Genomic DNA, 56,199 nt, shown 5'->3' with positions numbered 1-56,199 from the left:
GAACCATGACCTCCCAGCCCCTGGCCATCACCCCGGCGCGCAGCGCCCTGCTGGTCATGCACTACCAGACCGACATCATGGACCTGTTCCCGTCGGTCGCCCCCACGCTGCTGGCCAACACACGGCAGCTATGCGACGCCGCCCGCCGCGCCGGTGTGAGCGTCTACTTCGCCAAGATCCATTTCAGTCCCGGCTACCCGGAAGTCAGCCCGCTCAACAAGAACGGGCAGGGCATCCGCCAGTTGGGCCGCTTCGTGCATGACCGCGTCTCACCCGAACTCGGCCGGCGCGACGACGAACCCATCATCCTGGCCCACCGCGCCAGCGTGTTCTTCGGCACCGACCTGCAACCGCGGCTGTCGGCCCAGGGCATCGACACCCTGATCATGGTGGGCGTCGCGTCCACCGGCGTCATGCTGTCGTCCATCGCCCACGCCAGCGACGCCGACTACCGCCTGCTGACCGTCAAGGACTGTTGCTACGACCCCGACCCGGTCGTGCACGACCACCTGTTCGCGACCGCTTTCGAGTCCCGCACGACCGTGCTGTCGCTGGACGCCGCCCTGTCCCTGCTGGGCGGCCTATCGAACCAATGAGTTGACCCATGCGTACCCTGATCATTGCCTCCCTTGCCATCGCCCTGAATTTTTCCCACGCCGCCGTGGCGCAAGCCGAACAAGGCTGCCCCGACGGCTACGCGCCCAGCGTCGGCACGCCCGGCCAGCAATGCGTGCCGATCCCCGTGGAGATCGCGCCCGCCGCGGGCGGCGCGTCCACCCCTGTATCGCGCGACGCCCAGCGCTGGGGCGCCGTGGCCTATGACGCGCTCTCCGGCGCGATCGGCATCTCGGCCGACCGGGCCAGCAAAGCCAAGGCCGAAAAAGACGCGCTGGGCCAATGCGCCACCAAGGGCGGCGCGCGCTGCGTCATCAACACCACCTATCACGACCAGTGCGTGGCCGTGGCCTACGGCCCGTCGCCCCAAGGCAGCGGCGTGCTGGTCAATTCCGCCACCGCCGCCAGCGAGGAACTGGCCCGCATGCGCGCCCTGGAAAGCTGCGAGAAAGGCGCTGGCGCCAGTTGCCAGGCTTTCTACACCGGTTGCAGCCTGCCCCCGCCGGCTCAATAATCGGCGTCTCGCCGGCCCGCATCCCTCGAAGGACCTCCCATGCTCGACCCCGCCACCCTCGTCCTCTTTGGCGGCGCCTGCGTCGCGCTGGCCATGACGCCCGGCCCCGACATGCTGCTGATCGCCTCTCGCAGCGCCGCGCAGGGCAGGGCCGCCGGCTTCGCCTCGCTGACCGGCATCCAGGCCGGCACCTACTGCCACGCGCTGCTGGCGGCCTTCGGCCTGTCGCAGCTATTCGTGGCGGTGCCCATGGCGTACGACGCCGTGCGCTTCGCCGGCGCGCTCTACCTGCTGTACCTGGCCGTGCGCGCGTTCCGCTCGCAGCCCGTGCCGCACGTGCCCGATGCGGGCCGGGCCCGCTCGCCCGTGCGCGAAGTCTTCCTGCAAGGCCTGCTGACCAACCTGCTCAACCCCAAGATGGCGCTGTTCGTGCTGGCGCTGTTCCCGCAGTTCGTGCGCCCGCAAGACGGCTCGGTGGCCCTGCAGATCCTGGTGCTGGCCACCATCCTCAACGTCATCGGCCTGTTCATCAACGGCGCCGTCATCCTGGCCGCGCACCAGCTCAGCCGGCGCTGGGCCGGCCGCCAACGCGTGTCGCGCTGGCCGCAGTACGTACTGGGATCGGTGTTCCTGGCGCTGGCGCTGCGCCTGGCCACCGCCAGCCGCAACTGACGCGCGCGCTCCATGCAAAAGATCGAAGGCAAGGAATTCCGCATGGCCCTGGACAAGGGCAACGCGCATTTCCACGACCTGCATCTGCACGACTGCGCCTTCGATAACTGCGGTCTGTCGATGGTCAAGTATCCGCAACGCATGTCGCGCGTGCAGAACGTGACGCTGTCGCAATGCCGCGTCGTGAATTCAGAGATCAAGCCGTGCGTGTTCGAGGACGTGGTGGTCGAAGACCTGTCCACCAACCCCATTCTGCTGGTGTGGGCCGCGTTCCTTCGCCGGGTCACGTTGAAGGGCAAGATCGGCAAGATCAACTTGAACCTGACGCCCGAAGCGTTCTGCACGGATGCGGACCGGCTCCAGCAATTCGAGACCGCCCGCGCCGCGTTCTATGCCGAGACCGATTGGGCGCTGGACATCAGCGAAGCCAGGCTGTTGGGGCTGCGTTGCGAAGGCGTGCCGCTGCACCTGATCAGGCGCGATCCGCAAACGCAGGTGATCCTGGACAAGCGCGGGCGCTATCGTGGGCAGCAGGCGCTGGATGCCAGCTTCGCCAAGGCCTTTCCCGTTGCCGACAGCGTGCTGCGCGGCTTCGACGGATCCGACAGGCCGGCCATGCTGCTGGCCGCATCAATGGGCGCGCCGAAGAAGCGGCGTGACGAGGAACTGGGCGCGATCGCGGAGTTGCGCACGCTGGGATTTCTGGAAGATTGAAGCGCGCGCCGCGTCAGCGCCATAGCCAGTAGCCGACCGCCAGCACCACCGCCACCCACAACACCACGATCACCACCGCGCCCACCCGGCTGCGCGGCTTTTCGCGCTTGGCCTGGATCCACGCGTCCGCCTGGCTGCGGCATTCCCGCAGCACATCTGGCGGCAACAACTTGATGACCAACCAGATCAGGCCCGGCAGCAACAGCACGTCATCCAGATAACCCAGCACCGGGATGAAGTCGGGAATCAGATCGATGGGACTGAGGGCGTAGGCCACCACGAACAGGCCCAGCGCCTTGGCGTGCCAGGGCGTGCGGGGGTGCTTGCCGGCGAACCAGAGGGTCAGGCCGTCGCGCTTGATGCGCCGGGCCCAGGTTTTGAGGCGGTCGCGGGTTGGCATGGAGCGCGGGGTAGGGGGCAGCGGGGATGGATTCCAGATTGAACCCGTGACTTGGCTTCAACGCAATCTGCTCGCTAAATCCGCAGCCGCTTGCATCGCGTGCTTTGACGCCCGATAGGGGGGCAATACCTTGGGCAATCGCCGGATGATGACCGCGACGCGTCTTTCCGAGGCAGCCAAGGCACGCACCAGGACGTCGCCGAACATCTTGCGAATGGCGGTATTCGTATCGATCGCGCCCACCTTCGCGTACAAGCGACCGCAGGTGGGGATCGCACCAGTACGGACCCAGCGTCGTTCATCACGGCACAAAAAGGCGAACATCATCAGTCTTCGCATCCTCAAAAGCTTGCTTTAGTTGATCTCGACGCGGTCCTTCGGGCTCGTTCTTCAGCGCATCTTCCAGCGCCTTGGCTTGCCTGGCCTGAGCCTCCAGGAACTGCCCGACCTGCTTCTGAGCCTCCGACGCGATCTCGAACCCCGCCTCGATCTTCTTCTCGTCGAAGATCGGCTTGAGCGCATTCAACGTATCCGACGACGTGTCGCGATTCAGCGCAGCGTTTGACTGGATATCGCCGCGCCGACCAAGGTCGTGTTTCGCGCGATATCCAACTGGAAGCCGCCGTCGCCCGCCTTCAGGCCCGCCTGTTCGCTGGCGGATCGGAAGTCGCCGTTCATCCGGCCTTGGGCGACGTGGCCCGACACCGAACGCTTGCAGTAGCCGTACACGCAGATGTTGGCCTTGATCGCGACGCGGTCCTTCAGGCTCGTTCTTCAGCGCATCTTCCAGTGCCTTGGCTTCCCTGGCCCGCGTTTCCAGGAACTGCCCGACCTGCTTCTGAGCCTCCGACGCAATCTCGAACCCCGCCTCGATCTTCTCCTTGTCGAAGATCGGCTTGAGCGCATTCAACGTATCCGACGACGTGTCGCGATTCAGCGCAGCGATCGTTTGAGTCGCCGTCAGTCCAGTTAAGTCCTGCTGCGCGACTTCATCGCGAATCACGACATTGCCGCCACTGATCGCGCTGCGCGTGGCCGAGCTGGCATTGCCGGAAGCGCCTACGACAACAGGCAGGCCTGCCGACGCCCCGCTCTTGTCGCCCGGGTCCCGCGCGTTGTCGGCCCCGCCCGCCGTCTGGCCGTTGGCGTTCGCGGCTACGTCCGCTTTGCCCGCATCGCCTTTCTTGGGTGCGCCCCCGCCGTCGCCGCCCCAGCTATAGCCCCCGCTCAGGGCAATCTGGTCGGCCTTGTACCGGGCCGTGTTCTTTACATCCTGAACATCCAGCGTGCGCGTGCCGAGCGCGTTTCGGCCTTCCAGCGCCGCGCGCTCGCTGCTGGATATCGCCGCGCCGACCAAGGTCGTGTTTCGCGCGATATCCAGTTGGAAGCCGCCGTCGCCCGCCTTCAGGCCGGCCTGTTCGCTGGCGGATCGGAAGTCGCTGTTCATCCGGCCTTGGGCGACGTGGCCCGACACCGAACTCTTGCAGTAGCCGTACACGCAGATGTTGGCCTTGACGCCGATGCTTTGCTGCTTGGCGTCGTAGGTGCTGGCATCCTGCAGGGTCTCCAGGCGCAAGTCCTTGCCCACCGACGCGATGATCCGGTCGGCTCGACCAGTTCCACCGATCAAGGACGTGTCAGCGCCGGATCGCAACGCCAGCATAGTGCCGGCGCCCACGAGGCGCTATCGACGAATCCCTACATAAGGCGACAGTAAAGCAAACCAGAGCCCTCCCGGATCACAATCCGTCGCACCCGAATTGAGCCATTCCCTTATTACGGCGTTCACAATCTCTTCATTTGATTTTCCATATTGAAGCTGAAGCAGCCAATCATATTCTGTCCCCCCTCCACCTACTACAGGCTTAGCTCCCCTGTCTAACAGTGCAAGGACACACCGGCGCACAAACTCCGTGAGATCGTCGCCACTCAATCCAAACTCTTGTCGACCTGTCGGGATGATCTGCCACATACCCACGGCATCGGTAGGCAATTCCCCCGCTATCGTGTTTATACATTCAGCCATTGTCTGGCCAAAAATTCCAACGGAGTGAAGATTCAAACTCATCTTTGGTGCACCTTAAATCCTGGTGGCAAGCTCAGGTTATTGCTCTTTACCACATCAATCGTGGCACCGCTTTTTACGCTGTTCCGAATGCCAAAGACAGTTCCATCTGCTCTTTGATACCAAGTACCGGCATATCCCGGCGGGGTTGGGACCGGACTAGCCCCGCTCATCAACTGTGCCTGTAGAGCGCCAAATTGTTCTGGTGTCACAGTCCTGATTCTTGGCCCGGCGCCAGGGTGCACATTTCCTACAGGAATGCCGTTCGGCATCAAAATATCACTCGTGCTCCCACGGTTTGTGGCATCGTTCAATATGACCTGCGGCCCTTGCGGCTCAGCCATCGGCGTAACGCTGCCGCCTAGATACGCATTCCCATCCGCGTCATAGCTCGGCGTGGCCAGACTCCCCTGATCCGCCTCATACCCCGGCGTACTCTGCGCATGCCGCCCATCTTCCGCATACCCCGGCACTCGCGTATCGCCACCCGGCGGCACAGCCGGTGTCTCCAACGGCCCATTCGCCTCTTCCGGTCCGCTATCCTTCTCGAATAGCCTGTTCCACACTCGCGTCAGATGCCGCGCAATGTTCTCATTCGCGCTTGCCACGCCGTTAGAGTCGCGCCGCCCCAAGCTTCCGAATGCGCCGCCGGCCGAGCCCGCGCCTATTACCGGCAACGGCAATGCAAGTTGGTTGTTCTCCAACTCCACCCGCGCCGCGTCATTCACCGCCGCCACGGCCTTCGGATCCAGCGCCGCAGTCAGGCCCGCCAGCACGCTCGTCACCAGATTGATGCGCGCCTCGCGCTTCACGGGATCGAGCTTGTTCGATGACTTGCCGGACACCTGCTCCATGAGCTGGCTGATGACGATTCCCGCGGATGCGCCGGTGGCGGCGGCGCCGCATCCTGTGCTTTTTGCCGCAGCCCCCGCGCATCCCAGCAAAGCATGCAGTGCCACATGTCCGGCGGAACCTTCCCCGCCAAGCAGCGGCGCGATTTCCTTGATCTTGGCCGCGCTCAAGCTCTGCAAGTAATTCACGGTTGCCGCTTGCACGAACCCGCTGGCGCTACCCGTCACGTTTGCGCCAGTGGCCAAGCTCACAGCCATCAGTGCTTCACGGTATCTGCCTCCTGGTCCCCATTTCTGGACCGCTTCGTGTTGGGCACGTAGTTGATCTCGACGCGGTCCTTCGGGCTCGTTCTTCAGCGCATCTTCCAGCGCCTTGGCTTCCCTGGCCCGCGTTTCCAGGAACTGCCCGACTTGCCGATTGACCTCCGACGCGATCTCGAACCCCGCCTCGATCTTCTCCTTGTCGAAGATCGGCTTGAGCGCATTCAACGTATCCGACGACGTATCCCGATTCAGCGCGCCGATCGTTTGAGTCGCCGTCAGTCCAGTTAAGTCCTGCTGCGCGACTTCATCGCGAATCACGACATTGCCGCCGCTGATCGCGCTGCGCGTGGTCGAGCTGGCTTTGCCGGAAGCGCCCGCGACAACAGGCAGGCCTGCCGACGCCCCGCCCTTATCGCCCGATTCCCGCGCCTTATCGGCGCCGCCCGCCGCCTGGCCGTTGGCGTTCGCGGCTACGTCCGCTTTGCCCGCGTCGCCTTTCTTGGGTGCGCCCCCGCCGTCGCCGCCCCAGCTATAGCCCCCGCTCAGGGCGATCTGGTCGGCCTTGTACCGGGCCGTGTTCTTTACATCCCGAACATCCAGCGTGCCCGTGCCGAGCGCGTTTCGGCCTTCCAGCGCCGCGCGCTCGCTGCTGGATATCGCCGCGCCGACCAAGGTCGTGTTTCGCGCGATATCCAACTGGAAGCCGCCGTCGCCCGCCTTCAGGCCCGCCTGTTCGCTAGCCGATCGAAAGTCGCTGTTCATCCGGCCTTGAGCGACGTGGCCCGACACCGAACTCTTGCAGTAGCCATACACGCAGATGTTGGCCTTGACCCCGATGCTTTGCTGCTTGGCGTCGTAGGTGCTGGCGTCCTGCAGGGTCTCCAGGCGCAAGTCCTTGCCCACCGACGCGATGATCCGGTCGCCTCGACCGGTCGCACCGATCAAGGACGTGTCAGCGCCGGTTCGCAACGCCAGCACGTTGCCGGCGCTCACGTCGGCATAGGTCCAACGGGTGTCCTTGCCATCGGCACGGCCACGAGCGCCGCTGACGCCGATGGTGACCATGACGCCAGCCCCGTTCTCGCTGTCGGCCGACACGCCGATGCCCACGCTTGCGCTGGAACTCTTGTTCTTCGTGTTCTGCTCGAAGGTGTTTTGCGCGGCCCGCAGCCGGATGTTCCCATCGGCCTCAAGCAGGGCATTGCCGCCCGCCGACAAGCGCGATCCCGTGAGCGTGATGTCCGAAGCCGACCCCGCGCCCTGGGCGAGGAGGGTGAGGTCCTGGCCGGCGGCCACCGTCGATCCGGCCGTGGACGAAGACGCGCGGTCCGTGGCGCTCTGGCTCTTGCTGGTGCCCAGGTCGATACTGAGGCTGACACCGCCCGCGCTCTTCGGGTCCGCCATCACCGCGTCGTAGGCATTGAGCGCGGCAAGGCCCGTGGTCGCCAGGGCCAGGCCCTGCATGACTTTGTTGTCGGTCTTGCCGGCGGCCTCGTTCATCCGACCGGCGGTCTGCATGGCGCTGATCAGCGGCGCGCTGGCGTTGATGCTGACGCCGGATTGCTTGACCTCGTGCAATTCCTTGTCGCGCGTGCTGTCGAGCGCCGCGGCGATATTGATGCCGCGCCCGGTCAGCGTCACATCGCCCTGGCGCGCCAGGACGTTGCTGCCCGTCACGTTCAGTGCGCGCTCCGCGCGGATCAGCGTATCGCCTTCGACGCTGCCGACGGTGCTCGCGGTATGGAACACGTTCTTGCCGTCGAGCGAGTCGGTTTGCCTGCGCGTGCCGTAGCTCAGCCCTCCCATCGCGCCTAGCCCCGACTTCCTGACCATCTTGTAGTCATAGCGGTCAGAACGATTCTCGCCAGGCAGAATGTTCACGTCGCGCTCGCCAGCGATGAGCAGGTCTCGCTGCGCGCCGACGTTCGATCCCGTCACGTTCAGGTCGCGGCCAGCCGACAGCACCGCCGTGTCGCCCGTGAAGGTGGCGGCCTGCGCCAGTATCTGGTCCACCGACTGAATCTTGTGGGTGGACTTGGATCGCAGAAAGCCGCGCTCCTTGTTATGGCTTTCGGCATACGCGTACAGCGTCCGCTCGCCGGCGGTTATCTGGATGTCACGGCCCGCATCGACGGCCAGTTGCTTGCCCGCGGTGACATCCGCCGCGCGCGCAATGACGTCTTGACCGGCAACCAACGCCAGGTTGCCACCCGCGGCGATTGTCGTGCCGGTCTGCTCACTGCTACGAAACTCGTAGCGATTGCGCGCGTCCCGCACATTGGTTTCGCCATGGCTTTGGGTCAGGGCGGTCAGCGACAGGTCGCGTCCGGCCTGCAGGCGCGCATCGTCCTGGACGGCTAGCTGCGCCGCCGTCAAGGCAAGGTCGCGCCCGGCCCGCATGTCCAGACTGCCTGCGTCAATACGCGCGATGCCGGTCAGGTACGAGCCCCAGGTCGTGCCGTGGTTCTCCTTGGCGGCGGTCGATGTCAGGCGTATATCGCGGCCGGCCAAGAGCGCAACCGTCTTGCCCACGATCCTGGATACCTGGTTGGTGAGGTCCTCGCGCGCGGCCAGATCGATCCGCCCGCCCTGGATGCGCCCGCCCGCCTGGTTGACGATATTGGCCGCGCCCATCACGAGCGCCTCGCGCGCGCCCAGGGTGCCGCTGCTGGCGATATCGCCTTGGGCCGCGAGTTCGACATTGCGCCCGGTTATCAACGTGCCGTCGCCTTTCAAATCGTCCGGCCGCACCAGCAAGTAGACCCTCGGGACAAGCACGCTCCCGGTGCTGCCATCGGCCAGTGTGATCGACTCCTCCTCCAGCCAGACGAGATCAGTGGTCAGCAGGCGCTGCTGCGCCTCGCTCAGCGCCACCCCGATCTTCAGGCCATTGCGTTGGGCGAAGCGAGCACCTTCGGCCATCAACGCCTTGTACTGCGCGTCGTAATCGCTGTAGTTCTCCAGGAAGCGCTGCCCCGAGGAAGCCAGGATCTGGTCAGACACGAGCTTCTGTTCGTAGAACCCGTCACCCAGGCGTCTGGGCTGGCCCGTGGGCGTCAGGAATCCGGCGCTTGCGGGAAACAGGGCGTCCCAATTCGGCGGGCGCGCGTCGGACGACCCTTTGCCTGTCGTCGCAGCGCCAATAGTGGTGTCCGGCGCCGCGCCGGGCTGGCGCAACAAGTCCAGCAGGTAATCGCTGGACACGAACGGACGCTGGCCAACGAAACGCGGGTCGGTAGCCACGATGTACGGCGCATCCGGCTTGCCGTTGACGGCAAAGAACTGACTGTCGGGAATACTCGCGGGATTGGCAACGACACGCACCGTGTTGCCACCGGGCAGGTCCACACTGGCCACCTGCACGGGGCCGGGTACGGCGATGCCGCTGGCCCCCGGCGTCTTGCCGCTCAGTGACACCACTGCGTTGCCGCCTGCGGCGCCCACCGGCAATTCGATGCTCTCTTCGCTTGCGGTGCGCCGGTAACGCGATTGGTTTTCTTTGCGGTGGTTCTTTCTGCCCGGATAGGTATGGGTTTGCGTGCCCTCGCGCGTCGTGATGCGGACCCCGCCGGCTCCTATATTCTGGATCGCCGGACCTTGCACGGACAGTGCGCCGCCCGCCGCAATCTGGCTTTTATCGTTGACGACAGTGCCGGCCAGTGTCATGGCGCCGCCGGCCAGGATCTTGCCGGGATCGGAGCTCAGCGTCCGCGTTTCGGTGACCGTTTCATCCAGGTAGTAGTAGGTAAAGTCATCGACCAGATGGCGCTGGAAGTCCGCATTGAATGCGTTGATGCGGGTATTCAGTTCGAGGAAGGGCGCCTGGTAAGCGGCGAACGCGCGCTTGTAGGCCTCCCGGCTGGCGTTCTCCTCGGCAATGCATCGGCCATCGCGTCCGCAGTAGCGCGGCGTCCACTGCGGCGCCGGGCCTGTCGGCGGCTTCACGTCGAAAACCTGCCAGATCTTCGCATCCACGCGGTAGGCGTAGGACGGCCCCGAGCTCCCGAACCTACCGCTCCCGAATTTCTTGGGCCGGGAACACTTCGGGCCGCTCCCCTCCAGGGCGCAGCGGTCCAATTGGGGAACCCGGATAGGCGTGACCGGAATATGCCCGTGCTTGTTGCGAATACCTGGCGTGTAATCGAACTGCGGCCCGTAGCGCGATGCCGGATATTGGTCGGACGGCAGCAGCAGCATGCGCTCGGCGTCGTCGTCCATGAAGCTTCGGGGATCCTGACTGCACAGCTTGGTGACCGAGTCGCAGACCCAGTTGTCCGCCATGTCGTACATGACGCCGGAATTCCATGGCTTGGCATAGACCTTTTTCTGCTCGGCCACCTTCACCATGCCGCTGGTGTACTGGGTGTTCTGGTTATCGATCCGCGCCGCGCAGATGTGCGCATCGCCGGCAGCCTCGATGGTGGCCGAGGCGTTCAAGAGCGAGGCGGCCTGATCGATAGCCGCGCCGTGCATATCCAGCGCGCCGCCGATGCGCAGGTCGGCGCCCGAGTAAATCAGAGCATGGTCGCGGTTGGTCAGCGATGCCACTCCGAGATTCATGTTCCCGCGCGAGGCGATGACGGCGCCGCCGCCCGCCCCGGCGCCATTGACCAGGGTGCCCGCCTGGATGGACAACGTGTCGCCATAGATGCGGCCGGTGTTCTCCACGCGATCCGCGGCGAGGCGCGTCGAGCCGCCGTCGATGAGGCCCGCGTTGGTCAGGCCGCGCGCGACCGTGATGGCATTGGCGCCGCCGGCCAACAGTTCGCCCGAGGCCTGGTTGTTCAACGAGCCTGCCGTGATGGTCAGATCGCGGACGGCGCTGATCCGGGCGCGGTTGTCCATGTCGCCGCCCACGGACAGCGCAAGGTCGCGGCCGCTGGCGATATCGCCTTCCTGGCTCAGGGAGCCGGCGTATTGGAACGACAGATCGCCCGCCGACTGCAATGTGCCCAACCCTTGCAGAACCTGCGTGACGACCGTCAGGCGCTTGTCCGCCAGCAGCTTGCCGCCGGCGTTGTCCAGCCGGTCGGCCAGGATTCGCGCATTGCCCTGGGAGGCGATTTCGCCGCCGGTGTTGTCCAGGTCCTGGGTGGACAGTGTCAGATCTTCGCGCGCCTGCACGGACCCCGTCTGGTTACCCACCCGGTCCGCCAGAATGTCGACCACCTTGCCCAGCACGCCCTTGGGGGGATCGCCAGCCGCGGTCAACGTGCCGCCGTTATCGAGGCTGGCCGCGCGCAGCGTCAGCGCGTTGTCGGCCTGGATCAGGCCTGCGTGGTTGTCCACCGCGTTCGTGGTGGCGGGGGAGGAGGTTGCGGTGATGGTCACATCACGCCCGGCCAGCGTGCCGCGGCGGTTGGCGATGGCGGCGGCCTCGATGCGCGCGGCGCCCGCTGCGGCAATCCGCCCACCCGTGTTGTCGAGATTTCCGCCAAGCTCGATCTCGGCATCGCTCGTCGCAATCAGCTCGCCGCCCTGGTTGCGCAGATTGGCGGCGGTGGCGATCAGATCGCCGCCAGCCAGCACCGAGCCCGTGTTGTCCAGCATGGTTCCGGCCTTCAGACTGGCACGCCCGGCTGCCGTGGCGATACCGGCGTTGCCCAGCGCACCGCCCGCGCTCAGGTCCAGCGCCGCGCCGGACTGCAAGCGGCCGTCCGTCGTGGCGCTGAGTGCGCCGGCGGCATGGATGTCGAGGTCGCCCGTTTGCGTCGCGGCGAGGCCGCCCAGCGTTGCGTCGGCGCCCGCGCGCAGCGTCATGCCGTGTTGCGCGGAAGCCGAGCCCAGCGCGGTGAGCGCACCACCGGCTTGAGCCGTCAGCCCACCGCCCGCCTGCTGCCGCGAGGCGGCGCGCAGCGCGATGTCGCCGCGCTGCGTGGTCAGCGAAAGATCGCCCTGCAAGGCGACGGCCGTGCCTTCGATGCTGAGCGTGTCGCCCGCGGTCAAAGATTGCGAGCCGCCCGCCAGCATGCGGCCAGCCACTTCCAGTGCCCCTGATGCTGAAGCGTTCAACGTGCGGCCAGCTTGCGCCAGCCCGGCAGTGCCCACCGCCACGTCACGGCCTGTCAGCGTCAGGCTCGCGTCGGTGGCGGTGGTCCCGTTCAAGTGCGCGTCGTGCGTGGCGGCAAGCCGCATGTCTCCCACGGAACCGAGGGCGCCCGCCACGAACAGGGAGCGCCGCGCGTGGACGGTCAGCGTACCGGCGGCCTGCAACGACCCGTCCTGTTTGACGACGACATCGCTCCCAGCCGTGAGAGAGGCATCGCCCGCTGCGCGCCCGCCCAGCGCAGCCGCCAGACCGCCCACGCGGACGTCGCCTTTTGCGGCAAGCGTCAGGCCGCCGCCGGCGGCAATGACGCCATCAGCGTCCAACTGGGCGCCGGCACTCGCGTTCAGGTTCTGCGACGCCTGCATCCTGCCGGTTGCCGCGACTTCCAGGTTTGCGCCCGCGTCAGCCGTAAGCCCGCCCGCCAGCGCAGTCGCGATGCCGGCGACACGGATGTCGCGCCGCGCGCCCAGGACAACGGGCGAGCCGGCGGTCGCCGCGCCGGTGATGAACAGATCGCGGCCCGCCTGCGCTTGCAACGTACCCAGGCTCGCACCAGACCCGGCGCCCTTGGCGGTACCCGCGATGCCGGCGATTCGCAGGTCCTGGCCCGCGCTCAGCAGCAGCTTGGCGCTGCCCTGGGCCAGGCCCGTCTCGCCGACGGTCAGATCATCGTTCGCCTCGGTGCGCAGGGTACCGTTGGCGACGGTCTTGCCGTTCAACTCCGCGTTCTTGCCAACTGTCAGGATGATGTCCCGCAGACCGGAAATCGAGCCGTTCGCCAGCAGCTTGCCGCTGGCCTGCGCCTGCAATGATCCGCCGGCCTGCAGCGCACTCGCACCACCCAGCGTCAAGGCGCCGCCGCTGCCGACCTTGAGCGCCCCCGTGTCCACCAAAACCGTGCCGTCCACGGTCAAGTCCCTTTCGACTCGCAACGTCGCGGCTTGACCCGCCACCAACGTGCCCGCCAGCGTCCCGGTCCCTACCCGTGCCAGGATCGAACCATTGGCCTGCTGTCGCGATCCCGCCAAGGTGGTCAGGCCGCCGGGCGTCTGAATGATCAGGTTGCCGGCGGCGAAGTGCTGGCCCGCAAGGCGCTGATTGGTCGCTTCCAGTATCAGGTCGCCCAGCGATGTCATCGTGCCGGTGGCCATCAGCGTGCTGCCCGCGCGTGCTTGCAATACGCCACCTGCCAGCGTCTGGCTGTCGGCAGACAGGTTCATACCTTTTCCGGCGATCAGATCCAGGGGCCCGTTGGCGGACGCAGCGGTGCCGGCCAAGTCCATCTGGCTGCCGGCCTCCAGGTGCATGCCCATGTCACCGCGCGTCGCGCCGGCCACCGATAAATCGCCTGCCGCGAGCAGGCGCGCCTTGCCGGATGCGTCTGCCTGCCCGGTGGCGCCGATACGTAGATTGCGTCCGGCGTCCATACCCAACGATCCACCGGCACTGAGCGTTCCGTCCACACGCGTATCGCGTGTCGCCCGCACCTGGAGATCGGCCGCGGACACCAATGCGCCGCCCAATGTGAGATCGCGGCCCGCAGTGGCCCGCACCTGCTTGCCTTGCAGCTTGCCCGCCGAACCCTGCGCCAGATCGTTGCCGCTTGTCAGGCTCAACGCCGCGTCGGTCAGGACGGCCCCGCCCAAGGATGCATCCCGGCCGGTTCGTAGCGTGACGTTGCCGGTCGACTGCAATTGCGTGCCGGCCTCCAGGGTCAAGTTACCGTCGGCCTGGGTCAGCAACGTCCCCGACGCGTACACCTGTTGCGGCAGTACCAGGTCGCGTCCCGCTTGTAGCGTGACGTAATCCTTTGCGGACACCACGCCGGCCACCAGGGATACGCCGCCGCGCGAGTCGGCCGGCGCGTCGGACGGCTTGCCCAACTGCGCATCCGCCTGCGCTGCGGCATCGGCACCACTATCGGTGGTTACGCCCTGGGCGGGTTGCGGCACGGCCGTCTGAAGGGCCACCGTCAGGTTGCGGCCAGATTGCACGCGCGCGTCCTGGCCCGACGTCAGCAGGCTTCCCGATAGCGAAAGGTCCCTGCCGGCGGCTACACGCAAGGCGCCCTGTGTACGCAGGCTGCCTTGTGCGCCCACAGTTGCGTCGCCGCGCGCGTCCACGTCCAGCGCCGCGCCCGCGCCGACCGCGCCCGACACCGCGACTTTACCTGCGGCGGTGAGCGCCACCGCGCCTGTCGCCTGCGCCGCGCCCTGCACGGCCAGGTCGCCGCCACTCTCCACGCGCAGATCCCCCGCTGCCTGCACGGTGGCGCGCGGCGCAATGCGGACGTCGCCGGCGGCATTGACCTGCAAATCGCCCGTCAGCGCCATCAGATTGCCGCCGATGTTCACCCCCACGCCGGCCTCGGTGCCGATCAGGCGGATGCTGTTGGCGTACATGCCGCCCAGCGCGGCGGTGTCCAGCGTTACCCCGGGTGCTGGGCCATCACCCGCCTGCGGCGATACGGCGCCCGTGCCATAGTCGACCTGCGACGCGCCGGCCGTCACGTTCAACCGGTTCGCCCAGACCTGCGCGTTGATCTCCAGCGTGCGCGCGATCAGTTCCACCTGGCTCAGGTTCATGCCGTTCAGGCCTTGCCCCTCGATGCCAAGCCGGCCTGTCGTCACGTCAAAACCAATGCCGCCGTCGGGCCCGACGCGCGGCTTGCCGGTGGTCAACGTGGCGCGGTCCGCGTTCAGGAATCCGCAGCCATTGCAGGTAATGCCCGCCGGGTTGGCGACGATGACGTTGGCCCGGTTGCCAGCCACTTCCAACGTGCCGAGCAATTGCGACGGATTGGGCGCGGTGACCTGGTTGAGAATGGTGCCCGCATGCCGATTGCCCAGCATGGGGTTGCCGTCCACTTGCCCGGCCAGTTGCGACGGGCTGGCGCCGCCGCTGTTATTGAGCACCACGCCGGATGGGCCGACGTTGAATTGCGTGTAGCGGTTGTTCGACACGCCACCGGCCGAAGGCGGCGCGATATTGACCACCGGCACGCCATGGCTGACGCTCACGAAGGGCTTGGCGCCCGGCACACTTCTGTCCACCGAGATCGGCAGGGTCTGCGCCATCACGGGCGACCAGACCTGCGTGAAGACCACGGACCACGCCATCAGGGAACGGAGCTTGGACATCATTCGTACTCGGTTGAAGGCGGCTTGGAGGGAGGGCGTCGCAATCGTCTTGATGACTGCGGGACTCCCCACATCCCGTCACCCGCCACGGATCGCCAGCGCTATCTGCGATCGGCAATTGCGTGTTTCGCGAAGCGCCATGCAGGGCTTCACTTTTAGCCGTGCCCCGTTCGTGCAAGACGTAGGAACGATCCGAGATTCAGCGTGACACGCGCGAAAATCGGATGAATGACGTGTTGTGTGGGTAATCCGCGCATCGGCGGAAATCACGGTGGATGGGATCGAAAGCCCCGCGCCGGTCTCGCGCAATGCCTTTCGTCCATTCAGTCCAGGCCCACCTTCGCCGAATGCTTCGGCGCCCGATAATGCGACGAACGCTTGCGTGATTGCCGTGTCGTGGCCTCAAGGGACCGCCCCGGCTTGGCCAGCGCCCGCGCCAGTTGCTTGCCTGACACCCTACGGCGGCCGACGGTGTCTTCGTCCACGTCCACCTTGACGTACAGCCGGAACAGCCAGAATTGCCGTTCGGCATCGCACCAGTAATAGATCACCCGCAGGCCGCTGCGCTTGCCCCGGCTGCGGTGAGGATCGGCGTAGCGCAGCTTGCGCAGTCCGCCCGTGCCTTCGAGCACCACGCCCGCCTCCGGCATTTTCAGCATCATGCATTGCAGCGCGCGAAATGCGTCATCGTCCAGGAACTTCTCGCGGTCGCGCGAGAACTCGGGCCGTTCGACAAACAGGGCATTCATGGCAATGCACGCGTATCACTATCGTGGATAGACTGAAACCCATTTTGAAGGGCTTCAACGTATCCATGCGCGTGCGGGCCGTGGGTTTCGGACGAAGCGAATGACTGCGCCTCACGGTGGAGGTCAGAACGGCTTCATCACCACCAGCAGAATGATCAGCACCGGCGCGGCCAGCACCACCGGCATCAACCGCGCACGACTCGCCTCAGTGACGTCGCCCGCCGCCTCCGCCAACCGCCGCAGCCGTCCCGCCTGCATCCCGTGCACCGCCGCCAGCAACAGCACCAACGCCAGCTTCACCGACAGCCACCCGCTGCCAAACCAGCCCGCGCTCGTCGCCAGATACACGCCGCTGGCCAACGCGCCCACCATCGACGGCGTGGTCAGCAACCGTTCCCACTTGCGCAGCAGGCGCAGGCGCGCCAGCTCCTGCGGCAAGGCCGGGCCCGGCAGCTTGTCGGCCGCCGCCAGCACGAACGCCTGCACCACCATCCCCGCCACCCAGAACAGCACCAGCGCCAGGTGCAGCGACTTGATCAGCAGATACGCCATCGCTCACGCCTCCCGCGCGCGGCGCAGCGAACGCGCGATCACGAAGCCGCCAAACGGCACCAGCGTCGCCACCAACGTCCACACCAGCCGCTGGCGCGGCCAACCCTGCGCCGACGCCACATTGCACGCCAGCGCGATATAGACCATGAACGCCACCCCATGCACCGGCCCCACCCACGAGACCCCTTGCGGCATCCCGGCCAGATGCTTCAACGGCACCGCGATGCCCAGCAGCGCCAGCAGCGTCACCCCTTCCAGCATGGCCGCCCACTTGAAGAGAGCAGGGGTCGAAGCATCGGCGTCTTTCAGGGGCATGGCAGCGTCTCGCAACAGGATGAGCGGCATTGTCCGGGCTGGCGCAATCGCCAGCCATTGGCCAAAATGCCAATCTTCGAAAGAAATCCGCCAACCGTGCGCCGCCGTCCGCCCGACCCATCTCGAGGCCCCAGCCCCATGCCCCCGCCCACCCCGCACCGCGTCGCCGTGCTCGCCTTCGACGGCCTCGTCGCGGGCGACCTGTCCATCCCCTGCGAGATCTTCCAGCTCGCCGAAACCCTCGACGGCCGCCGCCCCTACGCCGTGCAGGTCCACGCCGGCAAACCCCGCGTCCGCACCCACGCCTACGACCTGCACATCCGCCACCGCCTGGACGCCGCGCGCGGCGCCGACACCCTCGTCATCCCCGGCCTGGCCGACCCGGCCGACAGCGTCCCGGACGACATCCTCGACCTGGTCTGCCACGCCCACGCCCGGGGCGCCCGCATCGCCTCCATCTGCACCGGCGCCTTCGTCCTGGCCGCCAGCGGCATCCTCGACGGCCTCAAGGCCACCACCCACTGGAAAGCCGCCGGCCTGCTCGCGCGCCGCTACCCCGCCATCGACGTCAACCCCAACGTCCTGTTCGTCGACAACGGCCAGGTCCTGACCTCCGCCGGCGCCGCCGCCGGCATGGACCTGTGCCTGCACATGATCAAGCGCGACCACGGCGCCGCCGTCGCCGCCAACAGTGCCCGCCTGGCCGTCGTGCCGCTGGAACGCGCCGGCGGCCAAGCGCAATTCATCGTCCGGCCCACGCCGGCCTCGCACACCGACCTGACGCCGCTGCTGCACTGGATCGAACACCGGCTGGCCGAGAACCTGACCGTCGCCGCGCTGGCCGCCCAGGCCGCGGTCAGCGTGCGCACCTTGAACCGGCGGTTTCAGGAACTGCTGGGGGTGAGTCCGCTGCAATGGGTGATCCAGGCGAGGGTGAATCGTGCGCGCGAGATGCTGGAGACGACGGACCTGCCGGTGGAGCGGGTGGCGATGGAGGTGGGGTTCGGGTCAGCGGTGTCGCTGCGGGAGCATTTCACGGGGATCGTGGGGACGAGCCCGACGGGGTATCGACGGGCGTTCCGGCGGGCGGCGTGAGGGTGGCTTGTTGCTTGGGATGCGGCGGCCTGACGCTTGGCGGCCTGGAACTGGCCTGACGCGTTGCGCGGCAGGCCGTTGGTCTTTTTCGGGTTACTGGATCGAGCGCGGCGCGTTGTGCGTTGCGGCGTCGAACGCGGCGTCATCGGCGTAGGCGCGGGCCGATTCCAGCATGGCGTCGGTCAGGGTGCCGAGGTGATCGCACAGGCCCTCCACGCCGCCCATCAACGCGGCCACCGTCCATGCGTCCAGCGGCTGGCTGCCGGTGGCGGCGGGTTCCGAGGCGCTGTTGCCGACCAGGCGAGCGATGGTCTGGATGGCGTAGCGGGCGCGTTCGATGTTGTAGAGGTGGGAGAGGGGGACTGGGCCGAGTTCGGGGTCGGTGTCGACCAGCCAGGGGTTTTGGGTGAGGGGGTGGGATTGCATGACAGGCTCCAAAGACTGATGAAGCCCGCTCCCCACTTCCAAATGGGGTGGGCGGGCGCAAGGCAAGGTTGGAAGACCGGCGTCTTTGGAAACCGGCGTGCGCGAACGCACCCTCGCCAGGGCCCGCCCATAGGGACGTGCAGAGGCGTACGGACGTGAAAAAGCCGCCAAGCGGCGGCGGTCCGCCAAAGACATTGCCGGCTTCCAAACCGGGCTACCGTTGGTGACAGTAGTGTAGGGAGTATAAGGCGATGGGCAGCCCCTTATCTGCAAAGTGAGGCAATTTGGCCACTGGCACAGACACCAAGTGATGTCTGCTTTCGACCCGGAGCGGAAGTTCAACAGGTTAAGGCCAATGGCCGCTCCGCAACGGTAAGCAGACATCGAGTCACGCACCGTTCAGTTCGGATCACCGGTGCGTTGCCGACTTTCGCGCTGAACAACTGCGCACGCAACGGTAAGGTCAGCGCAGATTGCTACTTGAGCTGTGTGGACCAGCAACGCTCGAGCTCGGGCTAGATCGGTGTCGAAGTGGGCTTTAGCGCTCACCAGGATTGGCATACTCGTCTCTCAGCTCGCATCGAACACGTCGTTGATTGCCCCAAACAGTGCGGCGAATCTTGCGGACGTCGCGACGTCCAGTGACTTGGGAGGTGATGAAGCGAACTGAGATGCAACGGCATAGTGGTTGAATCCGCCCGACGGCCTAAGCGAGATCCCATTGGCTTCAACGTACTTTTCCAAGCGGCGCACGATCCGATCGCCTGCTGGCAAATCAGCTTCGTTCAATTCTCTCCCGGCAAGCTGCTTAGCAAACGTCGCGTTGAAGTACTTCAAGTAAAGGCTCGGGGTGAAGAGATCTTCGATGTCGGTCGGGGTTGTGCTCTGCCCAAACTTCTTCTCATCGCGAAACTGCGAAACGTTGAAAAGCGACTTGGCGTTGAGAAGCTTGTCGCGAACAAGTACAGCCAACTTTTGCTCCGGAGACCCCTTGTAGTCGTGGAGCACCGCAAGCTTCAACCCACTTGCACCAAGCAGAGATACAAACGTCGCGACGTTGTCCAATCCGCCCGTCGGTACGATCGTAAGGTCGGCGCGAAGTCCCGGCGTGCCTTTTGCGTCGAATAGGCTAGACACCACCTGCAGATAGATCAGTTCAGATGGCCCTTCGACCAAGAGATTGCGTTCAGATATGAACAGGTTCTGAGCGATCGTCCATCCCAAGGCGGCCTGCAGTGGGAATATTGTTCGTGGATCAGATCCGTTAAGGTTCGAGGAGATGACCGTGCCTACTTTGAGCTGGTCCTCCACCAGCCGTACCTGGTGGAGTCGGTCTGAGTGGATCATGAACGGTGAATGCGTCGTGTAGAGAACTTGATGGTCTTGTGCGAGGCGATCGATGTACCGAAGAAAATCAGCCTGAGCGAGCGCATGAAGAGCCAACCCCGGCTCATCCAGCAACAGAATCAGTTTTTTTCCTGCACTCTTTCCCGATGGGTCGAGTTGATGCTGGACACTGTCGAACCAGACCAAAAAACTAAAGAACCAGATGAATCCGCGGCTGCGCTGATCGAATGGCGTGCTAACTCCGCGATGCCTGCGATTCTTGATACGCAGGTAGAGGTTGGCCCCGTTGTTGAATGGCACAGCATCAGTTGGATCGGCCTTGAGGTCGACTTCCACTTCCAAGTCCTCGTTCTGCTTCCAGAACTCCATGACCTGATCTGTAAGGCTGATCGAGACGCCTTCGATCTTCGCCTTCAACTCCTCATAGCTGCCCGGGCTTACGAGGTCTTCCATCGAAATGTCGGCCATTCTCAGCAAGGCCAGTACCGAGCGGTGTGCCGCGGTCAGCTGCTTGGGATCGTTCTTCGCCGCCTCAGCACGTTGTGCGAGGTCGGCTAAATTCATTTTGCCGGGCAGTATGTCGTAGTCACTAAAGTAGAGGAACTTGGGTACGTTCGCCTGCACATGGGACCAGACTTCCCACTGAGAAACACTTGGCCACTTCGTCGCCTGAAGGCGCGTATTCAGGCTTGCAAGCGCAGCGTTGTCCTCGGCTGTCAGGCTGGCCTCTTTGAGCAGATCGGGAATTGCCCGGAGGGTTTTCGCTTCCTTCATAGCAGTCTGCGCGTCGGAGCTCAGCGTCTTGGCGAATGCTTGTATCACCGGTGTCTCGTCAACTGGCAGTGACAGCTGGATCGTGTTGTCGTACTTGTGGGTGACGGCAAACCGATATCCAGAGGGAAGTTTGGTCTTGAGCGCCTCATTTGCAGCGCCAACCTCCGACTCCTCCAGTTCGTATGTCAGAACTGTTGCAGTGGCGGGTGCCGTCTTGTGCTGCTTCAAGTACGACGAGAGATCCTTTCGCGGGTAGTCGTCAACTGGATCAAACTCATCCTCACCAACTGCGTCGGACGACTTATGAAGCGCCTTTAAGAGAACCGTCTTCCCCGCTTCATTCATACCAACGAAAACCGTGACGGTTGGGTCTATCTCAACCGTTTGTTCGCTGTTCATCGAACGGAACGGGCCCACTTTCGCCGATACAAGAATCATAGTGCCTCCAGTCGTTGAAGTTACACATTGTAAGTCAGCATATCGGGGGCCGCCATCACGGAGGAGGAACCTGGAAGATGTCCTTCAACGCAGTAAAGCGGTGACCACCAAAGCGACTCGCCTGCGCGACCAAGCAAACAAAAAGCCTTGTGGGGTCAGCACCTTGTCGCTTTGCAGACGGTCCCGCATCGCCACTCGAAGGGCTGCAACCGGCCTCATGCGGACAGCCGAGCGAGTGATGCCACGGGCTGCTCCTGGCCGAAAGCGGTCGTAATTCGATTTCGATGCCAAATAAATAGTCATATGGAAAAAACAAGGGCTGCAGAAGCAGCCCTTGTTTCACCTACGATAAAACAATACTCAAGCCTTACGCACCTGCGCAATCAACCCATCCAGCTGCGTCAGCATCGTATCGATTTCCTCAGCCGTCACATTCAACGCCGGCATAAACCGCAGCAAATTCCCCCGCGGCGCATTCAGCAGCAGCCCATTCGGCGCCAGATTGCGCGCGGCTTCGACGATGGCGGGGCCATCATCGCGATCCATCACCAGCGCACGCAGCAGCCCCATCCCACGCTCGCCCTTCATGCCGTACTTGGCCGACAAAGCCAGCAGGCCTTCGGACAATTGCTTGGCACGCGCATTAACCGCTTCCATAAAGCCCGGCGCAGCCAGGGCGTCGAACACCGCCACCCCGACAGCCGCCATCAACGGATTCCCGTTATACGTGCCACCTTGGTCCCCATGCGAGAACACGCAAACTTCCTGACGCGCCAACAGCGCAGCCAACGGCACCCCACCACCAATCCCCTTGGCCAGCGTCATGATGTCCGGCACCACGTCGGATTGCTGGTAGGCGAACAGGGTGCCCGTGCGCCCCATCCCCGTCTGCACTTCATCAACAATAAACAGCAGCTTGTGCTCATCCGCCAGCTTGCGCAGGCCCTGCATGAATTCCTTCGTCGCCGGGATGACGCCAGCTTCGCCCTGGACGGGTTCGAGCATGATGGCGACGGTCTGGTCGTCGATCAGCTTGCGCACCGATTCCAGATCATTGATCTCGGCCTTCGGGAAACCTTCCACCTGCGGCGCGAACATCTTGTCCCAGCCCGGCTTGCCGGACGCCGACATCGTGGCCAGGGTACGGCCGTGGAAGCCGTGGTTCATGGTGATGATCTTGTAGGCGCCTTTCTTGTTGACCTGGCCCCATTTGCGCGCCAGCTTGATGGCGCCTTCGTTGGCTTCGCCGCCGCTGTTGGCGAAGAAGACGCGGTCGAAGACCGACGCGCCGGTCAGGCGGGTGGCCAGTTCGATGGAGGGCAGGTTGTAGAACGCCGGCGACGGGTTCATCAGCAGCTTGGACTGGTCCAGCAGGGCCTTCTGCATTTCCGGGGCGCTGTGGCCCAGGGTGTTGACGGCCCAGCCCTGGACGAAGTCCAGGTATCGCTTGCCCGCGTGATCCTCCAGCCAGGACCCCTGGCCGCGCACGAACACGAGGTCCGGACGGGAGGTGATCTCCATGAGGGCGTTGACGTTGTACTGGCTGAATTCCATGGCGGTTCCTGCTGAAAGGAGAGAACAGGGGTTGAAAAAGAAGGGGAAACGCTAAATGCCGAATTTAGCACCGGCGGGGGAATGCTATCGTGTCGCACCCCCAGCCGATCCGCCCCACGGCCGCCCCAAAAGGGCCGCTTGCGCGGGGCTCTCTATTTTATGCAACAGGGCCGGCGCCGGACGCCGCGCTTTGTCGTTTTTTACTGACCGATCATGACACGAATTCTTTCCAGTCTTGCCGCCGGCCTGGTGCTGGCGGCGGCCGCGACGGCCGCGCATGCCGAGTATCCCGACCGTCCCATCCGCCTGATCGTGCCGTTCCCGCCGGGGCAGGCCACCGATATCTTCGCCCGCGCGCTGGCCGAGAAGCTGGGCACGGCGGTCAAGCAGCCGATCGTGGTGGAGAACCGCGCCGGCGCCGGCAGCAATATCGGCATGGAGCAGGCCGCGCGCGCGACGCCGGACGGTTACACGCTGGTGATCGCGGGCTCGGCCGCGGCGGTGAACCAGACGCTGTACAAGACCATCAACTACAGCCTGACCAAGGATTTCGCGCCGGTGTCGGGGGTGTTCTCGGTGCCGCTGATGTTCCTGGCGACGCCGGCTTCGGGCATCACGTCGCTGCAGCAGTTGGTCAAGCAGGCGCGCGCCAATCCGGGCGAGCTGGCGTATGCCAGCGCGGGCATCGGCGGCACGCAGCATCTGTCGGCCGAGATGTTCAAGGCGGCGGCCAATATCGACATCCGCCATATTCCGTACAAGGGCAGCGGCCCGGCGCAGGCGGATTTCCTGGGGCACCAGGTGCCGTTGATGGTGGATTCGGTGACGGCGGGGCTGCCGCACGTGCAGAGCAAGAAGGCGGTGGCGCTGGCGGTGACGACGGCCAAGCGCCTGCCGCAGTTGCCGGACGTGCCGACGGTGGCCGAGAGCGGTTATCCGGGTTTCGAGGCGATCGGCTGGGCGGCGGTGCTGGCGCCGCGTGACACGCCGCCGGTTGTGACCAACTACCTGAGCCAGCAGATCGGCCACGTGCTGGGCACGCCCGAGATGCAGAAGTTCTTCCGTGATCGCGGCGCGGAGCCGATGCCGATGAAGCCCGAGGCCACCGGCGCGTTCATCGCCGGCGAGGTCGACAAGTGGGGCAAGGCGGTCAAGCAGTCGGGCGCGCAGGTGGACTGACGACTGTCCCGCAGGAGCCGGTGGCGGGGCGGTTCCCGCCCCGGCGCTCGCCGTGGTGCCGATCCGGTGCCACGTATGCGCCGCAACGGCGCATGATGCACCACCCTGGTGCGCTGGGCGAGGAGCAATAGGCGCGCGCCACGGCGCCGCAAAATGGCACGGAACTTGCTTTTCCAGTTTTGTATACCGAATTGGTGTGCAACGCTCGACCCCGCTCCCGGGGCGGCGCGCCCTGGAGAGTTCCTCATGAACCGTAGAACCCTGTTGCTGTCCCTTTGCACCGCCGCCACGCTGCTGGCCGCGCCGCTCACGCATGCCGACACCCTGGACGATATCGTCAAGCGCGGCACCCTCAAGGTCGCGGTGCCGCAGGACTTCCCGCCGTTCGGCTCGGTCGGTGCCGACATGAAGCCGCTGGGCTATGACATCGACACGGCCGCGCTGATCGCCAAGCAGCTGGGCGTGAAGCTGGAGCTGGTGCCGGTGACCAGCGCCAACCGCGTGCCGTACCTGCAGACCCGCAAGGTGGATCTGGTGATCTCCAGCCTGGGCAAGAATCCGGAGCGCGAGAAGGCGATCGATTTCTCCGACGCGTATGCGCCGTTCTTCAATGGCGTGTTCGGGCCGGCCGATGTGAAGGTGGCGTCGGCCGCCGACCTGGCGGGCAAGACCATCGGCGTGACGCGCGGCGCGGTCGAGGACATCGAGCTGACCAAGATCGCCCCGCCCACCGCCACGCTCAAGCGCTATGAAGACAACAACGGCACCATCACCGCCTTTCTGTCGGGTCAGGTGCCGCTGATCGCCACGGGAAACGTGGTGGCGGCCGCGATCCTGGCGCGCAACCCGCCGAAGAAGCCGGAGACCAAGTTCCTGATCAAGGATTCGCCCTGCTATATCGGCCTGAACAAGGACGAGCCGAAGCTGCGCGCCAAGGTCAACGAGATCCTGGCCAACGCCAAGCGCGACGGCTCGCTGACGGCGATCTCCAAGAAGTGGCTGGGCGCCGATCTGCCCAAGGATCTGTAAGGCAGGCGCGCGCGCCGGAGCGCTGTTCATGGCTTATCAATTCGACTTCGCTTCCGTGTTCGACTACACGCCGGTGCTCATCAAGGGCATTGGCGTGACGGTCGAGCTGATCGCGTTTGGCGCGGTGGCGGGCGTGGCGCTGGGCATCGCCTGCGCCTGGGCCCGCACGCAGGGGCCGCGCTGGCTGCGCGCGCCGGTCACCGCCTATGTGGAGGTGGTGCGCAACACGCCGTTCCTGATCCAGTTGTTTTTCGTGTTTTTCGGGCTACCGTCGCTGGGCGTGCAGTTCAGCGAGATGCAGGCGGCCTGCCTGGCGATGGCGCTGAACCTGGGCGCCTACAGCGCCGAGATCATCCGCGCCGGCATCGACGCCACGCCCAAGGGCCAGTACGAGGCCGGCGCCAGTCTGGCGATGACGCGCTTGCAGGTGTTCCGCCATGTGGTGCTGAAACCCGCATTGGCGCGCATCTGGCCGGCGCTGTCGTCGCAGATCGTGATCGTGATGCTGGGGTCGGCGGTGTGCTCGCAGATCGCGGCCGAGGACCTGACGTTCGCGGCCAATTTCATCCAGTCGCGCAATTTCCGCGCGTTCGAGGTGTATTTCGTAACCACCGGCATCTATCTGGTGCTGGCGGTGTTGTTGCGCCAGTTGCTGCGCATGACGGGCAGGCGGTTGTTCCGCAAGGCGGCGCGATGATCGAGTTCACCACCTGGGACATTGTCCGCAACCTGCTGCTGGCGGCGCGCTGGACCGTCGTGCTGTCGCTGGTGGCGTTTGCCGGCGGCGCGCTGATGGGCATGCTGGCGCTGATGATGCGGACCTCGCGCGTGGCGCTGCTGCGGCGCGTGAGCTGGGCGTATATCGAACTGTTCCAGGGCACGCCGCTGCTGATGCAGTTGTTCCTGGCGTTCTTCGGTTTGTCGCTGGCCGGGGTCGAGGTGCCGCCGTGGCTGGCCGCGGGCGCGGCGCTGACGTTGTGGTCGGGCGCGTTCCTGGCCGAGATCTGGCGCGGCTGCGTGGAAGCGATTCCGAAAGGCCAGTGGGAAGCCTCGGCCAGCCTGGCGCTGGGCTACGTGCAGCAGATGCGCTACGTGGTGCTGCCGCAGGCGCTGCGCATCGCGGTGGCGCCGACCGTCGGCTTCGCGGTGCAGATCGTCAAGAGCACGGCGCTCACCTCCATCATTGGTTTCACGGAGCTGTCCAAGGCCAGCACGGTGATCACCAACGCCACCTTCAGCCCCTTCACTGTCTATGCCTGCGCCGCGCTGATCTATTTCGCGCTGTGCTGGCCCCTGTCGCGCCTCAGCCTGCTGCTGGAAAGGAAGTTGCATGCCCCTCATCGCCCTTGAAGACGTCCGCAAGAAGTTCGGCGACAACGAAGTCCTGAAAGGGGTGACGTTGCGCGTCGAGCCCGGCGAGGTCATCGCCATCATCGGCAAAAGCGGTTCCGGCAAGAGCACGCTGCTGCGCTGCGTGAACGGGCTGGAGCAAATCGACAGCGGCGCCATCATGGTGGCGGACGCGCAACTGGGCGACGACGAGTTGCGGTTGCGCGCGCTGCGGCTGAAGGTGGGCATGATCTTCCAGCAGTTCAACCTGTTCCCGCACCTGACGGTGGGGCGCAACGTGATGCTGTCGCCGATGGTGGCCAAGCGCATGCCACAGGACCAGGCCGCCGACCTGGCGCGGGCGATGCTGACGCGGGTGGGGCTGGCACACAAGTTCGACGCCTGGCCCGAGGAATTGTCGGGCGGGCAGCAGCAGCGCGTGGCGATCGCGCGCGCGCTGGCGATGCAGCCGCTGGCGCTGCTGTGCGACGAGATCACGTCGGCGCTGGACCCGGAGCTGGTCAACGAGGTGCTGGCGGTGGTGCGCGAGCTGGCCGCCGACGGCATGACGCTGCTGATGGTGACGCACGAGATGCGCTTTGCGCGCGAGGTGTGCGACCGCGTGGTGTTCATGCACCAGGGGCGCGTGCACGAGATCGGGCCGCCGGAGGAATTGTTCACCGCGCCGGCCACGCCGGAGCTGCGGCAGTTCCTGGGGATGACGGACCTGGCCGGATAGGGCGCGTGGATCCTGGCGGCGGCCATGGCCCGGCCGCCGAGGGTCAAGCGGCTGGCAATCGGCCCAACAATGCGTCGAAGCGACCCAGGCGCACGTGACGCAGTTGTCCCCCGACGACCACCCCGCCATCCGGCAAAATCCACGCGCGCTGGATGCCGCTATCCAGATCGAGCGCGCCGTGGCGGATGCGCAGGACCTGGCCGGAATCGGGATGCCACAACTGGCCCAGGTCCAGGCTGCGGTGCGGCGCATGCCAGTGGCCCAGCAGCAGCCAGCCTTGCGGCAGGGACTGCAGGATCATGCCGCCGGCGGGCATCTGCTGCGGCGCATGGCGGCTGACGGCAAGGGCGTCCAGGTCCGCGTGGCAAAGCGCGTCGTCTTCCAGCCAGGCGATGGCGCCGCTGCCGCAGGCGACGGGATGCGAGAGATCCCCCGATGCCGCCTCGGGATAGCGCAATGCCAGGGGATGCAACTGGCCGCCGCGCCACCGCAGAAGCTGGCCACGGCACAGCAAGCAGGCGCGGCCGTCGGGCGTCTGGATCACCGCCGAGCGGTCGCTGACGGGGCGGCGCTGCGGCGGCGCGGTGTACAGCAGTGCCGGCTCGATGGCGGCCGCTTCGTCCTGCGCGGCAAAGCCCCGGTACACGAACACCATGCCGCGATCCACCAGCAGCAGGTCGTCGCCCGCGAAGCCCAGGCTGAATTCGGGCGTGCGGCGCTGCGCCTGCGCCGCGCGCGGCGGCAGCGCAAGGCCGGGGCGGTTGAGCGGCGCGGCCTCGACCCGGGGCGCGCGCAGCAGGTGGGCATAGGGCGTGCTGGCGATGCCGTCTGGGCCTTGCTCGATCCAGGCATGGACGCCGTTGGCGGCGACGGCCGACGCCAGCAGGCCGCGATGCGGCTGGAACTTGCCGCCAACCTCGCGCAGGGCCGGCCAATCATGCAGGTCCACCAGTTGCGGCGCCGCCGTGTCACGGTTGGCCATGCATGCCCAGCCCGGCGCCAGCGGGACGCACTGCGCCATGTCCAGATAATCGCCAGGCTGCGCCAGCGGACCGGAAGCGGGGCGCGGCAATGCCGCCGGCGCGCCTTGCGGGGCGCCGGCCTGCCGATGCCGCGTACCTTGTCGGCCCTGTGCCGCGATCCGCGCCAGCGTGTCGCCGGCATCGGCCCGCGGCACGATCAGCAGGTGGATGGCGTCGTCGTCTTCGTCCTGCTCGATCAGCGCCAGCCCCAGCGCTTCCAGTTCCTGGCCCAGCAGCGGCAGGAAGTCGTCGGCGCGGTCATCGCGCAACGCCGCGCGCAGCGCATCGAGCCGCGCGGCGGCCAGCGCCGGGTAGCGCGCCGCATACGCCTGCCGCAACCCGTCCAGCAGTTCCGGCAGCGGCGTCTTCCAATCGAAGGACAACGGCTCCATCGCGATCGGCGCGGCCGCCATCAGCGCGAGAACCCGCGCGCCGAGATCTCCCAGATGTCCTGCACGATGCCGTCGCGATACACCACCAGCCCGTCGTGCAGGTTGAAGGTGGGATCGACGTGCGACGGCACCAGCAGCAGCGTGTCACCCAGCGCCGGCGGCTGCGCGCCGGATGCGACGCGCACCACGCCGTGTTCGTCGTTGATGGCGGCGTATTGCAAGCCCTGGGCGCCGTGGATCGCGGGCGGGCCGCATTCGGCGGTGGTGGATTTCAGGCCGGCGTCGAGGATGACGCGGTCGGGCGCCGGCGTGCTCATCACGGCGGACAGCACGAACAGGCTGTTCTGGAAGGCCAGCGCGCCGTCCCATTCGTTGGCGCCGTAGTCGCCGTCCATGAAGGCGTAGGAACCGGCCTGCAGTTCGGTGTAGACGCCGCTGGCGGCATCGAATTCGGCGCTGCCGGTGCCGCCGCCGGTGATGATGTCGCAGGCGATGCCGCTCTCGCGCAGCAGCAGTTGATACGACGCGGCGATGCGCGCGGCCTGGCGGCAGACGGCGGCGCGTTCTTCGCGGGTGCGCAAGTGCTGCACCGAGCCGTGATAGGCCTGCAGGCCGACGAAGGTCACGCCCGGCAGGTCGCGCGCCTGCTGCGCCAGCGCCAGCACGGTGGCGTCGTCGGACACGCCGCAGCGGCCCTGGCCCACGTCCACTTCCACCAGCACGTCGATCTCGGCGCCGGCCGCGGCCATGGCCTGCGAGATCCGCGCCAGGTTGGCGGCATTGTCGACACAGACGCTGAGCTTGGCGGCGCGCGCCAGTTGGGCCAAGAGGCGCAGCTTGGCCGGGCCGACCACTTCGTTGCTGATGTGGATGTCGGTGATGCCGGCGGCCACGAACGGCACGGCCTCGCTGACCTTCTGGCAACAGATGCCGCGCGCGCCCAGCGCCAGTTGGCGGCGCGCGATCTCGGGGCATTTGTGGGCCTTGGCGTGAGGCCGCAGCGCGACCTCGTGGCTGTCGGCCCAGGCCTGCATGGCGCGCAGGTTGGCCTCGAACGCGGCCAGGTCCAGCACCAGGCTGGGCGTGTCGACGCTGGCCAGGGGATCGCCGGCCTGGGCGGGCGGGGGCAGCGCAATGCCGCGTATGACTTCTTGGGACATCGAATAGCTCCGTGATCAAACCTGCGGCGTAACCGTGAACCGCCGCCGCGCGCGATGGCCCACGCCGGACCGTTGACGTTTCCGCACTGCGGCAACCCCTGGTAAACGATAGCTTCCAGGCCATTGGCGCAGGGCGGGTGGCGTGCCAGAATTTCAACACAACAATAGGTTACTTCCACTCATAACGGAGAAGCTCGCATGAAACTCAGGAATTGGATCGCCACCCTGGCCATGGCCGCCGCCGCTGTCGGCGCGACCGGGGCCGCGCAAGCCCAGCAGTTCTTCCGTATCGGCACCGGCGGCACCGCCGGCACCTACTACCCCATCGGCGGCATCATCGCCAACGCCGTGTCCCAACCCGGCAAGCTGATCGCCACCGCGGTCGCCTCCAACGGTTCGGTGGCCAACATCAACGGCATCATGGGCGGTTCGTTCGAAGCCGGTTTCACGCAGTCGGACGTGGCGTTCTGGGCCTACAGCGGCACCGGCACCTTCGAAGGCAAGCCCAAGGCGCAGGACCTGCGCCTGATCGCCACGCTGTATCCGGAGAGCATCCACCTGGTGACGCGCAAGGGCGCGGGCATCAAGAGCGTGGCCGACCTGAAGGGCAAGCGCGTCTCGATGGACGAGCCGGGTTCCGGCACGCTGGTGGACGTGCGCCTGATCCTGGGCGCCTATGGCATGACCGACAAGGACGTCAAGGCCGAGTACCTCAAGCCTAACCAGGCCGGCGACAAGCTCAAGGACGGCGGCCTGGATGCGTTCTTCTTCGTGGGCGGCGCGCCGGCTGGCGCCATCGCCGAACTGGCGTCCTCCGGCAACATCGAACTGGTGTCGCTGGTCGGCCCGGAAATCGACGCATTGCGCGCCAAGCAGGAATTCTTCACGCCGGACACCATCGCCGCCAACACCTACCAGAATCTGCCCGAGGTCAAGACCATCTCGGTCAACGCGCAGATGGTGACGTCGGCCAAGCTGTCCGAGCAGGTGGTGTATGACGTCACCAAGGCGCTGTACAGCGACGCCACCCGCAAGACCCTGGACAACGGCCACGCCAAGGGCAAGCTCATCACCCGCGACAACGCGGTCAAGGGCGCGGGCATCCCGTTCCATCCGGGCGCCGAGAAGTTCTACAAGGAAATCGGCCTGCTGAAGTAAGCGCCGATCCATTCCCATCGGGAAGCGCGCGGCCGCCGGCGCCGCGCTTGCACAGGGCCGCCTCGGGCGGCCCTGTTCGCGATTCACCTGAGAAACACGGCTATGGAAATAGACCACGAGAAAACACAGCAGCTGGCGGAAAAGTACGATTCCGAGATCCGCTTCCGGCCGCTGCACAAGAGCGCCACCTGGATCGTCTCGGGCCTGCTGGTGGCGCTGTCGCTGTTCCACTACTACACCGCCGGCTTCGGCCTGCTGCGCGAAGCCACGCATCGCGGCGTGCACCTGGCCTTCGTGCTGAGCCTGATATTCCTGGTGTTCGGCTTTTCCAAGGCGCACTACCAGCGCGAGCCGAAGTCCACCTGGTACGCGCCGGGCGGCGTGCCGCTGTATGACTGGATCATCGCCATCGCGCTGGCGCTGTCGGTGCTGTACATCCCTTACATCTTCGAGGATCTGGCGTTCCGCGTCGGCAACCCGCTGCCGATCGACGTGCTGATGGGCTCGATTCTGTTGATCGGGTTGCTGGAGGCCACGCGCCGCGCCATGGGCTGGCCGCTGCCGATCATCGCGCTGGTGTTCATGGCCTACGCCGCCTTCGGGCCGTATTTCCCCGGGCTGCTGCAGCACGCGGGCAATACGTGGTCGCAGATCGTCAACCACATGTACCTGACCAGCCAGGGCGTGTACGGCGTAGCGGTGGGCGTGGTGGCCACCTACGTGTTCCACTTCGTGCTGTTCGGCGTGCTGGCCACGCGCATCGGCCTGGGCCAGTTGTTCCTGGACGTGGCGTCCACCATCGCCGGACGCTATGCGGGCGGCCCGGCCAAGGTGTCGGTGTTCGGGTCGGCCATGTTCGGCATGCTGTCGGGTTCGTCGGTGGCCAACGCCGTGACGGTGGGCTCGCTGACCATTCCGGCGATGATCCGCATCGGCTATCCGCGCCACTTCGCGGCGGGGGTGGAGGCGGCCAGCAGCACGGGCGGACAGATCACGCCGCCGATCATGGGCGCGGCGGCGTTCCTGATGATCGAGTTCCTGGGCATTCCGTACCAGCAGATCGCGATTGCGGGCATCTTCCCGGCCTTTCTGTATTTCTTCGGCATGTTCATGCAGGTGCACTTCGAGGCCAAGCGCGAGGGCCTGCGCGGGCTGACGGCCGAGGAAATGCCCAAGCTGAAGCAGTCGTTCAAGATGCGCTGGCCGACGCTGATTCCGCTCATCCTGCTGATCGGCGTGCTGGCCAGCGGCCGCACGCCGTACCTGGCGGCGTTTGCCGGCATCACGGGCTGCATCATCGTGGGCCTGCTCAATCCGTTCCAGCGGCTGCACTGGCGCGATCTGTACGAAGCCTTCGAGACCGGCGCCAAGTACGCGCTGGCGGTGGGCGCGGCGGCCGGCACCGTGGGCATCGTGATCGGCGTGGTGACGCTGACGGGCGTGGGCTTCAAGATCTCGTACATCGTGATCTCGGCGGCGCAATCGATCGCCGGCGTCGCGGGCGCGATCATTCCCGAGACCATCGCCAACGCCCAGTCGCTGACGCTGGTCGCGGCGCTGATCATGACGGGCATCGTCTGCATCCTGATGGGCTGCGGCATTCCCACCACCGCCAACTACCTGATCATGGTGGCGGTGGCCGCGCCGACGCTGGTGCAGCTGGGGGTGCAGCCGATCGCGGCGCACTTCTTCGTGTTCTATTTCGGCATCCTGGCCGACATCACGCCGCCGGTGGCGCTGGCGGCCTACGCGGCGGCGGGCATGGCGGGCAGCGATCCCTTCAAGACCGGCAATACCGCGTTCCGGCTGGGCATCACCAAGCTGATCGTGCCGTTCGTGTTCGTGTTCTCGCCATCGCTGCTGATCTCGGTGCAGGGCTTCACGTGGTACGACTTCTTCGTGACGCTGTTCGGCTGCATGGTGGGGCTGGTGCTGCTGTCGGCGGCGTTCTCGCGCTACATGCTGGTGGGCATGAAAAGCTGGGAGCGCTGGCTGTGCACGCTGGGCGCGCTGCTGACCATCCTGCCGGGGCTGACCAGCGGGCTGATCGGACTGGCCATCTGCATTCCGGTGTTCATCCGCCAGCTGGCGCAGCTGAAACTGGAAACGGCGCCGAAAACCGTCTGAAGCGTAGGGGTATTAAAGAGGGGCGGACCCCGGAAGTCCGCCCCGGCCACATCGCGCAACCCCTTATTCTGTCAGCCTTTCCGCGCGGTTTTCATGACTGTCGCAAGGCCACTACGCCCCCCGTTCCCAGTCTTTCCGGCGGTTGCCCGGGCAAATAAATCAGCGTAAAGTAAAATTCATGTTTGCTGGTCTGCCGATATGCGGGCCGACTGTGCAAACAGGCACAAGACTGCGCCATATGTTCGATATCCTGGTTTACCTGTACGAGAATTACTACACGCCGCAAGCCTGTCCCGCCGCTGACGTGCTGGCCAAACGGCTGGCCGCCGCCGGGTTCGAGCACGAGGACATCGATGACGCGCTCGGCTGGCTCTACGGCCTGGCCGAAACCACCGAACGCTGCGTCGATCTCGCCCAAGCCCCCGCCACCGGTACCCGGATCTACACCGATAACGAATACCAGCAGCTCGGCTCCGAATCCATTGGCTTCATCGCCTTCCTGGAATCGGCCGGCGTGCTGCCCGCGCCCTTGCGCGAGATCGTCATCGACCGGGGTCTGGCGGCGCCGGAATCGCCCGTGCCGCTCTCCAAGATCAAGATCATCGCCCTCATGGTTCTCTGGAGCCAGGAAGCCGAGATCGACAACCTGGTCCTGGAAGAGCTGCTGGACGAAGACGGCGTGCGCTTACTGCACTGACGGCGCCGGCTCCGGCCGGCGTTCGTATCCCCGCGCCGCGCGCTTCCTGCGCGCGGCGTCGCCACGCCGCAACCCCCTTACTCCGCTTCGCCATCCCGTGACCTACACCGGCCGCTTCGCCCCCAGCCCCAGCGGCCCGTTGCACGCGGGCTCGCTGGTGGCCGCGCTGGCCAGCTGGCTGGATGCGCGCGCCCACCACGGCCGTTGGCTGCTGCGCATCGAGGACGTGGACACGCCGCGCACGGTGCCCGGCGCGGCCGAAACCATCATGGGCCAACTGGAGGCCCTGGGCCTGCGCTGGGATGGCGACATCGTCTGGCAATCGCAACGCGGTGACGCCTATCAGGCGGCCTTCGACGCGCTGGCCGCCCGCGGGCTGGTCTATGGCTGCGGCTGCACCCGCCGCGAGATCGCCGATTCGGCGCTGCGCGGCCAGGCGGCGCCGGGCGCGGACGGTGAACGCCCATACCCCGGCACCTGCCGCCACGGCCTGGCGCCGGGACGCGAGGCGCGCGCCTGGCGCGTGGTCATGCCGGAAGGGGTGGAGCGTTTCGAGGACCGCTGGCTGGGGCCACAGGAGCAGGACGTGGCGCGGGCGGTGGGCGACATCGCCGTGAAGCGCGCGGATGGCCTGTGGGCCTATCAACTGGCGGTGGTGGTGGACGATGGCGCGCAGGGCGTGACCGACGTGGTGCGCGGCGCCGACCTGCTCAGTTCGACCGCGCGCCAACGCGTGCTGGGCCGGCTGCTGGGCCTGCCGCCAGTGCGCTACCTGCACGTGCCGTTGATCCTGGACCCTGCCAGCGGCCTGAAGCTGTCCAAGCAGAACGGCGCCCCGGCCATCGACACGAGCGCGCCGCTGGCGTCGCTGCAAGGCGCCTGGCGCGCGCTGGGATTCGCGCCGCTGGACGCGCCGGACACGGCGGCCTTCCTGCGTGAGGCGACGGCGCGCTGGGCCGCGCGCTTTCCGCTGCCCTGATCCGGCCTGTCACTCCTACAACGGCTGCAGATCCTCGCCCAGCATGCGCACCAGCAGGGCCTCGCCGTTCTCGGCCACGCGCAGTTCGCCGAACTTGGCGACTTCATAGCGCTTGGCCTGGCCTTCGGGGAAGAAATAGGCGTTGGTGACGATGCGCACCTGGTTGTCGCGCACGCGATAGCGCAGCGGCACTTCGCCGTCGCCATGCGGCCTGGCGTCGGTCTGAATGCGCACGGGCTGGTACACGCCGCGCGAATCGCCCGTCAGCATGACGTAGCCGTCGGACGCTCCGCCCATGACGGAGTCCTCCGTGTCCTGGCGCTCGCCGCCCAGCCGCAGCCGGGTGACTTCGCGCCCGGCGGCGAAGTTGAGCGCCATGTAGTCGCCCTGCATCAGCGAGCGCGGGTCGACCGGCGCCAGTTCCAGGATCACCGGCTTGCCGCTGGCCAGCAGCTTTTCGCGCTGCCAGATACTGCCGTTGGCCACCACCAGCACCAGCGCCAGGCCGCCCAGGATCGCCAGGGTGCGCCAGCGCAGGGCCGGCGAGACCGGCGGCAGCGGCGCGCGGCGCGACGGGTCCTGGGTGCGCATCAAGCGCGGCACCAGCCACACCAGCACCCGCAGCACGAACAGCAGCACGGCGCCGCCGCCCAGCCACAGCGCCTTCTGCAACAGCGGCACGTCGAGCTGGTAGTAGTACACGCCCAGGTAGGCCAGCAGGCTCAGTACGCCGAAGATCGTGACGCCCAACTGGTTCAGGCCGAAACCCAGCAGCAGCCAGGCCAGCGCGAAGCCGACCCCGGGGCTGGGCAGCCAGAACAGCGCCAGCAACAGCAGGGCGATGGGCACGCCCCAAATGACGCCGGGGGTCAGCACATGCCGGCGCGGCCACAGCACCGCCATCGCGGCCGCCGCGGGCAAGACGGCGCCCGCGCACACCAGCAGCGCGGTCTGCGGATGCAGTTGCCACATGGCCGGCAGTTGCAGCACCGACAGGCCGCTGGCCAGCCACACCATGCCCTGCACCGACAGCAGAAAGGCCCAGGCCAGCGGTTGCAGCGCGTGGCCGCGCTTGCCGCCCAGCCGGTGCGCCAGGGTCAGGATCACGGCCGTGGCCCAGGCGCCGGTCACGGCGATGGGCAGCCAGATGAAGGCGGCGCGGGCCATGTCGAGATACAGCAGGGAGTCGATCATGTCCTCGCGCAGCAGCTCGGGCGCCAGGATGCGCCAGATCAGGCCGGCGCCGGCCAGGGCGATCAGCCCGCCACTCAGGAAGCGCAGGATCACGTCCGGCCCCAGCGCGTACACCGCCGTGGCCATCAGCAGCACGAACAGGCAGGCGCTGGCGAACGAGGTCGAGCTGGACATGCCGTAGATGATGAGGATCTGGCCGGCGAAGGCCATGGCCGTGCCGCACTGGCGCCAGAACGGGCCGGCGTCGCTGCGCAGCACCGCCACGCCGGCGGCGCACAGCACCAGGCCGGCCACCAGCGCGCCTTCCTCTGAATTGATGATGCCGGAGAAGGCCACGAACACCAGCAGCAGCAACGTGGCCAGCCAGGCGCTCAGGCCCAGGATGCACTGTACATACCAAGGCGGTTCGGTATGCGGCACGGCGGGCGGCGCCACCTGGGCGACGGGTTCGCCTGCGTCGGCGGGGTCGACCGCGTTGCCCGCCGAGGCGGCGGCCGGCTCGGCGTCGGCGGGCGCGGCGGCGGCGACCCGGGGCGGCTGGGCCAGCCCGCGCAGCCAGCGCGCGGCCCAGACGCCCTCGGCCATCAGCAACGCCGCCAGGGGCAGGGCGGCCCAGACGCCGGGCTCCAGCCGCAGCAGCCACTCGCCGACGATGCGCAGCGAGACGCAGATGGCGCCGGCCGCCAGCATGGCGAGAATGACCAGATCACGGCGGCCGCGCTGGTAAAAGAAACCCAGGCCCAGCGTCACGGCGATCCAGGCCAGGCTGTTGACGGAGCCCAGGCCGCGCAGCATGAAGTCGCCGAACATCAGCGCCACCACCAGCGGGCTGACCACCAGCGCCGCCAGGACCCGTGGTCCGATCAGGGTGCTGGCGCGCCAGCGGCGCGCCGCCAGTTCCCAGCCCAGCAGCAAAAGCAGGTTCCAGGCGGCCACGATCAGGCTGGCGACCTGGGGGCCGCCGAAGATCAGCCACCAGGCGAAGGCGCGCTCGCCCAGCCACAGGACCAGGGCGACGTTGGTCACCAGCGCCCACAGCAGCCAGACGGCCTGGCTGGCCGCCACCAATGCCCACGGCAGCAGCAGGACCGCCCACCAGGCGAACAATTCCCAGGTATCGGCGCCAGTCTGGTAAGTTTGGCCTAATAACGCGAGCAGGGCGCCGAGCAGGATGCCGGCCAGGGCCAGCAGCGCGCCGGGAATGCTGCGGCGCACGCCAGGGGTGGCGCGCAGGCGCAAACCGGTCCACGCGGCCGCCAGCGCGGTCAGGGCCAGCAGGCCCTGCGTGCCGGCGAAGCGCTGGATTTTTGTCATGTCCTGCCAGTTCGCCGCGACCCAGCAGATGGCGGCGCTGCCGAGCAGCAGGACCCCCAGCCAGAGGGTGCTGCGCGCCAGGAATTGGCGCCATGCGTGAAGTTCCGATCCCACTTGCCGTTCAATGCCGACTTGCATCTCGCGAAACTCCGATCTTATTATCCGCGCTACTACGGCGGGACTGCCGCCACTGGATACACATGAATAAAACGCTGATTATTGCCGAGAAGCCCTCGGTGGCCCTTGATATATCACGCGCCTTGGGAGGCTTTGCGCGCGAGGGCGACTATTTTGAAAGCGAACGTTACGTACTGGCGTCCAGCATCGGGCATTTGCTTAGCTTGGTCGCGCCCAACGATCCGGTCAAGGGGAAATGGAGCTTCACGCACCTGCCGGTAATTCCGCCTGAATTCGAGCTGGGGCCGACCGACAAGAAATCCGCCGAGCGCCTCAAGCTGCTGGTGCGCCTGGCCAAGCGCAAGGACGTCGATGCCATCATCAACGCCTGTGACGCGGGGCGCGAGGGCGAACTGATCTTCCGCTACATCATTCAGTATGCGGGCGTGAAAAAGCCGATCCAGCGCCTGTGGCTGCAATCCATGACCCAGGCCGCCATCCGCGAGGCCTTCGCCAACCTGCGCGACGACAGCCAGCTCAAGCCGCTGGAGGCCGCCGCCCGCTCGCGCGCCGAGGCCGACTGGCTGGTGGGCATCAACGGCACCCGCGCCATGACCGCCTTCAACAGCAAGGACGGCGGCTTCTTCAAGACGCCGGTGGGCCGGGTGCAGACCCCCACGCTGGCCATCGTGGCCGAGCGCGAGGAACGCATCCGCCGCTTCGTGCCGCGCGACTACTGGGAAGTGCGCGCCACCTTCGTGGCCGCCGCCGGCCTGTACGAAGGCCGCTGGATCGATCCGGACTTCAAGAAGGACGAGCGCGACCCCGAGAAGCGCGAGTCGCGCCTGTGGTCGCAGGCCGCCGCCCAGAGCGTGGTGGCGGCCTGCCGCGACCAGCCGGGCAGCGTCACCGAGGAATCCAAGCCGTCGACCCAGATGTCGCCGGCCCTGTACGACCTGACCTCGCTGCAGCGCGAGGCCAACGGCCGCTTCGGCTTCTCGGCCAAGACCACCCTGGCGCTGGCCCAGACCCTGTACGAACGCCACAAGGCGCTGACCTACCCGCGTACCGACTCGCGCTATCTGCCCGAGGACTACATCGGCACGGTGCAGGAAACCATGCGCGCGCTGGCCAAGGGCGGCTCCAACGCCGTCGGCGGGCTGTCGCGCCATGCCGAGACCGTGGTCAGCCAGCACTGGGTCAAGCCGAACCGCCGCATCTTCGACAACAAGAAGGTGTCGGATCACTTTGCCATCATCCCGACGCTGCAGATCCCGCACGACCTGAGCGAGGCCGAGGCCAAGCTCTACGACCTGGTGCTCAAGCGCTTCCTGGCCGTGTTCTTCCCGGCCGCCGAATACCGCGTCACCACCCGCATGACCGAGGTGCAGGGGCATCGCTTCCGCACCGACGGCAAGGTGCTGGTCAATCCGGGCTGGCTGGCCGTGTACGGCAAGGAAGCCCAGGGCGAGGACGCCAACCTGGTGCCGGTGGGCGACGGCGAGACCGTGCGCACCGAGGACGTCGAAGCCGTGGGCCTGACCACCAAGCCGCCGGCGCGCTTTAACGAAGGCACGCTGCTGTCGGCCATGGAAGGCGCCGGCAAGCTGGTGGACGACGAGGAACTGCGCGAGGCCATGTCCGAGCGCGGCCTGGGCACGCCGGCCACGCGCGCGGCCATCATCGAAGGCCTGCTCAACGAGGTCTACCTGCGCCGCGAGGGCCGCGACCTGGTGCCGACCGCCAAGGCGCGCCAGTTGATGACGCTGCTGTCGGGCCTGGACGTGTCGGAACTGACTTCGCCCGAGCTGACCGGCGAATGGGAACACAAGCTCAAGCAGATCGAGCAGGGCGCGCTGGACCGCCAGGCCTTCATGCGCGAGATCGCCCAGATGACGCAGGTGATCGTCAAGCGCGCCAAGGAATACGAGCGCGACACGGTGCCCGGCGACTACGCCACGCTGCAGACGCCGTGCCCCAAGTGCGGCGGGGTGGTCAAGGAAAACTATCGCCGCTTTGCCTGCACCAACTGCGACTTCTCGATCGGCAAGCACCCGGGCGGCCGCACCTTCGAGCTGCCGGAAGTCGAGGAACTGCTGGCCAAGCGCGAGATCGGTCCGCTGCAGGGCTTCATCAGCAAGATGGGCCGGCCGTTCGCCGCCATCCTGCGCATCAGCGACGAGTACAAGCTGGAATTCGACTTCGGCCAGAACGACGAGGACGACAACGAGGCAGTGGACTTCTCCGGCCACACGCCGGTGGGCACCTGCCCCAAGTGCCAGTCGCGGGTGTTCGAGCACGGCATGAGCTATGTCTGCGAGAAGTCGGTCGGCCCTGAAAAGAGCTGCGACTTCCGCTCGGGCAAGGTCATCCTGCAGCAGGAAATCTCGCGCGAGCAGATGGAAAAGCTGCTGACCGACGGCCGCACCGACCTGCTCGACGGCTTCGTGTCCAGCCGCACCAACCGCAAGTTCAAGGCTTTCCTGGTGCGCCAGCCCGACGGCAAGATCGGCTTCGAGTTCGAACCGCGTCCGGAGAAACCCGGCCGCGGCCGCGCCCCGGCCAAGACCGCCGGCGCCGCCACCAAGACGGCGGCGAAGAAGGCGCCGGCCAAGAAGGCCGCGGTGAAGAAGACCGCGACCAAGACCGCCACGAAAACGGCCACCAAGACGGCGACCAAGACCGCCGCCAAGAAAGCCGTGAAGAAGGCCGCGCCCAAGAAGACCGCGGCATAAGCCGCCACGGTCTACACTTGCGTGGCACGACGAGAACGCCCGGGCAACCGGGCGTTTTCCATTGTTGGACGGCAGGCGCCGCTGCGGTATTGTTGACGCCAAACAACCACACCCGATCGAGACCGAGGAAGACATGAGCACGAGCCCCCACTTCACCACCCGCCGCCGCGTGCTGGCCGCTACCGGGGCGCTGGCCGGCGTCACCCTGATCGGCGGCCGCGTCGCCTTCGCGCAGCCCAAGCTGGGCCGCGTGGTCTACGGGCAGGGCAGCATCGACCCGTTCTTCGCGGCTGGATACGTGGCGCTCAAGAAGGGTTACTTCGGCGAAGCGGGGCTGGAGGTCGAGTACCTGAATTCGCAGAGCGGCCCGCGCACCAACCAGTTGCTGGCGGCCGGCCAGATCGCGTTCGGCGCCACCGCGGCCACCGCCGCGCCGGCGCTGACGCTGGCCGGCAAGCCGGCTGCGCTGGTGTTCGGCTTCGACCGCAAGCTGACCTACGCCAACGTCATCGTGCGGCGCGAGGATTTCGACAGCGGCAAGATCAAGTCGCTCAAGGACCTGGCCGGCAAGCGCGTGGGCGCGACCCAGCCGCAGTCCAGCACCTGGCTGATGGCGCTGTACCTGATGCAGAAGGCCGGCGTGGCCGACAAGGTCGACATCCGCCCCCTGGGCGACCTGGCCACCATGCTGGGCGCGCTCAAGACAGGCTCGGTGGCCGCCAGCATGGCCACCATGTCGATGATGGAGCAGGCCCGGCAGGAAGGCTGGGGCGTGCCGATCTTCGACGCCACCACCGAGGCCTCGTGGAACGAATTCATGGGCGGCGACGTGCCGGGCATCGCCGCGCTGACGCTGCATGACACCATCCAGAAGCGGCCGGAAACCGTGCAGGCCTTCGTCACCGGCCTGGTGAAGGCACAGAACTTCATCACCGCCCACAGCGCCGCCGAGATCGCCGACGTGATCTACGACGATTACCTGAACGCCTTCCCGCGCGCCGCCATCGAGAAGACGCTGGGCGTGTACAAGGACACGGTGTTCCTGGGGGACAACGTCATCACCGAGGACGCCTACAACCGCATGACCGCCATCATGGGCGACGGCCGCCAGTTCTCGAACGACGAGATCAAGACGGTGCCGTACGACAAGTGCGTCGACATGCGCTTCGTGCGCCGCGCTCGGGGCTAGTGATGATCACGCTGGACCGGGTGGGCAAGGCCTACCAGACGCGCCAGGGCACCACCCACGCGGTGGGCGAGGTCAGCCTGGAGATCGCGGCGGGCGAGTTCGTGTCGATCGTCGGCCCCTCGGGCTGCGGCAAGAGCACGCTGCTGAACATGATCGCCGGCTTCCTGCCGCCCACCACCGGCCGCATCGTGGTGGACGGACGGGTAGTCGACGGCCAGGTGCCGCCGGCGCTGGGCTACATCTTCCAGAAGGACACGCTGCTGCCGTGGTTCAGCGTCAGGAAGAACGTAGCGCTGGGCCTGAAGTTCCAGGGCGTGCCGGCCGCGCGCATCGCCAGCCGGGTGGCCGAGCTGCTGGAACTGGGCCACCTGACGGCCTTCGCCGACGCCTTTCCGCACCAGCTCTCGGGCGGCATGCGGCGGCGCGTGGCGCTGCTGATGAGCCTGGCGGTGGAGCCGCGCATCCTGCTGCTGGACGAGCCATTCGGCGCGCTCGATACGCACACCAAGACCCACCTGCACCGCGAGCTGATGGAGATCTGGCGCAAGCTGGGCCAGACCGTGGTGCTGGTCACGCACGATCTGGACGAGGCCATCCTGCTGTCCGACCGGGTGGTGGTGCTGTCGGGCCCGCCCAGCCGCGTGCTGCTGGACGAGCGCATCGCCATCCCGCATCCGCGCGACGTCTTCACCCTGCGCGAGACGCCGCAGTTCGTCACCCACGTGCAAAGCCTCTGGAGCGTGCTGGGCCAGCAGTTCCGCGCCGCCGCCTGATTCCGCCATGACCGCTCCCGAATTCACCGATACCCTGCAGGACCAGTTGCGGCTGGACCGCCGCGCCAGCGCGCGGCGGCGCCTGCGCATCACCTTGTGGCAGGTGCTGATCCTGGCCCTCATCCTGGGCTCCTGGGAAACGCTGACGCGCATCCCGTGGTTCACCCAGAACACGCTGTTCGACCCGTTCTTCATCAGCCAGCCGTCGCGCGTAGCGGTGCGGCTGTGGGAATGGCTGCAGCCCGGGCCGCGCTCGGTCTGGCCGCACCTGTGGCTGACGCTGCAGGCCACGCTGGTCGGGCTGGTGGTGGGCGTGGGCAGCGGCTTCATCGTCGGCATGACGCTCAGCCGCAGCCGCTTCCTGGCGGACGTGTTCAACCCGTTCATCGTGGCTTTCAACTCGATGCCGCGCATCGCCTTCGTGCCGCTCATCACCATGTTCTTCGGCCTGGGGCTGGCGTCCAAGGTGGTGACCTCGTGGTTCGTGGTGTTCTTCCTGGTGTTCTTCAACACCTACAAGGGCGGGCGCAGCGTCGAGCGCGAACTGGTGGACTTCTGCCGCACGCTGGGCGGATCGCCGCGCCAGATCCTGTGGCGCGTGCGCATCCCGACCGCCGCCGCCTGGACCTTCGCCGCGCTGCCCAACGCCATCAGCTTCGCGCTGATCGGGGTGGTGCTGGCCGAGTTCGTCGGCTCCACCACCGGCATGGGCTACCTGATGATCACCGCGCTGGCTACACTGAACGCCACCGACATGTTTTCGGCGGTCACGCTGTTGTCCATCGTCGGCATCGCGCTGGTGTACTGCGTGACCTGGCTGGAACGGCGGCTGCTGCACTGGGCGCCCGAATTCCGCGAATGAACCGAGCCGCGACCATGACGACTTCCTTGCCCTATCTGCGCAACTTCGACCTGAGCGGCCAGGTCGCGCTGGTGACCGGCTCGGCCCGCGGGCTGGGCTTCTGTATCGCCCGCGCGCTGGCCGGCAGCGGCGCGCGCGTGCTGATCAACGGCCGCAACGAGCAGGCCGCGGAAAGCACCGCCGCCGCGTTGCGCGGCGACGGCCTGGACGCGCACGCGCTGGCCTTCGACGTCAGCGACGATGCGGCCATGGCGCGGGCGTTCGCGCGCATCGACGCCGAACACGGCCGCCTGGACATCCTGGTGAACAACGTCGGCGCGCGCAACCGCAAGACGCTGGCCGACACCAGCGCCGCCGAGATCCGCGAACTGATCGACACCGACCTGGTGGCCGGCATCCTGCTGGCCAAGCACGCCGCCGAGCGCATGGCGCGCCAGGGCGGCGGCCGCCTGATCGCCATCACCTCCGTGGTGGGCGAGCTGGCGCGAGCCGGCGACGCGGTCTATCCGGCCGCCAAGCAGGGCCTGACCGGCATGGTGCGGGCGCTGGCGGCGGAGTTCGGCGGGCGCGGCATCACCAGCAACGCGATCGCGCCGGGCACGTTCGCCACCGAGACCAATGCGCAGATGGTGGCCGACCCGGCGGTCGGCCCGCGCATCGCGGCCCGCAACCCGACCGGGCGCTGGGGCGAGCCGGAGGAGATCGCCGGCGCGGCGGTGTTCCTGGCGTCCAAGGCGGCGTCGTACGTGAACGGGCACGTGCTGGTGGTGGACGGCGGCCTGTCGATCCAGTTCTGACAGCGCGCTGGCCGTGCGGCAAAAATGAAGGGGCCCGCAAAGGGCCCCTTCATCATGCCGGCGGGCCCGGCAGGGATGTCCGCCTGCCCGGCAATCGCCGCCGGCTCAGGTCGTCTCGTCCTGGTACCAGACGCCCTCGGCCAGCATCATCTTGTGGTGGCCATGGCCGGCCGGCATCATGGGGAAGCAGTTCTCCTGCGCCGTCACCGCCACGTCGAGGAAGTAGGGGCCGTCGTGCGCCAGGCATTCGGCCAGCGCCGCATCCAGTTGCGCCGGGTCCTCGACCCGCGCCGCGCCCCAGCCGAAGGCCCGCGCCAGCGCCACGAAGTCGGGCAGCGAGGCGTTGTAGCTGTGGCTATAGCGGCCGCCGTGGATCAGTTCCTGCCACTGGCGCACCATGCCCATGTAGCCGTTGTTGCACAGCACGACCTTGACGGGCGCCTGGTGCTGCATGGCGGTGGAGAGTTCCTGGATGTTCATCAGCACCGAGGCGTCGCCGCTGACGCACACCACGGTCTTGTCCGGATGCGCGACCTGCGCGCCGATGGCGGCCGGCACGCCGTAGCCCATGGTGCCGGCGCCGCCGGAGGTGAGCCAACGGTACGGCTGGTCGAAGCGCAGATACTGCGCGGCCCACATCTGGTGCTGGCCGACGTCGGTCGAGACGATGGCGTCGCGCCCGGCCAGCGCCGCGTTCAGGCGCGACATCAGGTGCTGCGGCAGGATGGCGTCGGCCGCCGGGGTGTAGCCCAGGCAGTCCTGCGCGCGCCAGGCCTGCACCCGCGCCCACCACGGCGCCAGACGCGCCGGGTCCAGCGGCTCGCTCAGCTCGGCCTGCAGGGCGCGCACCAGCGGCAGGCAGTCGCCCACCAGGGCCACGTCCACGCGCACCACCTTGTTGATGGAAGCGGGGTCGATGTCGATGTGGATCTTGCGCGCATGCGGGCAGAACTCGGACAGCTTGCCGGTGATGCGGTCGTCGAAGCGGGCGCCGATGCAGACCACCAGGTCGGCGTTGTGCATGGCCAGGTTGGCCTCGACGGTGCCGTGCATGCCGAGCATGCCGACGAACTGCGGATCGGAAGCCGGGAACGCCCCCAGGCCCATCAGCGTCAGGGTGCAGGGCGCGCCGCTGGCGCGCACCAGCTCGGTGAAAGCGGCGCAGGCCTCGGGGCCGGCGTTCACCAGCCCGCCGCCGCCGTAGAAGATGGGGCGCTTGGCCTGGGCGATCAGCGCGGCGGCGCGGCGCACCGCCGATTGCGGCAGCTTGGGCGCCAGCTTGCCCGACTGGCGCCGCGCGCGCAGCGCCGCCAGCTTCTGCTGCGACGGGGTGTCGTCGTCGCCGTCCGCGTCGCGCGGCACGGCCAACTGCACGTCCTTGGGGAAGTCCAGCAGCACCGGGCCGGGCCGGCCCTGGCGCGTCAGTTCGAAGGCGCGGGCGGTGACGGCGGCGACGTCGTCCACCGAGCGCACCTGAGTATTCCACTTGGTCACGGAGCGCGAGATGCCGATGGCGTCGCATTCCTGGAAGGCGTCGGTGCCGATGGCGCTGGTGGCGACCTGGCCGCTGATGCACAGCACCGGAATCGAGTCGCACATGGCGTCCAGCAGGCCCGAGGTGGTGTTGGCCATGCCCGGGCCGGAGGTCACGAACACCACGCCGGTGCGGCCGGTGGTGCGGGCGTAGCCCTCGGCGGCATGCACGGCGGCCTGTTCGTGGCGCACCAGCACGTGGCGCAGGCGCGGCTCGGCGTAGAGCGCGTCGTACAGCGGCAGCACGGCGCCGCCGGGATAGCCGAACACGGTGTCCACGCCGTGCGCAATCAGCGTTTCCAGCAGAATCCTGGCCCCATTGGCGGGGGGAGTTTCAGGGGCGGCAAGCGCGGCGGCGACGGAGGGGTGCAGGCGATCGTTCATGCTATCCATCTTATTGGGAATCCGGGAGAATATTTATCTTCTTTTCCACGCATTGCCGGCAAACGCAGTAAATTTATCTTTGGATCGGAGGAATCAAAGAAAATGAACCTGGACAAGTTTGATTTGGCGATTTTGCGCGTGCTGCAAGAGAACGCCCGCGCCAGCCTCAACGACATCGGCGCGGCGGTCGGCCTGTCGTCCACGCCCTGTTGGAACCGTATCAAGCGCATGGAGGCCGCCGGCGTGATTCGCGGCTACACGGTCGACATCGACCCGGCCAGCCTGGGCTTCATGGACACCGTCATCGTCCACGTCACGCTGGAGAGCCACAGCGAGGAAACGCTGTATGAATTCGGGCGGGCGCTGGCGCAGATCCCGGAAGTGCTGGAAGCCTTCCTGGTGTCGGGCGACTACGACTACTACATCCGCATCGCCGTGCGCGACACCCGCGACTACGAGCGGCTGCTGCGCGAGCAGTTGTACCGCATCCCCGGCATCCGCCACAGCAAATCCTGCTTCGTATTGCGCCGCCTGAAGGAAACCATGCTGCCGCTGAACGGGCCGACGACCTGAACGAGCGCGGCCGGGCAGCGGAGCTGGCGCGCAGGAACCGTGGGCGCGCTGGCGCGCCGGGGCCGGTCAAGACAACGCATCCCGCGCCCAGACACGCGCAAGGCGCTTCGCGCCGCCTGCGCGGCGCCGCGGCGATGTCAGTGCAGCACGCAGTCCACCGGCTGCGCCGGCTCGGGCAGCGGCCGCACGCCCAGCCCGTCGAGCAGGTCGATCTCGATCACCCGCGCCAGCGCCGACAGCGGCAGATCGTTTTCCTCCAGGCCGAACGGGTCTTCCAGCTCGTCGCCCAGCGCGTCCAGCCCGAAGAAGGTATAGGCGATGATGGTGACCGCCACCGGCATCAGGTATTCCAGCGTGCCCACCAGCCCGAACGGCAGCAGCAGGCAGAACAGCCAGGCCGTGCGATGCAGCAGCAGCGAATAGGCGAACGGCGTCGGCGTGTACTTGATGCGCTCACAGGCCGCCTGGATCGCCGCGCACTGCGCCACGCGCTGGGTCAACGCCTGATAGAGGATGTCGGTCAATTCCCCGCGCCGCAGGCAGGCCGCCAGGTCGCGGTTGATCGCCAGCAGCAGCGCGTCGGGCACATTGCGATTGCCCGCCAGCGTATCCAGTTCCTCCGGCTGCACCCAGGGCCGCACGGCCGCCAACACGTCCTGGTCTCGCAGCCGCGCCGCCAGCGCATAACCGAAGCCGATGCAGCGCCGCACCAGCCTTTCCTGCACCGGATTGGCGGTGCTGGCCGCCAGCAGCACCGCGCTCTCGCGCGCCAGGCTGCGGGCCTGCACGATCAGGTCGCCCCATTGCTTGCGCGCTTCCCACCAGCGGTCGTAGCAGACGTTGTTGCGAAACCCCATGAACACCGACAGCGCCAGCCCGAACAGCGAGAACGGCACCGCCGACAGGTGCGTGGGCGAGAACCATTGACGGTGGTACATCCACACCACCACGCACGACAGCAGCGTAATGACCAGGATGCGGCTGAAGATGCGGGGAATGATCGAACCGCGCAAAACAAAGAACAAACCCAGCGCGGAAGGACGCGGACGGACAATCATGGTGCGGGTAAACAAAGAAACAAGGCGGCGCCCACTATACGCCTGTCATCCTGTCATGAGCGCGCCGATATAATTCTGTTTCGTCTCACCGCCACACTGCCGCCACTCAATGACCTCCGAAGACACCCCCATCAAGCCCTGGTACGTCGTGCGCCGCTCCAAGCTGCACGGCAACGGCGTCTTCGCCGCCCGCAAGATTCCCGCGGGCACCCGCATCATCGAGTACGGCGGCGCCCGCATCAGCGCCAAGGAAGCCGACCGTCGCCACCCCACCAACCCCGACGATCCCTTCCACACCTTCTTCTTCGCCCTCAGCTCCGGCCGCGTCATCGACGGCGGCGACCAGGGCAACGACGCCCGCTGGATCAACCACTCCTGTGAGCCCAACTGCGAGGCCCAGGAAGGCAAGCACGGCAAGCGCGTCTACATCGTCGCGCTGCAGGACATCCCGCGCGGGACCGAACTCTCCTACGACTACGGCCTGGTCCTGGACGGCCGCATCACCAAGGCCCTGAAGGAAGGCTACAAGTGCCTCTGCGGCACCCCGCCGTGCCGCGGCACGATGCTGGCGCTGCCCGAAAAGAAGAAGAAAAAGAAAAAGGCCGAAGCGCCAGCGGAACCGGAAACCGCGAAGTAAGCAAGCGGCGTGGGCGCCAACAGCACAGCAACAACGGCTGCGCTCGCCCAACACCCGATATCCGGCCCGCCCCAAACCACGCTCGCGCCACCGCCATGCGACCCGCGACCGTGGCGATACCCGCCAACCGCCGTCCCGCCCGCCCATTATCAAGACCACGCGGCGCCCGTCCCTAACACCAGCCGCTGCGCCGCCACGCCGGCCCAGCAGCCAACCCGGCACCGCCCCGACGCAACACACCCAAACGCCAAAGAAGGCCGCCCGCGCGGCCGCCTTTGGCGACCCCGCCCCCCCTCCGACCCAGCCCGGCTCTTGGCCAAAACGCCAAGCAAGCCACCCGCCCCCACGCCCGTGAAGTGACCACCGACCGAGCCGGGGGTGGCGGGGCTTGGGGGGAGCGGGGCGTGTAGATGCGCCCAACGGAAACCGAAGGGAGCCGAAGGCGGACGAGGTTGAGGCAGGGGCAGTCCGGAGCGAACGCTCCGGACCGCAATCGTAGCCCCGCTCCCCCCAAGCCCCGCCACCCCCGGCGTCTTAAGAACCCACCCCCACCCAAAACCCCACCCGCAATAAGCATATTCAGCGCCCCTCCCAAGACCAGCGTAAAATCCCCGATGTCGTTAACACGACAAACAAGCAGTACGTCTTCAGGGCGGGGCGAAATTCCCCACCGGCGGTATGCCAAGCAACTTGGCGAGCCCGCGAGCGCCCGGCGTCCTTCACGGAGGACACCGGGGTCAGCAGATCTGGTGAAATGCCAGGGCCGACGGTCACAGTCCGGATGAGAGAAGATGTGCCGTCACACGCCCCCTGTCCGCGCCCCATACGCGCGGGCAATCGGTTTGCGTTCGGCTGTCGATTAGCCCTGAAACGTTTTTCGCCCACTTTTTCGCGAGAGCGTTTCAATGTCCAACGTTACCCTTACCCCGCAGTCCCCCCTCCCCAGCCTGGCCGCCCAGCCCTTCGCCGCGCGCCTGCAACGCGCCCTGCATCACCTGCGCCTGGGCCGCCCCGTCATCCTCATGGATGACTTCGACCGTGAAAACGAAGCCGACCTCATCGTCGCCGCCGACAAGCTGACCGTGCCCGTCATGGCCCAGTTGATCCGCGACGGCAGTGGCATCGTCTGCCTGTGCCTGCCCGGCGAAACCCTCGACCGTCTCGACCTGGCCCCCATGGTCCAGCGCAACCAGAGCCGCTTCGCCACCGCCTTCACCGTCTCGATCGAAGCGCGCGAAGGCGTCAGCACCGGCGTGTCGGCCGTCGATCGCGTCACCACCATCCGCGCCGCCATCTCGCCCACCGCCCAGGCCGAGGACATCGTCAGCCCCGGCCACGTCTTCCCCCTGCGGGCCCAGCCCGGCGGCGTGCTGACCCGCCGCGGCCACACCGAAGGCTCGGTCGACCTGGCCACGCTGGCCGGCCTACGTCCCGCCGGCGTGCTGTGCGAACTGATGAACGCCGACGGCACCATGATGCGCGGCGCCGCGCTGGAGCGCTATGCCGCCCAGCACGGCCTGGTCGCCCTGACCATCGCCGAACTGGCCGACCACCTGCAGCAACTGCGCGACGGCCAGGCCCAGCCGGTCGATGACGAAGTGCTGGAAATGGCCGCCACGGTCTGAACGAAAAAGGCGCCCGCAATAGCGGGCGCCTCGATCGTCAAACCAGTCTTCGGACGCTTAGGCGGCGGCCACCCGGCCCCGCAGCGCCATCGCCACGAACACCGCGCCCAGCGCGCACGCACCACCCAGCGCATAGACCGCCCCATAGCCCCGCATCCCGGCCAACCAGCCGGCAACGGGACTGGCGATGCCCAGCGCCACGTCCAGGAACGCCACATACGCCCCCATGGCCGCGCCGCGGCTGGCCGGCGGCACGCGCCGCACCGCCTCCACACCGAAGGCCGGGAACGCCAGCGAATAGCCCGCGCCGCTCAACAGCGCGCCGGCAAACGCCCACGCCGGCGTCGGGCCCATCCAGATCAGCCATTGGCCGACCGCCTCGATCAGCACGCACACCAACGCCACGCGCGCGCCGCCCAGCTTGTCGGGCAACCCCGCGAAGAACAGCCGCGCCACGATGAAGCCGACCCCAAACAGGCTGAACATCCACGCCGCGCCGTCCCAGCCGCGCTGCGCGAACAGCAGGCTGATGAAGGCGGTGATGACGCCGAAACCCACGCTGGTCAGCGCCAGCCCCAGGCCCGGCAGCATCACCATGCCCAGCACGCGGTAGAACGGCGTGCGCACGCCGCCGGCCGCCGGCACGCCGCGCTGTGGCAGCACCAGCGCCAACGCCAGCACCGGGATGAACACCGTGGCCCAGGCGATGCCTTCGAAACCGGCTGCGCCGTAGAGACGCATGCCGGCGGGCGCGCCCAGCCCGAAAGCGGCGTAGATCGCCACGCCGATCCAGGCCATCACTCGGCCCGCGTTCTGCGGTCCGACGCGGCCCACGCCCCAGCTCAGCGCGCCGGTGACGATCAGGCTTTCGGCGCAGCCCATGAGGGCGCGGCCGGCCATCAACGCGGCCAGCGCCGCGCGTGGTTGCGGGGCCAGCGTATCGGCCAGCAGGTAGAGCAGGCCGGCCGCCGACCCGAGCAGAAAACCGGTAACCACCGCGCGCCTGGCGCCGCGACGATCGGCCAGCGAACCGGACCAGGCGCGCGACAGCAGCGCCGCCGCGAACTGCAGGCCGGCCACGATGCCGACCACCAGCGCGCCCTGCGCCAGCACGCCGTCGACGTACAGCGGCAGCACCGGCATGGGCAGGCCGACCATGAAAAAGCCGACGAAGACCGCCAGCGCCAGGGGCAATATCTGCATGAAAACGGGACGCGCGGTCCCGCCGGCCGCGGGCAGCGCCGTGGCCGTCGATGCATTCGACATGAGGATTCCTTGAAAGGGGGAAGCGGCACCGCATGGCCGGCTCGCCGTAATCGACGATGGCATAATCGGCCGGTGCTCGACGCAATTCCAGTTGCGTATCGAAATTTTATGAGCCGGTGCTCAGGTTTGAAACTCGCTTTCCCCGAACCCAATGACATCCATCCCGCAGCCCCGTAAATCGCCGCGCCAGCAACGTTCGCAACAGACCGTGGACACCATTTTGCAGGCGACAGCTCGCGTTCTGGCCGAGCACGGCTACGCAGGCACCAACACCAACCTGATCGCCGAGACCGCCGGCGTCAGCGTCGGCTCGCTGTACCAGTACTTCCCCAACAAGAATGCGCTGATCGCGGCGCTGCACGACCGCCATGACCAGCAGATGCTGGCGCTCATCGACGAGGTGTTGGACGGCAGTCCCGCGGCGACGCTGCGCGAGCGGGTCGCGGCGATCGTCGCCGCGTCGCTGCATGCGCATCTGCTGGAGCCAGCGCTGCACCGCGTGCTGGAGCGGGAATTCCCGCTGTTCGACCAGCCGCGCGAACACAGCCGCGCCGACCAGGACATCCACCGGCGCATGCGCCACCTGCTGGAACTGCATCGCGAGGAGATCGCGCAGCAGGACCGCGAGCTGGCGACCTACGTGGTGCTGCGCATCATGGAATCGTTGGTGCACGCGGCGGCGCTGGAGCCGCCGGCCGGCTTGAGCGCGCAGCAACTGGAGCGGGCGGTGGTGGATGCGGTGATGGGATACCTGGGCATGCCGCCCCCCGCCGCCAAGGCCCGGCCCGTGCGCGCGGCGGCCCGCAAGGCCGGCGCGGCCTGACACCACGCGAGGAGCGCGCGCCGACGGCGCGGCGCCGGCGTCCTAGCCGCGCGCCATGCGCGCCAGGCAGTCGGCCGCGTCGCCCACCACGATGCGGGCGCTGCACGCCAGCATCAGGTTCAGGTTCAGGCCGAAGTCTTCGACCGTGCAGCCCTGTGCGTCCACCGCGCGGTCCGGATCGTCGGCGGCCACGCCGACCGCGACCTGCTGGCGCACGCTGCCGGCTTGCGCCGTATAGCCCCACACCGGCTTGCCCAGGGCGATCGCATAGCCGACCTCGAAGGCCGTGCCCGAATCCGGTTCTGCGCCGCGGAACGTATTGAGATTGGCCATGACCAGGTCGGCGCGCTGGATCATCGCCACGTTGGCCTGGTAGATCCATTGCGCCAGGGCGGCGCCGGACAGGCCGGCTGGCGCCGCGTTGTCCAGCGGGTACAGGCCTTCGAAACCATGCGCGGCGGCCAGCGCCTTGAGCCGCTCGCCGTGCGCCACGGCATCGGGCAGGAAGACGTCGAAACCGGCCAGGTAGACGCGGCGCACGGGCTTACTCCGGATCGGCAACCGAGAACGCTTCGCCGGTGGCGAAGAACGAACCGCCCGCGACGTAGTGCACCGAGCGGCGCGCGTCGTCATCGAAGTGCCAGCGGTTGCCGGAGAACACGTCGGGCGCGGCCCAGGCGGCCACCACCTCGCCGATGAACAGGTCATAGGCCTGCTGGTTGTGCGGCTCGGGCACCACCTTGCATTCGAGCCAGCCGAGGCAGCCTTCGATCAGCGGCGCGCCGATCTTGCTGGCGGGGAAGGTGCCCAGGCCGCTGGCCTTGAACTTGTCTTCATCGCGCCCCGAGTGCGAGCCGACCTGCAGGGTGGCCTGGGCCTGCGCGCGCGACGGGATGCACAGCGCGAATTCGCCGGAAGCCTCGATCAGCGTGCGGGTGTAGGTGTTCTTGTCCACCACCACCAGCATCTTGGGCGGGCTGAAATCCAGCGGCATGGCCCAGGCCGCGGCCATGACGTTGCGTTCGCCGCCGTGGGCGCTGGTGACCAGCACGGTGGGACCGTGGTTCAACAGCAGGTAGGCGCGGGGCAGGTCGACGGGTTCGATGGCGGACATGGGCAGCCTGTTCAGAACATGCCGTTCTTGTTGGCGGGGTTTTCAGGGATTTCCTGGCTCACGTCCCAGTGCTCGACGATCTTGCCGTTCTCGACGCGGAAGATGTCGACCACGGCCTGGCCGCGGTCTTCGGGCGATTCGCGCCACAGGTTGTGGATCACCACCAGGTCGCCCTCGGCGATGACGCGCTTGATGTCGACGCTGGCCTGCGGGTGCTGCTCAAAGTAATGGGGGAAGAAATCCACCATCGGCTCGACGCCGTCGCGCATGTAGGGATTGTGCTGGGTGTAATTGTTCCTGGCGACATACAGGCGCACCGCCTCGTCGATCTCGCGGTCCTGGAACATCATGCGGAAGAACGCCACCACGATGTCCTTGTTCGACTGCGGCGCGGCGGCCTGGACCGGGGCCAGACAGGTGGCAGCCAGCAGCAAACACAGGGCCAACGATTTCAACTTCATGCTCATACTGACTACTCGGGTCGTGCGCCGGTTTGGCGGCCTGCCAGTTTACAAACAAAACCGGCCGAATCGACCCTGCCGCCAGTGCGGCCTTGCCCGAAAAGCGGACGCCCCCCCGGGGCGGGCGGGGGCCGTGGGCGGCCGGCTATCGCATGCAAACAACACCGCGCCACGGCCTGCGGGATATCAATAACCGACGGTGAAGCGGCGGCGGGAATGCCGGGGCGTCTCGATTTCGTCGGCCAGGGCGATGGCGTAGTCTTCCATCGAGATCCAGCTCTTGCCGGCCTCATCGACCAGCAGCGTGTCGTCGCCGATGCGGAACTTGCCGGTGCGCTCGCCCGGCTCGAACAGCGCGGAAGGCGACAGGAACGTCCAATTCAGAACCTTTTCCTGACGCAAGGCGTCCAGGAACACCACGCCGCCGCGGGCTTCCGGCTTGTACGCGTCGGGGAATTCGGGGGTGTCGATCAGCATCTTGCCCGGCGCCACTTCCAGGCTGCCGGCGCCGCCGACCACCAGCAGGCGCGGCACGCCCGCCTCCTTCACGGCGGCCAGCAGCGGCTTGGCGTCAGCCGACACGAAGCGCGAGGCGCTGACCACCGCATCGTGGCCCTTGAGCAGCGGCGTCAGGCCGTGCGGATCGGTGGCGTCGCCCTGGGCGATGGTCAGGCCGGGCTGGGGATTGACGTCGCCCAGGTTGCGGGCGATGCCGGTCACCTGGTGGCCGCGCTTGAGTAGTTCGTCCGCCACGCGGGAACCCACGCGGCCGGTAATTCCGATCAAAGCGATTTTCATGGTCTTGCTCCTTGGAGGGTGGGCGCCGGGCGGGGGCCGCGAGTTGCGGTCCTTGCCTGCCCGGGCTCAGGCAAAGCCATACTATTCGGCCCGACGGCATCCAGGAACCCACGGGCATGGAAGAGTTTTTTGCAATCCATGCACCAATCGGATTCCCGTTCCTTTGGCCTCAAGCCGCGGCGCGTTGCGCCTGGTAGACCTGCAAATGCGCGTAGGCCGTGCGCAGCGTGGTGGCATCCACCGCCAGCGTGCGCGCGCGCCGCACCATGTCGCCGACGATGTGGTCGGCCTCGACCGGCAGGCCCTGGCGCAGGTCGCGGAACATCGAGGCGGTCATGGCCTGGGACGGGTCGGTCAGGATCTTGAGCGCGTTGGCGTCGGCCTCGGGCCGCACCGCGTGGCCGCTGGCGGCGGCAACCGCCTGCGATTCGCGCAGCAGGCCGCGCACGATGTCGGCGCCGTCGTCGGTGGCGGCGATCTGGCCGACCGTGCCGCGCATCAGGCAGGTGGCGGCGGCCAGCGTCGTCAGGAAAACGTATTTTTCCCAGATATCCTGGTAGATGTCTTCGCTCAGGCGGCTGACGTATTCGCCGCCGGCCAGGGCCTCTGCCAGTGCCTCGCAGCGGGCGCTGCGGGCCGGGCCGGCGCGTTCGCCGAAGACGATGCTGGCGTGCTTGCCCAGGTGGATCACCTGGCCTTCGGGGCCGAGCGTGGCGTTGATCTGGCACAGGCCGCCCAGCACGCGGTGCGGCTCGAATTCGCGGTCCAGCACGTCGTACTGCAGCACGCCGTTCATGATGGGCAGCACCGCGGTGTCGGGACCCACGGCGGGGCGGATGGCGTCGATGGCGCTTTGCAGGTCATAGGCCTTGCAACTGAGCACCACCACGTCATAGAAGCCCTTCAGCGTGTCGGCGGTGGCCAGTTGCGGCTGCAGCGTGGCGTCGCCGAAAGGACTTTCGATGCGCAGCCCCTGTTCGCGCAGGCGCGCGGCGCGGGCCTCGCGCACCAGGAAGGTCACGTCCGCGCCCGCCTGGGCGGCGCGGCCGCCGAAATAGCCGCCGGTTCCGCCGGCGCCCAAGAACAACAACTTCATGCCTGTCTCCCCGGCCCGTCAAAGGCGCGGGCCGATGGAGCCATTATGCGCCCGTGGCGGCGCCGGGCGCGGGCCGAAACCGCGCGGGCGCCCATGGCCCAGACAGACGCCGCCGCGGCACGTCGTCAGGCCGGGTGCGCGTGCCGCGCCCAGGCTTCGTAGCCGCCGCGCAGCGCCCAGGTCTTGGGGTAGCCGGCGGCGCGCAGGCGCGCGGCCAGCATCGCGGCCGAAACCTCGTTGGGGCAGGCGCAATAGACCACGATATCGGCCTCCTCGCTGCCGGCTTCAAGCGCCGGCAGCGGGGCGCGCAGGTCAACGGCGATGGCGCCGGGGATGCGGTCTTCCTCGCGCACCGCCTCGGGGCGCACGTCGAACACCAGCGCCAGGCGGCCGTCCTGGCGCCACTGCATCAGCTCGTCCACCGACAGCCGCGGAATCACGCGCAGGTGGCGCTTGAGAACCCAGCGCCGCAGGGCGCGGGCGATGATGTACAGCGCCAGCACCGCAGCCAGCAGGGCCAGCCCCATGGGGCCGTAAGTGCCCAGCACGTCCAGCACGTCGTTGACCACGCCGTGGAACAGGCCGCCCAGCAGCAGGGCCGAGCCCGCCCAGATCATGGCGCCCACCAGGTCATAGGCCAGGAAACGGCGGTACGGCGTGCCGGTCAGGCCGGCCATCACGGTGGACAGGGCGCCGGCGCCGGGCAGGAACTTGCAGACCAGCAGGGCGCGCACGCCGATGCGCAGGTACAGGCGCTGGGTCTGGCGGATGCAGGAATCCTGCGACAGCGACATCCTGCAGATCACGCCCAGCAGGCGCGAGCCGTAGCGCTGGCCAGCCGCGTACCAGAGCGAGTCGGCCAGCAGACAGGCGACGGTGGCCGCCAGCCACGGCACCAGCCAGCCGGCCGCGCCGGCCAGGGCGCCGGCGGCGATCAGCATGGGATAGGCGGGCACGGGCAGGCCCGCCTGCTCGACCAGCACGTTGGCGAAGACGAGCCAGCCGCCGTACTGCTCGAGCAGCAATTGAATGTCTTGCATGATGGATTCCGGCTTGCCGCGCACGGGCGCGGCGCTATGCGGGGAATTTTAGGCCCGCGGCCGCGCCGATGGCCGCATGGCGATAGGCCTCCAGGGCCTTTCGGGCCCATTTCAGCCGCAACAGGCTGTTCCACGCCGAAAAGTGTCCACGCACCGCAACGGTGCGCACCATGCTGGTGCCACGCTTGGCCGCCAGGGTGCCTATAATCGCGCCCGGCCATCAGGATTCCCCCGACTTGTCGCGGGAATGCCGCATGGCATACAACTTGCTTCGCCAGGACTGGCCGCGAACCCGCCCATTCGGATGGGGCGCGCCGCCCCGGCGCTCCCCCATCCGATGACCGATCCCACGCCCTCGACCCCGCCCGCCCACGCGTGCCGCACCGCGACGCCCGGACATCGCCGCCATTCCTCCCATTCCCTTTCCATCCCCGCGAAGGAGACTTGCGCATGAAATCCCTTTCC

General features: G+C 67.2%; 47 protein-coding genes and 1 riboswitch (1 of these 48 running past the window's edge). Of the genes, 24 read left to right on the top strand and 23 right to left on the bottom strand.

Features of this window, described 5'->3' with window-relative positions:
- The first annotated feature begins 5 nt into the window (after positions 1-5).
- The 4 genes from ACUDCK_RS00495 to ACUDCK_RS00480 are packed head-to-tail and all read left to right on the top strand — an operon-like array spanning position 6 to position 2,515.
- Positions 6-596, top strand: coding sequence for an isochorismatase family cysteine hydrolase (locus ACUDCK_RS00495; protein WP_064527475.1), 591 nt, complete (start codon positions 6-8; stop codon positions 594-596).
- An 8-nt stretch (positions 597-604) separates the two neighbouring features.
- Positions 605-1,129 carry a DUF4189 domain-containing protein gene (locus ACUDCK_RS00490; protein ID WP_054504350.1) on the top strand — a complete coding sequence of 175 codons (525 nt, stop codon included), beginning with the start codon at positions 605-607 and terminating at the stop codon, positions 1,127-1,129.
- Positions 1,130-1,168: 39 nt separating this feature from the next.
- Positions 1,169-1,801 carry a LysE family translocator gene (locus ACUDCK_RS00485; protein WP_175167300.1) on the top strand — a complete coding sequence of 211 codons (633 nt, stop codon included), beginning with the start codon at positions 1,169-1,171 and terminating at the stop codon, positions 1,799-1,801.
- A 12-nt stretch (positions 1,802-1,813) separates the two neighbouring features.
- Positions 1,814-2,515: a hypothetical protein gene (locus ACUDCK_RS00480; RefSeq protein WP_175167301.1), complete on the top strand. Its 702-nt coding sequence runs from the start codon at positions 1,814-1,816 to the stop codon at positions 2,513-2,515.
- A 13-nt stretch (positions 2,516-2,528) separates the two neighbouring features.
- Here ACUDCK_RS00480 and ACUDCK_RS00475 read toward each other — a convergent pair whose 3' ends face one another.
- The 8 genes from ACUDCK_RS00475 to ACUDCK_RS00440 all read right to left on the bottom strand — a co-directional run bounded on the left by ACUDCK_RS00475 (position 2,529) and on the right by ACUDCK_RS00440 (position 16,900).
- The gene (locus tag ACUDCK_RS00475; protein ID WP_175167302.1) at positions 2,529-2,915 is read right to left on the bottom strand and encodes a YkvA family protein; all 387 of its coding nucleotides are present in this window, start codon (positions 2,913-2,915) and stop codon (positions 2,529-2,531) included.
- Between the two features lie 57 nt (positions 2,916-2,972).
- The gene (locus ACUDCK_RS00470) at positions 2,973-3,242 is read right to left on the bottom strand and encodes a hypothetical protein (protein WP_175167303.1); all 270 of its coding nucleotides are present in this window, start codon (positions 3,240-3,242) and stop codon (positions 2,973-2,975) included.
- Positions 3,217-4,578 carry a hemagglutinin repeat-containing protein gene (locus tag ACUDCK_RS00465; protein ID WP_175167304.1) on the bottom strand — a complete coding sequence of 454 codons (1,362 nt, stop codon included), beginning with the start codon at positions 4,576-4,578 and terminating at the stop codon, positions 3,217-3,219. The genes ACUDCK_RS00470 and ACUDCK_RS00465 overlap by 26 nt, the downstream gene beginning before the upstream one ends.
- Before the next feature lie 21 nt (positions 4,579-4,599).
- Positions 4,600-4,983, bottom strand: a complete 384-nt coding sequence (locus ACUDCK_RS00460) for a hypothetical protein (RefSeq protein WP_082884037.1) — start codon at positions 4,981-4,983, stop codon at positions 4,600-4,602.
- Entirely contained in the window at positions 4,980-15,287 is a 10,308-nt protein-coding gene (locus ACUDCK_RS00455) for a two-partner secretion domain-containing protein (protein WP_175167305.1), read from the bottom strand. Before ACUDCK_RS00455 ends, ACUDCK_RS00460 begins: the two co-directional genes overlap by 4 nt.
- Positions 15,288-15,607: 320 nt before the next feature.
- Entirely contained in the window at positions 15,608-16,033 is a 426-nt protein-coding gene (locus ACUDCK_RS00450) for a hypothetical protein (protein ID WP_054504346.1), read from the bottom strand.
- Between the two features lie 123 nt (positions 16,034-16,156).
- Positions 16,157-16,585, bottom strand: coding sequence for a CopD family protein (locus ACUDCK_RS00445; RefSeq protein WP_064527464.1), 429 nt, complete (start codon positions 16,583-16,585; stop codon positions 16,157-16,159).
- A 3-nt stretch (positions 16,586-16,588) separates the two neighbouring features.
- Complete coding sequence (locus ACUDCK_RS00440) at positions 16,589-16,900, bottom strand: DUF3817 domain-containing protein (RefSeq protein WP_054440187.1); 312 nt, start codon at positions 16,898-16,900, stop codon at positions 16,589-16,591.
- Positions 16,901-17,038: 138 nt separating this feature from the next.
- Between ACUDCK_RS00440 and ACUDCK_RS00435 the strand changes: the two genes are divergently transcribed.
- Entirely contained in the window at positions 17,039-17,995 is a 957-nt protein-coding gene (locus ACUDCK_RS00435; protein ID WP_175167306.1) for a GlxA family transcriptional regulator, read from the top strand.
- Positions 17,996-18,088: 93 nt separating this feature from the next.
- Here the strand turns inward: ACUDCK_RS00435 and ACUDCK_RS00430 are convergent, their stop codons facing one another.
- The 3 genes from ACUDCK_RS00430 to ACUDCK_RS00420 form a co-directional block, all read right to left on the bottom strand.
- Positions 18,089-18,421 carry a hypothetical protein gene (locus ACUDCK_RS00430; RefSeq protein WP_006392221.1) on the bottom strand — a complete coding sequence of 111 codons (333 nt, stop codon included), beginning with the start codon at positions 18,419-18,421 and terminating at the stop codon, positions 18,089-18,091.
- 570 nt (positions 18,422-18,991) lie between these two features.
- Positions 18,992-20,980 carry an AAA family ATPase gene (locus tag ACUDCK_RS00425; protein WP_175167307.1) on the bottom strand — a complete coding sequence of 663 codons (1,989 nt, stop codon included), beginning with the start codon at positions 20,978-20,980 and terminating at the stop codon, positions 18,992-18,994.
- Positions 20,981-21,340: 360 nt separating this feature from the next.
- Positions 21,341-22,534 carry an acetylornithine transaminase gene (locus ACUDCK_RS00420; RefSeq protein ID WP_175167308.1) on the bottom strand — a complete coding sequence of 398 codons (1,194 nt, stop codon included), beginning with the start codon at positions 22,532-22,534 and terminating at the stop codon, positions 21,341-21,343.
- 213 nt (positions 22,535-22,747) lie between these two features.
- Here ACUDCK_RS00420 and ACUDCK_RS00415 point away from each other — a divergent pair, with 213 nt between their 5' ends.
- The 5 genes from ACUDCK_RS00415 to ACUDCK_RS00395 all read left to right on the top strand — a co-directional run bounded on the left by ACUDCK_RS00415 (position 22,748) and on the right by ACUDCK_RS00395 (position 26,810).
- On the top strand, positions 22,748-23,713 hold the full coding sequence (locus tag ACUDCK_RS00415; protein ID WP_175167309.1) for a Bug family tripartite tricarboxylate transporter substrate binding protein: 966 nt from the start codon (positions 22,748-22,750) through the stop codon (positions 23,711-23,713).
- A 246-nt stretch (positions 23,714-23,959) separates the two neighbouring features.
- Positions 23,960-24,742: a transporter substrate-binding domain-containing protein gene (locus tag ACUDCK_RS00410; RefSeq protein ID WP_054418795.1), complete on the top strand. Its 783-nt coding sequence runs from the start codon at positions 23,960-23,962 to the stop codon at positions 24,740-24,742.
- Positions 24,743-24,770: 28 nt separating this feature from the next.
- On the top strand, positions 24,771-25,439 hold the full coding sequence (locus ACUDCK_RS00405) for an amino acid ABC transporter permease (RefSeq protein ID WP_006389456.1): 669 nt from the start codon (positions 24,771-24,773) through the stop codon (positions 25,437-25,439).
- A complete protein-coding gene (locus tag ACUDCK_RS00400) occupies positions 25,436-26,092 on the top strand; it encodes an amino acid ABC transporter permease (protein ID WP_024067353.1) in 657 nt (218 codons plus the stop codon). Before ACUDCK_RS00405 ends, ACUDCK_RS00400 begins: the two co-directional genes overlap by 4 nt.
- A complete protein-coding gene (locus tag ACUDCK_RS00395; RefSeq protein WP_006389458.1) occupies positions 26,073-26,810 on the top strand; it encodes an amino acid ABC transporter ATP-binding protein in 738 nt (245 codons plus the stop codon). Before ACUDCK_RS00400 ends, ACUDCK_RS00395 begins: the two co-directional genes overlap by 20 nt.
- Positions 26,811-26,853: 43 nt before the next feature.
- Here ACUDCK_RS00395 and ACUDCK_RS00390 read toward each other — a convergent pair whose 3' ends face one another.
- Together ACUDCK_RS00390 and ACUDCK_RS00385 are read right to left on the bottom strand one after the other, a co-directional pair.
- Positions 26,854-28,245, bottom strand: coding sequence for a DUF6630 family protein (locus ACUDCK_RS00390; RefSeq protein WP_175167310.1), 1,392 nt, complete (start codon positions 28,243-28,245; stop codon positions 26,854-26,856).
- Positions 28,245-29,384, bottom strand: a complete 1,140-nt coding sequence (locus ACUDCK_RS00385) for a DSD1 family PLP-dependent enzyme (RefSeq protein WP_175167311.1) — start codon at positions 29,382-29,384, stop codon at positions 28,245-28,247. The genes ACUDCK_RS00390 and ACUDCK_RS00385 overlap by 1 nt, the downstream gene beginning before the upstream one ends.
- A 198-nt stretch (positions 29,385-29,582) precedes the next feature.
- On the opposite strand from ACUDCK_RS00385, the gene ACUDCK_RS00380 reads away from it, so the two are divergent.
- The 4 genes from ACUDCK_RS00380 to gluQRS all read left to right on the top strand — a co-directional run bounded on the left by ACUDCK_RS00380 (position 29,583) and on the right by gluQRS (position 34,345).
- Entirely contained in the window at positions 29,583-30,542 is a 960-nt protein-coding gene (locus tag ACUDCK_RS00380) for a TAXI family TRAP transporter solute-binding subunit (RefSeq protein WP_006389462.1), read from the top strand.
- 102 nt (positions 30,543-30,644) lie between these two features.
- On the top strand, positions 30,645-32,669 hold the full coding sequence (locus ACUDCK_RS00375; RefSeq protein WP_049070417.1) for a TRAP transporter permease: 2,025 nt from the start codon (positions 30,645-30,647) through the stop codon (positions 32,667-32,669).
- A gap of 238 nt (positions 32,670-32,907) precedes the next feature.
- Positions 32,908-33,366: a DUF494 family protein gene (locus ACUDCK_RS00370; protein WP_100503043.1), complete on the top strand. Its 459-nt coding sequence runs from the start codon at positions 32,908-32,910 to the stop codon at positions 33,364-33,366.
- A 97-nt stretch (positions 33,367-33,463) separates the two neighbouring features.
- Complete coding sequence (gluQRS, locus tag ACUDCK_RS00365; protein ID WP_175167312.1) at positions 33,464-34,345, top strand: tRNA glutamyl-Q(34) synthetase GluQRS; 882 nt, start codon at positions 33,464-33,466, stop codon at positions 34,343-34,345.
- 15 nt (positions 34,346-34,360) lie between these two features.
- Here the strand turns inward: gluQRS and ACUDCK_RS00360 are convergent, their stop codons facing one another.
- On the bottom strand, positions 34,361-36,991 hold the full coding sequence (locus tag ACUDCK_RS00360) for a GDYXXLXY domain-containing protein (RefSeq protein ID WP_175167313.1): 2,631 nt from the start codon (positions 36,989-36,991) through the stop codon (positions 34,361-34,363).
- Between the two features lie 62 nt (positions 36,992-37,053).
- Between ACUDCK_RS00360 and ACUDCK_RS00355 the strand changes: the two genes are divergently transcribed.
- The 5 genes from ACUDCK_RS00355 (at position 37,054) to ACUDCK_RS00335 (ending at position 43,326) form a co-directional block, all read left to right on the top strand.
- On the top strand, positions 37,054-39,705 hold the full coding sequence (locus tag ACUDCK_RS00355; RefSeq protein ID WP_054485405.1) for a DNA topoisomerase III: 2,652 nt from the start codon (positions 37,054-37,056) through the stop codon (positions 39,703-39,705).
- Between the two features lie 133 nt (positions 39,706-39,838).
- The gene (locus ACUDCK_RS00350; RefSeq protein WP_116791605.1) at positions 39,839-40,894 is read left to right on the top strand and encodes an ABC transporter substrate-binding protein; all 1,056 of its coding nucleotides are present in this window, start codon (positions 39,839-39,841) and stop codon (positions 40,892-40,894) included.
- 2 nt (positions 40,895-40,896) lie between these two features.
- The gene (locus ACUDCK_RS00345) at positions 40,897-41,667 is read left to right on the top strand and encodes an ABC transporter ATP-binding protein (protein ID WP_020925717.1); all 771 of its coding nucleotides are present in this window, start codon (positions 40,897-40,899) and stop codon (positions 41,665-41,667) included.
- 7 nt (positions 41,668-41,674) lie between these two features.
- A complete protein-coding gene (locus ACUDCK_RS00340; RefSeq protein WP_175167314.1) occupies positions 41,675-42,529 on the top strand; it encodes an ABC transporter permease in 855 nt (284 codons plus the stop codon).
- A 14-nt stretch (positions 42,530-42,543) separates the two neighbouring features.
- A complete protein-coding gene (locus tag ACUDCK_RS00335; protein WP_175167315.1) occupies positions 42,544-43,326 on the top strand; it encodes an SDR family oxidoreductase in 783 nt (260 codons plus the stop codon).
- Positions 43,327-43,431: 105 nt separating this feature from the next.
- Here ACUDCK_RS00335 and ilvB read toward each other — a convergent pair whose 3' ends face one another.
- Positions 43,432-45,252 carry a biosynthetic-type acetolactate synthase large subunit gene (gene ilvB / locus ACUDCK_RS00330; RefSeq protein ID WP_175167316.1) on the bottom strand — a complete coding sequence of 607 codons (1,821 nt, stop codon included), beginning with the start codon at positions 45,250-45,252 and terminating at the stop codon, positions 43,432-43,434.
- A 93-nt stretch (positions 45,253-45,345) separates the two neighbouring features.
- Between ilvB and ACUDCK_RS00325 the strand changes: the two genes are divergently transcribed.
- Positions 45,346-45,816 (top strand): Lrp/AsnC family transcriptional regulator, encoded by a 471-nt coding sequence (locus tag ACUDCK_RS00325; protein ID WP_006389474.1) that lies wholly within the window; start codon positions 45,346-45,348, stop codon positions 45,814-45,816.
- 137 nt (positions 45,817-45,953) lie between these two features.
- Here ACUDCK_RS00325 and ACUDCK_RS00320 read toward each other — a convergent pair whose 3' ends face one another.
- Positions 45,954-46,874, bottom strand: a complete 921-nt coding sequence (locus ACUDCK_RS00320) for a bestrophin family protein (RefSeq protein ID WP_054504561.1) — start codon at positions 46,872-46,874, stop codon at positions 45,954-45,956.
- 109 nt (positions 46,875-46,983) lie between these two features.
- Between ACUDCK_RS00320 and ACUDCK_RS00315 the strand changes: the two genes are divergently transcribed.
- Positions 46,984-47,511, top strand: a complete 528-nt coding sequence (locus ACUDCK_RS00315) for an SET domain-containing protein (protein WP_175167317.1) — start codon at positions 46,984-46,986, stop codon at positions 47,509-47,511.
- Between the two features lie 639 nt (positions 47,512-48,150).
- A riboswitch (FMN riboswitch) is annotated at positions 48,151-48,308 on the top strand.
- Between the two features lie 108 nt (positions 48,309-48,416).
- Positions 48,417-49,136, top strand: a complete 720-nt coding sequence (gene ribB, locus ACUDCK_RS00310; RefSeq protein ID WP_054518256.1) for a 3,4-dihydroxy-2-butanone-4-phosphate synthase — start codon at positions 48,417-48,419, stop codon at positions 49,134-49,136.
- A 57-nt stretch (positions 49,137-49,193) separates the two neighbouring features.
- On the opposite strand, the gene ACUDCK_RS00305 is transcribed toward ribB, so the two are convergent.
- Complete coding sequence (locus ACUDCK_RS00305; RefSeq protein ID WP_175167318.1) at positions 49,194-50,402, bottom strand: MFS transporter; 1,209 nt, start codon at positions 50,400-50,402, stop codon at positions 49,194-49,196.
- Between the two features lie 151 nt (positions 50,403-50,553).
- On the opposite strand from ACUDCK_RS00305, the gene ACUDCK_RS00300 reads away from it, so the two are divergent.
- Positions 50,554-51,225, top strand: coding sequence for a TetR/AcrR family transcriptional regulator (locus tag ACUDCK_RS00300; protein WP_175167319.1), 672 nt, complete (start codon positions 50,554-50,556; stop codon positions 51,223-51,225).
- 42 nt (positions 51,226-51,267) lie between these two features.
- On the opposite strand, the gene ACUDCK_RS00295 is transcribed toward ACUDCK_RS00300, so the two are convergent.
- From ACUDCK_RS00295 to ACUDCK_RS00270, 6 genes are all read right to left on the bottom strand, one after another.
- A complete protein-coding gene (locus tag ACUDCK_RS00295; protein WP_054504497.1) occupies positions 51,268-51,765 on the bottom strand; it encodes a nucleoside 2-deoxyribosyltransferase in 498 nt (165 codons plus the stop codon).
- A 4-nt stretch (positions 51,766-51,769) separates the two neighbouring features.
- Complete coding sequence (locus tag ACUDCK_RS00290) at positions 51,770-52,339, bottom strand: flavin reductase family protein (RefSeq protein ID WP_054504496.1); 570 nt, start codon at positions 52,337-52,339, stop codon at positions 51,770-51,772.
- Positions 52,340-52,350: 11 nt separating this feature from the next.
- Positions 52,351-52,806, bottom strand: coding sequence for a nuclear transport factor 2 family protein (locus ACUDCK_RS00285; protein ID WP_054504495.1), 456 nt, complete (start codon positions 52,804-52,806; stop codon positions 52,351-52,353).
- Between the two features lie 180 nt (positions 52,807-52,986).
- On the bottom strand, positions 52,987-53,598 hold the full coding sequence (locus ACUDCK_RS00280; RefSeq protein WP_175167320.1) for an NAD(P)-dependent oxidoreductase: 612 nt from the start codon (positions 53,596-53,598) through the stop codon (positions 52,987-52,989).
- Between the two features lie 169 nt (positions 53,599-53,767).
- Positions 53,768-54,694: a 2-dehydropantoate 2-reductase gene (gene panE, locus ACUDCK_RS00275; RefSeq protein WP_020925731.1), complete on the bottom strand. Its 927-nt coding sequence runs from the start codon at positions 54,692-54,694 to the stop codon at positions 53,768-53,770.
- Between the two features lie 125 nt (positions 54,695-54,819).
- Entirely contained in the window at positions 54,820-55,734 is a 915-nt protein-coding gene (locus tag ACUDCK_RS00270; protein ID WP_175167321.1) for a VTT domain-containing protein, read from the bottom strand.
- Positions 55,735-56,184: 450 nt separating this feature from the next.
- On the opposite strand from ACUDCK_RS00270, the gene ACUDCK_RS00265 reads away from it, so the two are divergent.
- Positions 56,185-56,199 carry the beginning of a BMP family protein gene (locus tag ACUDCK_RS00265; protein ID WP_054418762.1) on the top strand. It continues 1,017 nt past the right edge of the window, so only the first 15 of its 1,032 coding nucleotides appear in the window; the start codon lies at positions 56,185-56,187; its stop codon lies beyond the right edge, outside the window.

The organism is Achromobacter sp. CF-sbj1-Ac2-l (assembly GCF_052698165.1).
The sequence above is the reverse complement of the archived record's forward strand: the minus strand, read 5'-3'. Positions and strand labels throughout refer to the sequence as shown.

What these genes read in the sequence shown, in the direction of transcription:
- ACUDCK_RS00495 (WP_064527475.1), top strand. Translation starts at nt 6, where the DNA reads ATGACCTCCCAGCCCCTGGCCATCACCCCGGCGCGCAGCGCCCTGCTG.
- ACUDCK_RS00490 (WP_054504350.1), top strand. Translation starts at nt 605, where the DNA reads ATGCGTACCCTGATCATTGCCTCCCTTGCCATCGCCCTGAATTTTTCC.
- ACUDCK_RS00485 (WP_175167300.1), top strand. Translation starts at nt 1,169, where the DNA reads ATGCTCGACCCCGCCACCCTCGTCCTCTTTGGCGGCGCCTGCGTCGCG.
- ACUDCK_RS00480 (WP_175167301.1), top strand. Translation starts at nt 1,814, where the DNA reads ATGCAAAAGATCGAAGGCAAGGAATTCCGCATGGCCCTGGACAAGGGC.
- ACUDCK_RS00475 (WP_175167302.1), bottom strand. Translation starts at nt 2,915, where the DNA reads ATGCCAACCCGCGACCGCCTCAAAACCTGGGCCCGGCGCATCAAGCGC.
- ACUDCK_RS00470 (WP_175167303.1), bottom strand. Translation starts at nt 3,242, where the DNA reads ATGATGTTCGCCTTTTTGTGCCGTGATGAACGACGCTGGGTCCGTACT.
- ACUDCK_RS00465 (WP_175167304.1), bottom strand. Translation starts at nt 4,578, where the DNA reads ATGCTGGCGTTGCGATCCGGCGCTGACACGTCCTTGATCGGTGGAACT.
- ACUDCK_RS00460 (WP_082884037.1), bottom strand. Translation starts at nt 4,983, where the DNA reads ATGAGTTTGAATCTTCACTCCGTTGGAATTTTTGGCCAGACAATGGCT.
- ACUDCK_RS00455 (WP_175167305.1), bottom strand. Translation starts at nt 15,287, where the DNA reads ATGATGTCCAAGCTCCGTTCCCTGATGGCGTGGTCCGTGGTCTTCACG.
- ACUDCK_RS00450 (WP_054504346.1), bottom strand. Translation starts at nt 16,033, where the DNA reads ATGAATGCCCTGTTTGTCGAACGGCCCGAGTTCTCGCGCGACCGCGAG.
- ACUDCK_RS00445 (WP_064527464.1), bottom strand. Translation starts at nt 16,585, where the DNA reads ATGGCGTATCTGCTGATCAAGTCGCTGCACCTGGCGCTGGTGCTGTTC.
- ACUDCK_RS00440 (WP_054440187.1), bottom strand. Translation starts at nt 16,900, where the DNA reads ATGCCCCTGAAAGACGCCGATGCTTCGACCCCTGCTCTCTTCAAGTGG.
- ACUDCK_RS00435 (WP_175167306.1), top strand. Translation starts at nt 17,039, where the DNA reads ATGCCCCCGCCCACCCCGCACCGCGTCGCCGTGCTCGCCTTCGACGGC.
- ACUDCK_RS00430 (WP_006392221.1), bottom strand. Translation starts at nt 18,421, where the DNA reads ATGCAATCCCACCCCCTCACCCAAAACCCCTGGCTGGTCGACACCGAC.
- ACUDCK_RS00425 (WP_175167307.1), bottom strand. Translation starts at nt 20,980, where the DNA reads ATGATTCTTGTATCGGCGAAAGTGGGCCCGTTCCGTTCGATGAACAGC.
- ACUDCK_RS00420 (WP_175167308.1), bottom strand. Translation starts at nt 22,534, where the DNA reads ATGGAATTCAGCCAGTACAACGTCAACGCCCTCATGGAGATCACCTCC.
- ACUDCK_RS00415 (WP_175167309.1), top strand. Translation starts at nt 22,748, where the DNA reads ATGACACGAATTCTTTCCAGTCTTGCCGCCGGCCTGGTGCTGGCGGCG.
- ACUDCK_RS00410 (WP_054418795.1), top strand. Translation starts at nt 23,960, where the DNA reads ATGAACCGTAGAACCCTGTTGCTGTCCCTTTGCACCGCCGCCACGCTG.
- ACUDCK_RS00405 (WP_006389456.1), top strand. Translation starts at nt 24,771, where the DNA reads ATGGCTTATCAATTCGACTTCGCTTCCGTGTTCGACTACACGCCGGTG.
- ACUDCK_RS00400 (WP_024067353.1), top strand. Translation starts at nt 25,436, where the DNA reads ATGATCGAGTTCACCACCTGGGACATTGTCCGCAACCTGCTGCTGGCG.
- ACUDCK_RS00395 (WP_006389458.1), top strand. Translation starts at nt 26,073, where the DNA reads ATGCCCCTCATCGCCCTTGAAGACGTCCGCAAGAAGTTCGGCGACAAC.
- ACUDCK_RS00390 (WP_175167310.1), bottom strand. Translation starts at nt 28,245, where the DNA reads ATGGCGGCCGCGCCGATCGCGATGGAGCCGTTGTCCTTCGATTGGAAG.
- ACUDCK_RS00385 (WP_175167311.1), bottom strand. Translation starts at nt 29,384, where the DNA reads ATGTCCCAAGAAGTCATACGCGGCATTGCGCTGCCCCCGCCCGCCCAG.
- ACUDCK_RS00380 (WP_006389462.1), top strand. Translation starts at nt 29,583, where the DNA reads ATGAAACTCAGGAATTGGATCGCCACCCTGGCCATGGCCGCCGCCGCT.
- ACUDCK_RS00375 (WP_049070417.1), top strand. Translation starts at nt 30,645, where the DNA reads ATGGAAATAGACCACGAGAAAACACAGCAGCTGGCGGAAAAGTACGAT.
- ACUDCK_RS00370 (WP_100503043.1), top strand. Translation starts at nt 32,908, where the DNA reads ATGTTCGATATCCTGGTTTACCTGTACGAGAATTACTACACGCCGCAA.
- ACUDCK_RS00360 (WP_175167313.1), bottom strand. Translation starts at nt 36,991, where the DNA reads ATGCAAGTCGGCATTGAACGGCAAGTGGGATCGGAACTTCACGCATGG.
- ACUDCK_RS00355 (WP_054485405.1), top strand. Translation starts at nt 37,054, where the DNA reads ATGAATAAAACGCTGATTATTGCCGAGAAGCCCTCGGTGGCCCTTGAT.
- ACUDCK_RS00350 (WP_116791605.1), top strand. Translation starts at nt 39,839, where the DNA reads ATGAGCACGAGCCCCCACTTCACCACCCGCCGCCGCGTGCTGGCCGCT.
- ACUDCK_RS00345 (WP_020925717.1), top strand. Translation starts at nt 40,897, where the DNA reads ATGATCACGCTGGACCGGGTGGGCAAGGCCTACCAGACGCGCCAGGGC.
- ACUDCK_RS00340 (WP_175167314.1), top strand. Translation starts at nt 41,675, where the DNA reads ATGACCGCTCCCGAATTCACCGATACCCTGCAGGACCAGTTGCGGCTG.
- ACUDCK_RS00335 (WP_175167315.1), top strand. Translation starts at nt 42,544, where the DNA reads ATGACGACTTCCTTGCCCTATCTGCGCAACTTCGACCTGAGCGGCCAG.
- ilvB (WP_175167316.1), bottom strand. Translation starts at nt 45,252, where the DNA reads ATGGATAGCATGAACGATCGCCTGCACCCCTCCGTCGCCGCCGCGCTT.
- ACUDCK_RS00325 (WP_006389474.1), top strand. Translation starts at nt 45,346, where the DNA reads ATGAACCTGGACAAGTTTGATTTGGCGATTTTGCGCGTGCTGCAAGAG.
- ACUDCK_RS00320 (WP_054504561.1), bottom strand. Translation starts at nt 46,874, where the DNA reads ATGATTGTCCGTCCGCGTCCTTCCGCGCTGGGTTTGTTCTTTGTTTTG.
- ACUDCK_RS00315 (WP_175167317.1), top strand. Translation starts at nt 46,984, where the DNA reads ATGACCTCCGAAGACACCCCCATCAAGCCCTGGTACGTCGTGCGCCGC.
- ribB (WP_054518256.1), top strand. Translation starts at nt 48,417, where the DNA reads ATGTCCAACGTTACCCTTACCCCGCAGTCCCCCCTCCCCAGCCTGGCC.
- ACUDCK_RS00305 (WP_175167318.1), bottom strand. Translation starts at nt 50,402, where the DNA reads ATGTCGAATGCATCGACGGCCACGGCGCTGCCCGCGGCCGGCGGGACC.
- ACUDCK_RS00300 (WP_175167319.1), top strand. Translation starts at nt 50,554, where the DNA reads ATGACATCCATCCCGCAGCCCCGTAAATCGCCGCGCCAGCAACGTTCG.
- ACUDCK_RS00290 (WP_054504496.1), bottom strand. Translation starts at nt 52,339, where the DNA reads ATGTCCGCCATCGAACCCGTCGACCTGCCCCGCGCCTACCTGCTGTTG.
- ACUDCK_RS00285 (WP_054504495.1), bottom strand. Translation starts at nt 52,806, where the DNA reads ATGAGCATGAAGTTGAAATCGTTGGCCCTGTGTTTGCTGCTGGCTGCC.
- ACUDCK_RS00280 (WP_175167320.1), bottom strand. Translation starts at nt 53,598, where the DNA reads ATGAAAATCGCTTTGATCGGAATTACCGGCCGCGTGGGTTCCCGCGTG.
- panE (WP_020925731.1), bottom strand. Translation starts at nt 54,694, where the DNA reads ATGAAGTTGTTGTTCTTGGGCGCCGGCGGAACCGGCGGCTATTTCGGC.
- ACUDCK_RS00270 (WP_175167321.1), bottom strand. Translation starts at nt 55,734, where the DNA reads ATGCAAGACATTCAATTGCTGCTCGAGCAGTACGGCGGCTGGCTCGTC.